The sequence below is a fragment of the Rhodococcus sp. GQ147 genome, assembly GCF_059759155.1.
Genome location: NZ_JCAXDU010000007.1, coordinates 1 through 57671 on the forward strand (window position 1 = coordinate 1; position 57671 = coordinate 57671).

General features: G+C 66.9%; 49 protein-coding genes and 1 tRNA gene (1 of these 50 running past the window's edge). 22 read left to right on the forward strand and 28 right to left on the reverse strand.

Features of this window, described 5'->3' with window-relative positions; translation table 11 throughout:
* Positions 1–140 precede the first annotated feature (140 nt).
* Positions 141–803, forward strand: a complete 663-nt coding sequence (locus AC6CID_RS10040) for an aminodeoxychorismate/anthranilate synthase component II (RefSeq protein WP_006550940.1) — start codon at positions 141–143, stop codon at positions 801–803.
* A 67-nt stretch (positions 804–870) separates the two neighbouring features.
* Here the strand turns inward: AC6CID_RS10040 and pknB are convergent, their stop codons facing one another.
* The 7 genes from pknB to AC6CID_RS10075 all read right to left on the reverse strand — a co-directional run bounded on the left by pknB (position 871) and on the right by AC6CID_RS10075 (position 10708).
* Positions 871–2775, reverse strand: a complete 1905-nt coding sequence (pknB, locus tag AC6CID_RS10045; RefSeq protein WP_006550941.1) for a Stk1 family PASTA domain-containing Ser/Thr kinase — start codon at positions 2773–2775, stop codon at positions 871–873.
* On the reverse strand, positions 2772–4331 hold the full coding sequence (locus AC6CID_RS10050; protein WP_094979646.1) for a serine/threonine-protein kinase: 1560 nt from the start codon (positions 4329–4331) through the stop codon (positions 2772–2774). The genes pknB and AC6CID_RS10050 overlap by 4 nt, the downstream gene beginning before the upstream one ends.
* Position 4332: 1 nt before the next feature.
* Positions 4333–5817 (reverse strand): peptidoglycan D,D-transpeptidase FtsI family protein, encoded by a 1485-nt coding sequence (locus AC6CID_RS10055; RefSeq protein ID WP_006550943.1) that lies wholly within the window; start codon positions 5815–5817, stop codon positions 4333–4335.
* On the reverse strand, positions 5814–7262 hold the full coding sequence (locus tag AC6CID_RS10060) for an FtsW/RodA/SpoVE family cell cycle protein (RefSeq protein WP_006550944.1): 1449 nt from the start codon (positions 7260–7262) through the stop codon (positions 5814–5816). Before AC6CID_RS10060 ends, AC6CID_RS10055 begins: the two co-directional genes overlap by 4 nt.
* Positions 7262–8791 (reverse strand): PP2C family protein-serine/threonine phosphatase, encoded by a 1530-nt coding sequence (locus AC6CID_RS10065; RefSeq protein ID WP_006550945.1) that lies wholly within the window; start codon positions 8789–8791, stop codon positions 7262–7264. The genes AC6CID_RS10060 and AC6CID_RS10065 overlap by 1 nt, the downstream gene beginning before the upstream one ends.
* On the reverse strand, positions 8788–9249 hold the full coding sequence (locus tag AC6CID_RS10070; protein WP_006550946.1) for an FHA domain-containing protein FhaB/FipA: 462 nt from the start codon (positions 9247–9249) through the stop codon (positions 8788–8790). The genes AC6CID_RS10065 and AC6CID_RS10070 overlap by 4 nt, the downstream gene beginning before the upstream one ends.
* 154 nt (positions 9250–9403) lie before the next feature.
* Positions 9404–10708, reverse strand: coding sequence for an FHA domain-containing protein (locus tag AC6CID_RS10075; RefSeq protein WP_498353907.1), 1305 nt, complete (start codon positions 10706–10708; stop codon positions 9404–9406).
* Positions 10709–10910: 202 nt separating this feature from the next.
* Between AC6CID_RS10075 and AC6CID_RS10080 the strand changes: the two genes are divergently transcribed.
* From AC6CID_RS10080 to AC6CID_RS10090, 3 genes are all read left to right on the forward strand, one after another.
* Positions 10911–10993 (forward strand) — tRNA-Leu (locus AC6CID_RS10080).
* Between the two features lie 391 nt (positions 10994–11384).
* Positions 11385–12485: a ParB N-terminal domain-containing protein gene (locus AC6CID_RS10085; protein ID WP_121208789.1), complete on the forward strand. Its 1101-nt coding sequence runs from the start codon at positions 11385–11387 to the stop codon at positions 12483–12485.
* The gene (locus tag AC6CID_RS10090) at positions 12466–13359 is read left to right on the forward strand and encodes a restriction endonuclease (protein WP_498353908.1); all 894 of its coding nucleotides are present in this window, start codon (positions 12466–12468) and stop codon (positions 13357–13359) included. Before AC6CID_RS10085 ends, AC6CID_RS10090 begins: the two co-directional genes overlap by 20 nt.
* Before the next feature lie 147 nt (positions 13360–13506).
* Here the strand turns inward: AC6CID_RS10090 and def are convergent, their stop codons facing one another.
* The 3 genes from def to AC6CID_RS10105 form a co-directional block, all read right to left on the reverse strand.
* Positions 13507–14070, reverse strand: coding sequence for a peptide deformylase (gene def, locus AC6CID_RS10095; RefSeq protein ID WP_094980957.1), 564 nt, complete (start codon positions 14068–14070; stop codon positions 13507–13509).
* Between the two features lie 33 nt (positions 14071–14103).
* Positions 14104–14769, reverse strand: coding sequence for a pentapeptide repeat-containing protein (locus AC6CID_RS10100; protein WP_094979643.1), 666 nt, complete (start codon positions 14767–14769; stop codon positions 14104–14106).
* Positions 14770–15196: 427 nt separating this feature from the next.
* Positions 15197–15580 (reverse strand): MerR family transcriptional regulator, encoded by a 384-nt coding sequence (locus AC6CID_RS10105; protein WP_094980956.1) that lies wholly within the window; start codon positions 15578–15580, stop codon positions 15197–15199.
* Between the two features lie 57 nt (positions 15581–15637).
* Here AC6CID_RS10105 and AC6CID_RS10110 point away from each other — a divergent pair, with 57 nt between their 5' ends.
* The 8 genes from AC6CID_RS10110 to AC6CID_RS10145 all read left to right on the forward strand — a co-directional run bounded on the left by AC6CID_RS10110 (position 15638) and on the right by AC6CID_RS10145 (position 23014).
* The gene (locus AC6CID_RS10110; RefSeq protein WP_157741770.1) at positions 15638–16894 is read left to right on the forward strand and encodes an MFS transporter; all 1257 of its coding nucleotides are present in this window, start codon (positions 15638–15640) and stop codon (positions 16892–16894) included.
* Positions 16895–16975: 81 nt separating this feature from the next.
* A complete protein-coding gene (locus AC6CID_RS10115; RefSeq protein ID WP_498353909.1) occupies positions 16976–17617 on the forward strand; it encodes a dihydrofolate reductase family protein in 642 nt (213 codons plus the stop codon).
* 46 nt (positions 17618–17663) lie between these two features.
* Positions 17664–17870, forward strand: a complete 207-nt coding sequence (locus tag AC6CID_RS10120) for a hypothetical protein (RefSeq protein ID WP_033098101.1) — start codon at positions 17664–17666, stop codon at positions 17868–17870.
* Between the two features lie 247 nt (positions 17871–18117).
* The gene (locus tag AC6CID_RS10125; protein ID WP_033098102.1) at positions 18118–18465 is read left to right on the forward strand and encodes a metal-sensitive transcriptional regulator; all 348 of its coding nucleotides are present in this window, start codon (positions 18118–18120) and stop codon (positions 18463–18465) included.
* Positions 18466–18494: 29 nt separating this feature from the next.
* Entirely contained in the window at positions 18495–18701 is a 207-nt protein-coding gene (locus AC6CID_RS10130) for a heavy-metal-associated domain-containing protein (RefSeq protein WP_039584454.1), read from the forward strand.
* Positions 18698–19660, forward strand: coding sequence for a DUF8832 domain-containing protein (locus AC6CID_RS10135; protein WP_498353910.1), 963 nt, complete (start codon positions 18698–18700; stop codon positions 19658–19660). Before AC6CID_RS10130 ends, AC6CID_RS10135 begins: the two co-directional genes overlap by 4 nt.
* A gap of 26 nt (positions 19661–19686) precedes the next feature.
* Positions 19687–21969 (forward strand): heavy metal translocating P-type ATPase, encoded by a 2283-nt coding sequence (locus tag AC6CID_RS10140; protein ID WP_498353911.1) that lies wholly within the window; start codon positions 19687–19689, stop codon positions 21967–21969.
* A gap of 46 nt (positions 21970–22015) precedes the next feature.
* The gene (locus tag AC6CID_RS10145) at positions 22016–23014 is read left to right on the forward strand and encodes an MDR family oxidoreductase (RefSeq protein WP_019290439.1); all 999 of its coding nucleotides are present in this window, start codon (positions 22016–22018) and stop codon (positions 23012–23014) included.
* A 74-nt stretch (positions 23015–23088) separates the two neighbouring features.
* Here the strand turns inward: AC6CID_RS10145 and AC6CID_RS10150 are convergent, their stop codons facing one another.
* The 7 genes from AC6CID_RS10150 to AC6CID_RS10180 all read right to left on the reverse strand — a co-directional run bounded on the left by AC6CID_RS10150 (position 23089) and on the right by AC6CID_RS10180 (position 31171).
* Positions 23089–24750 (reverse strand): catalase, encoded by a 1662-nt coding sequence (locus tag AC6CID_RS10150; RefSeq protein WP_498353912.1) that lies wholly within the window; start codon positions 24748–24750, stop codon positions 23089–23091.
* Positions 24751–24914: 164 nt separating this feature from the next.
* Positions 24915–26174 (reverse strand): glycosyltransferase 87 family protein, encoded by a 1260-nt coding sequence (locus AC6CID_RS10155; RefSeq protein WP_450151210.1) that lies wholly within the window; start codon positions 26172–26174, stop codon positions 24915–24917.
* 67 nt (positions 26175–26241) lie between these two features.
* Entirely contained in the window at positions 26242–26958 is a 717-nt protein-coding gene (locus AC6CID_RS10160; protein ID WP_498353913.1) for an SOS response-associated peptidase, read from the reverse strand.
* Positions 26959–27080: 122 nt separating this feature from the next.
* Positions 27081–27803: an ABC transporter ATP-binding protein gene (locus tag AC6CID_RS10165; RefSeq protein ID WP_019290435.1), complete on the reverse strand. Its 723-nt coding sequence runs from the start codon at positions 27801–27803 to the stop codon at positions 27081–27083.
* Positions 27779–28666, reverse strand: a complete 888-nt coding sequence (locus AC6CID_RS10170; protein WP_498353914.1) for an ABC transporter permease — start codon at positions 28664–28666, stop codon at positions 27779–27781. The genes AC6CID_RS10165 and AC6CID_RS10170 overlap by 25 nt, the downstream gene beginning before the upstream one ends.
* Positions 28667–28691: 25 nt before the next feature.
* Complete coding sequence (locus tag AC6CID_RS10175) at positions 28692–30095, reverse strand: LLM class flavin-dependent oxidoreductase (protein WP_217579323.1); 1404 nt, start codon at positions 30093–30095, stop codon at positions 28692–28694.
* 20 nt (positions 30096–30115) lie between these two features.
* Positions 30116–31171, reverse strand: coding sequence for an ABC transporter substrate-binding protein (locus AC6CID_RS10180; protein WP_217579322.1), 1056 nt, complete (start codon positions 31169–31171; stop codon positions 30116–30118).
* A 220-nt stretch (positions 31172–31391) separates the two neighbouring features.
* Here AC6CID_RS10180 and AC6CID_RS10185 point away from each other — a divergent pair, with 220 nt between their 5' ends.
* From AC6CID_RS10185 to AC6CID_RS10200, 4 genes are all read left to right on the forward strand, one after another.
* Positions 31392–32813: a wax ester/triacylglycerol synthase domain-containing protein gene (locus AC6CID_RS10185; protein ID WP_498353915.1), complete on the forward strand. Its 1422-nt coding sequence runs from the start codon at positions 31392–31394 to the stop codon at positions 32811–32813.
* Positions 32814–32862: 49 nt separating this feature from the next.
* The gene (locus AC6CID_RS10190) at positions 32863–33609 is read left to right on the forward strand and encodes a Clp protease N-terminal domain-containing protein (RefSeq protein WP_200359138.1); all 747 of its coding nucleotides are present in this window, start codon (positions 32863–32865) and stop codon (positions 33607–33609) included.
* A gap of 85 nt (positions 33610–33694) precedes the next feature.
* Positions 33695–34351 (forward strand): superoxide dismutase family protein, encoded by a 657-nt coding sequence (locus AC6CID_RS10195; RefSeq protein WP_033098111.1) that lies wholly within the window; start codon positions 33695–33697, stop codon positions 34349–34351.
* 97 nt (positions 34352–34448) lie between these two features.
* A complete protein-coding gene (locus AC6CID_RS10200) occupies positions 34449–36566 on the forward strand; it encodes a catalase (RefSeq protein ID WP_019290428.1) in 2118 nt (705 codons plus the stop codon).
* A 122-nt stretch (positions 36567–36688) separates the two neighbouring features.
* On the opposite strand, the gene AC6CID_RS10205 is transcribed toward AC6CID_RS10200, so the two are convergent.
* The 5 genes from AC6CID_RS10205 to AC6CID_RS10225 form a co-directional block, all read right to left on the reverse strand.
* On the reverse strand, positions 36689–36949 hold the full coding sequence (locus AC6CID_RS10205) for a YbaB/EbfC family nucleoid-associated protein (RefSeq protein ID WP_033098113.1): 261 nt from the start codon (positions 36947–36949) through the stop codon (positions 36689–36691).
* Positions 36950–37001: 52 nt separating this feature from the next.
* A complete protein-coding gene (locus AC6CID_RS10210; RefSeq protein WP_231781327.1) occupies positions 37002–37691 on the reverse strand; it encodes a hypothetical protein in 690 nt (229 codons plus the stop codon).
* A 131-nt stretch (positions 37692–37822) separates the two neighbouring features.
* Positions 37823–40186: a TPR repeat domain-containing protein gene (locus tag AC6CID_RS10215; RefSeq protein ID WP_498353916.1), complete on the reverse strand. Its 2364-nt coding sequence runs from the start codon at positions 40184–40186 to the stop codon at positions 37823–37825.
* Positions 40187–40504 carry a type VII secretion target gene (locus AC6CID_RS10220; RefSeq protein WP_252173499.1) on the reverse strand — a complete coding sequence of 106 codons (318 nt, stop codon included), beginning with the start codon at positions 40502–40504 and terminating at the stop codon, positions 40187–40189.
* A 94-nt stretch (positions 40505–40598) separates the two neighbouring features.
* A complete protein-coding gene (locus AC6CID_RS10225; protein ID WP_498353917.1) occupies positions 40599–41627 on the reverse strand; it encodes an FAD-dependent monooxygenase in 1029 nt (342 codons plus the stop codon).
* A 59-nt stretch (positions 41628–41686) separates the two neighbouring features.
* On the opposite strand from AC6CID_RS10225, the gene AC6CID_RS10230 reads away from it, so the two are divergent.
* From AC6CID_RS10230 to AC6CID_RS10240, 3 genes are all read left to right on the forward strand, one after another.
* Positions 41687–42256 carry a TetR/AcrR family transcriptional regulator gene (locus AC6CID_RS10230; protein ID WP_269064397.1) on the forward strand — a complete coding sequence of 190 codons (570 nt, stop codon included), beginning with the start codon at positions 41687–41689 and terminating at the stop codon, positions 42254–42256.
* Between the two features lie 300 nt (positions 42257–42556).
* Positions 42557–47152 carry a glutamate synthase large subunit gene (gltB, locus tag AC6CID_RS10235; protein WP_498353918.1) on the forward strand — a complete coding sequence of 1532 codons (4596 nt, stop codon included), beginning with the start codon at positions 42557–42559 and terminating at the stop codon, positions 47150–47152.
* Positions 47145–48596 carry a glutamate synthase subunit beta gene (locus AC6CID_RS10240; RefSeq protein ID WP_006553332.1) on the forward strand — a complete coding sequence of 484 codons (1452 nt, stop codon included), beginning with the start codon at positions 47145–47147 and terminating at the stop codon, positions 48594–48596. The genes gltB and AC6CID_RS10240 overlap by 8 nt, the downstream gene beginning before the upstream one ends.
* 78 nt (positions 48597–48674) lie before the next feature.
* On the opposite strand, the gene AC6CID_RS10245 is transcribed toward AC6CID_RS10240, so the two are convergent.
* A complete protein-coding gene (locus tag AC6CID_RS10245) occupies positions 48675–49157 on the reverse strand; it encodes a DoxX family protein (RefSeq protein ID WP_019290420.1) in 483 nt (160 codons plus the stop codon).
* Between the two features lie 189 nt (positions 49158–49346).
* Here AC6CID_RS10245 and AC6CID_RS10250 point away from each other — a divergent pair, with 189 nt between their 5' ends.
* Positions 49347–50117, forward strand: coding sequence for a YncE family protein (locus AC6CID_RS10250; protein ID WP_232512458.1), 771 nt, complete (start codon positions 49347–49349; stop codon positions 50115–50117).
* A gap of 200 nt (positions 50118–50317) precedes the next feature.
* Positions 50318–51160, forward strand: coding sequence for a cutinase family protein (locus AC6CID_RS10255; RefSeq protein ID WP_080678516.1), 843 nt, complete (start codon positions 50318–50320; stop codon positions 51158–51160).
* Between the two features lie 4 nt (positions 51161–51164).
* Here AC6CID_RS10255 and AC6CID_RS10260 read toward each other — a convergent pair whose 3' ends face one another.
* Together AC6CID_RS10260 and AC6CID_RS10265 are read right to left on the reverse strand one after the other, a co-directional pair.
* Positions 51165–52076 carry an SDR family NAD(P)-dependent oxidoreductase gene (locus AC6CID_RS10260; protein ID WP_094979630.1) on the reverse strand — a complete coding sequence of 304 codons (912 nt, stop codon included), beginning with the start codon at positions 52074–52076 and terminating at the stop codon, positions 51165–51167.
* Between the two features lie 36 nt (positions 52077–52112).
* Positions 52113–52754, reverse strand: coding sequence for an MSMEG_1061 family FMN-dependent PPOX-type flavoprotein (locus tag AC6CID_RS10265; protein ID WP_006553337.1), 642 nt, complete (start codon positions 52752–52754; stop codon positions 52113–52115).
* A gap of 179 nt (positions 52755–52933) precedes the next feature.
* Between AC6CID_RS10265 and AC6CID_RS10270 the strand changes: the two genes are divergently transcribed.
* Positions 52934–53416, forward strand: coding sequence for a nuclear transport factor 2 family protein (locus tag AC6CID_RS10270; protein WP_033098119.1), 483 nt, complete (start codon positions 52934–52936; stop codon positions 53414–53416).
* Positions 53417–53472: 56 nt separating this feature from the next.
* Here AC6CID_RS10270 and AC6CID_RS10275 read toward each other — a convergent pair whose 3' ends face one another.
* From AC6CID_RS10275 to AC6CID_RS10285, 3 genes are all read right to left on the reverse strand, one after another.
* Positions 53473–54072: a histidine phosphatase family protein gene (locus AC6CID_RS10275; protein ID WP_033098120.1), complete on the reverse strand. Its 600-nt coding sequence runs from the start codon at positions 54070–54072 to the stop codon at positions 53473–53475.
* Positions 54073–54116: 44 nt separating this feature from the next.
* On the reverse strand, positions 54117–57449 hold the full coding sequence (lysX, locus tag AC6CID_RS10280; RefSeq protein ID WP_415915322.1) for a bifunctional lysylphosphatidylglycerol synthetase/lysine--tRNA ligase LysX: 3333 nt from the start codon (positions 57447–57449) through the stop codon (positions 54117–54119).
* Between the two features lie 130 nt (positions 57450–57579).
* On the reverse strand, positions 57580–57671 hold the 3' end of the coding sequence (locus tag AC6CID_RS10285; protein WP_498353919.1) for an MMPL family transporter. It continues 2023 nt past the right edge of the window; only the last 92 of its 2115 coding nucleotides appear in the window; the start codon falls outside the window, past its right edge — the gene reads right to left on this strand; the stop codon is at positions 57580–57582.

Sequence of the window (57671 nt, forward strand, 5' to 3'; positions counted from 1 at the left end):
GGTCGCCCTCTGCCGGCCACCGGGCGGGTCGCCCTCTGCCGGCCACCGGGCGGGTCGCCCTCTACCGGCCACCGGGCGGGTCGCCCTCTACCGGCCACCGGGCGGGTCGCCCTCTACCGGCCACTGAGTACCCTCGTCTCATGCGCATTCTCGTCGTCGACAACTACGACAGCTTCGTCTTCAACCTGGTCCAGTATCTGGGGCAGCTCGGAACGACGGCCGACGTGTGGCGCAACGATGACGAGCGGCTCACCGCACCGGGTGCTCTCGCGCGGGTCGCGAAGGAGTACGACGGCATCCTCCTCAGCCCAGGGCCGGGCACACCCGAACGCGCCGGGGCGAGCATCGATCTGGTCAAGGCATGTGCCGACAGCAGCACTCCGCTGCTCGGTGTGTGCCTCGGCCACCAGTCCATCGGTGTCGCGTTCGGCGCGACCGTCGATCGCGCCCCCGAGCTGCTGCACGGCAAGACCAGCCTGGTTCGTCACAACGGTGCCGGTGTGCTCGCGGGCCTGCCCGATCCGTTCACCGCGACCCGCTACCACTCGCTGACCGTGCTGCCCGAGACGATGCCCGCCGAACTCGAGCCCACCGGCCACACGGAGACCGGCATCGTCATGGCCCTGCGTCACGCCGAGCTGCCGATCCACGGTGTGCAGTTCCACCCCGAATCGGTGCTCACCCAGGGCGGTCACCGCATGCTCGCGAACTGGCTCGCGGCCTGCGGCGAGGCACCGGACGAGACGCTCGTCGCGCGCCTCGAGGCGCAGATGGCACGCGCGCTCGACGGCGGAGCCGCCTGACGCACCCCATTTCCGACGAGAAAGGCGCCGGTCCTTCGAGGATCGGCGCCTTTCGTCGAAAGCTCGTTCAGCGGATGCCGAGCACACCGACGCCCACGGTGAGGGGCTGGTTTTTCGAGATCTCCGAACCCGGCGGCTGGGCCTGCGTGATCACGGTGCCGACGAGATCGACATCGAGTGTGGCCTCACGCGTCTGCTGGAGCTGAGAGGCGTTGCCCGTCCAGCCGGCGCCGCGCAGAGCGGCGAGTGCATCCGACACCGACCGGTTGGTGACGACGGGCATCTCGATGCGGTCGCCGTTGGACACCCGCACCGTCACCGTCGACCCCTGTTCGGTGGAGGCGCCACCGGCCGGACTCGTCGACACGACGGTGCCCTCGGTCTCGCTGGAGTCGATGTTCTCGACGACGACCTCGAAACCGGCACCCTCGATGTTGTCGCTCGCCACCTCGACGGTCTGGCCCACGACGTTGGGGACGCGCACCAGTTCGGGGCCGGATCCCAAAGTGATGGTGATGGGGCTGTCGCGGTCGACGCTGGCTCCCGCACCGGGGCTCTGGTCGACGACGAGGTCCTCGTCGTCGGCATTCGACGGAGCACGTCCGACGTTCGGGTCGAGCCGGAGACCGGCGGCGGACAGCTCCTGGGCTGCGCGTTCCTGCGTCATGCCTTCGAGCCGCGGGATCTGCACCTGTTCCGGTCCTGTCGAGACCTCGAGGGTGACGGTCGAACCCTCCTCGGCCTGGCTCCCGGGCACGGGACGGGTGTTGATGACGTTGCCGTTCGCGACGACCGGATCGCTCTTCTGCTGGATCGAGACCCGGAAGCCGGCGTTCTGCAGCTGGCTCTCGGCGAGCTCGGCGGAGACGTTGCGGACGTCGGGCACCGTGACCTGGGCGGCCGTCGAACCGGGTCCGAGCGACCACAGGAAGACGCCGACGATACCGACCACGGCGAGCGCGGCGATGCCGAGCAGCACCTTTTTGAGAACTGAGCCGCCGCCGGAATCCTCGGCGGGTGCCCCGGCGGCTCCGGCGGCCGCGACGCGGCCGTGCCGCCCCGTGTTGTTGTCGACGGAGTCGATCAGCGTCGTGCGGTCCTCGTCGGTCATCACCATCGGCGCACTCGGACGCTGCCCGCTCAGCACGCGGATCAGGTCGCTGCGCATCTCCGCGGCCGACTGGTAGCGGTTCGCGGGGTTCTTCGCCATCGCCTTGAGGATCACCGAGTCGAGCTCGGGCGGCACCGACGAATTCACCGATGACGGCAGCGGCGGATCCTCCCGCACGTGCTGGTAGGCCACCGCGACGGGCGAGTCGCCTTTGAAGGGGGGCTCGCCGGTGAGGATCTCGAACAGGACGCAGCCCACCGAGTACACGTCGGACCGGGCGTCGACCTGTTCACCGCGCGCCTGCTCCGGGGAGAGGTACTGTGCGGTGCCGATCACCGCGGCGGTCTGCGTCATCGGGCTCGCGGCGTCGGAGATGGCCCGGGCGATGCCGAAGTCCATGACCTTCACCGCGCCGGCCTTGTTGATCATGACGTTGGCCGGCTTCACGTCGCGGTGCACGATCATGTTGCGGTGGCTGAAGTCCAGGGCCGCGCACACGTCGGCGATGATCTCCATCGCCCGCTTGGGGGTCATCGGCCCGTCGGCGCGCACGATGTCGCGCAGCGTGTCGCCCTCGACGTACTCCATGACGATGTACGGGAGCGGCCCGGCCTCGGTCTCGGCCTCACCGGTGTCGTAGACGGCGACGATCGCCGGATGGTTCAGCGCAGCGGCATTCTGCGCTTCGCGCCGAAAGCGCAGGTAGAACGTGGGGTCGCGTGCGAGGTCGGCGCGCAACACCTTGATGGCCACATCCCGGCCGAGCCGCAGATCCCGCGCGAGGTGCACCTCGGACATACCGCCGAAGCCGAGGATCTCACCCAGCTCGTAGCGGGAGGAGAGCTTGCGGGGTGTGGTCATGACGTTCCTTGGTTGTTCGTACCGTTGCTGGTTTCGGATGAATTATCGTCCCCTCCACCGGCGGCCTCGGGGTCGGTCTCGTCGTCGCCGTTACCCTCCGCGCCGCCCGTGCCGCCGTCGCCGCCACCCGTGTCCTCCGCTGTGGTGGTCGTCGTCGTGGTCGGGGCGGTCGTGGTGGTGGGCGGTTGCGTCGTGGTCGGCTCGGTCGTCGGCTCCACCGTGGTCGTCGGCGGCTGCGTCGTCGTCGTGGTCGGAGGAGGCGTGAAGGTCTCCGTCTCGACGGGCGGCGGCAGCGGCACGAACGTCGTCGTGGTGGTCAGCGGCGGACGGGTCGTCGTGGTGGTCGCGCGGGTCGTGGTGAGTTGCGTCGTCGGAGACGGAGCGCGCGGGGTCTCCTCGTCGTCGCCACCCAACAGCACGATTCCCAGCGTCACGAGGGCGAGCACCACTGCCGCACCTGCGGCCCAGGCCAGCGCTGTGGGACTCGGGGACCGTCGTCCGTCATCGTCGGCGGGCACTCCCGTTGTCGGCGGACCTGCCACCGGCGGACGGCCGGCGGTCGGCGGCTGAGCCGAGCGGGGAACCGACGAATAGGCCGTCTGGTCGTACTGCGTCGGGTGCAGGGCACGGGTCGAAGAAGTGTGGGCCGTCCCGGGCACGCCGGGCGGAAGCACGCGGTTGGCGCTGGTCACCGGCGGCACGTTGCCGGGCGGGGGCACGGGCCGTCCGGACCGCACCGCAGCGACGGCGTTGGCGAATTCGCCACCGTTCGAATAGCGGTAGGCCGGGTCCTTCGACATCGCGATCTCGATGAGTTCGCGCACCTCGGGCGGAAGATCCGTCGGCAGCGGCGCCGGGGTCTCCTGGACATGCTTCATCGCGACGGTCACGACGCTGTCGCCGAGGAACGGACGGCGTCCCGACAGCACCTCGTAGCCGACGACGGCCAGCGAGTACACGTCGCTCGCGGACGTCGCCTCCTGACCCAGTGCCTGCTCGGGAGCGATGTACTGTGCGGTGCCCATCACCATGCCGGTGCGGGTGACCGGGGAGGCGTCGACTGCCTTCGCGATACCGAAGTCGGTGATCTTCACCTGGCCCGTCGGGGTGATGAGGATGTTGCCGGGCTTGACGTCGCGGTGCACCACGCCGGCGTTGTGGGCCGCCTGCAGGGCGCGTCCGGTCTGCTCGAGCATGTCGAGCGCGTGCGGCAGCGACAGGCGTCCGAGCCGCGACAGGACGGCGTTGAGCGGTTCGCCGTGTACGAGTTCCATCACGAGATAGGCGATGGACTGGCCCTCGGCGTCGGTGGTCTCGCCGTAGTCGAACACCCCGGCGATGCCGGGATGGTTGAGCTGGGCGGTGGTGCGGGCCTCGAAACGGAACCGGGCGAGGAAGTCCTCGTCGCCGGACAACTCGGCCTTGAGGACCTTCACCGCGACCCGCCGGTCGAGCCGGGTGTCGAGTCCTTCCCACACCTGACCCATTCCGCCGGTCGCGATGAGTCGCTGGAGACGGTAACGGTCGGCGATCATGGCGCCGCTGCTCAGAGCCATGTCAGCCTCCCTGTAATCCGGCCGAGATGACGGCCCGTCCGATCGGGGCGGCCACCGAACCGCCGGTCGCGGCGAGAGCTCGGTCGCCGCCGTCCTCCACGATCACCGCGACGGCGATGCGGGGTTGTTGTGCAGGTGCGAATGCGATGTACCAGGTGTGCGGCGGGGTGTTCCGCGGATCGTTGCCGTGTTCCGCGGTGCCCGTCTTCGACGCGATCTGCACACCCTGGATGGCACCGCCACCGCCGGCGTTGTTCTCGGCACCGATCATCAGGTCGGTGAGGGTCGCCGAGACCTCCGGCGAGATCGCCTGGCCCAGCGATTCGGGCTTGGTCTCCTCGAGCACCGTCAGGTCGGGCCCCTGCCGACGGTCGACGAGATACGGCTTCATGCGCACCCCGCCGTTGGCGATGGTCGCGGCGATCGACGCGTTCTGCAACGGAGTGAGGGCCACATCCCGCTGGCCGATGCTCGACTGGCCGAGTGCCGCGCCGTCCGGGATGGGGCCGACGGTGCTCGCCGCGACGGGCAGCGGGACGTCGAGGGTCTCGCCGATGCCGAGCTTCTCCGCCTGCGAGACCAGGGCCTCGCGTCCGTCGTCGATGCCCATCTCGACGAAGGCCGTGTTGCACGACCGCGCGAACGCCTCCCGCAGCGTCACCGTCGATGCGTCGCCGCACGCGGCCCCGCCGTAGTTCTCGAGGGTCGTCGCGGTGTCGGGCAGGGTGATCTGCGGCGCTGCGGTGAACTGCGTGTCGGGGGTGACGCCGTTCTCGAGCGCGGCCGCCGTCACGACGACCTTGAAGGTCGAGCCCGGAGGGTAGGTCTGGGAGATCGCGCGGTTGAGCATCGGCTTCTCGGGATCGGCGTTGAGCTCGTCCCAGGCCTGCGAGGTCGCGGCGCCGTCGTGTCCCGACAACCGGTTGGGGTCGTAACTCGGCGTGCTCACCATCCCGAGGATCCTGCCGGTGCTCGGTTCGATCGCGACCACCGAGCCCGTGTAACCCTTCGAGGTCAGCTCGTCGTAGGCCACCTGCTGAACGACCGGATCGATCGTGGACACGACGTTTCCGCCGCGCGGGTTGCGGCCCGACACCAGGTCGAACAGTCGACGTCCGAACAGCAGGTTGTCGGAACCGTTGAGCAGCGAATCCTCGGACCGTTCGAGTCCGGTGCTGCCGTATTGCATCGAGTAGAAGCCGGTCACCGGCGCGTAGGCCAGCGGGCTCATCGGCTGGGTCGGCGGCGCCGGGTATTCGCGCAGGTACTTGTAGCGGCTGTCGGTGGGCACCGACACCGCGAGAGCCTGACCGGCCGCGACGATCTGTCCGCGCTGACGGGAGTACTCGTCGATCAGCACACGCGAGTTGCGCGGATCGGTACGGAGATCGTCGGCCTTGATGACCTGCACGTAGGTGGCGTTTGCGAGCAGCGCGACGACCATGAACATCACGGCCATCGCGACCTTGCGGAGCGGACCGTTCATTCGCGCCCCATCATTTCCGTCTTGGCCTCGGCGATCGGCGTGGGCGCTTTCTTACGGGGGATCGCGGGTTGGCGGGCAGCGTGCGAGATCTTCATCAACAGAGCCAGGAGCAGATAGTTTGCGAGCAGCGACGAACCACCGTAGGACACGAACGGTGTGGTCAGGCCGGTCAGGGGGATCAACTTCGTGACACCGCCGACCACCACGAACAGTTGGACGGCGAGGGTGAACGACAGGCCGGCGGCGAGCAGCTTGCCGAAGCTGTCGCGCACCGCCAGCGCCGTGCGCATGCCGCGGACGACGAGGATCAGGAACAACAGCAGGATGGCGGCCAGGCCGATCAGGCCGAGTTCCTCACCGATCGCGGCGACGATGAAGTCGGTCTTCGCGAACGGCACCTGCCCCGGCCGTCCGCTGCCCAGGCCGGTGCCGGCGACTCCGCCGGTCGCGAGACCGAACAGCGACTGGGAGATCTGGTAGCCGGTGTTGTTGTAGTCGGCGAGCGGATCGAGCCAGGTCTCCACGCGCACCCGCACGTGACCGAACATCTGGTACGCCGCGTAGAAGCCGACGGCGAGCAACGAGAATCCGATGATCAGCCAGCCGACACGTTCGGTCGCGATGTAGAGCATCACCAGCACGGTGGTGAACAGCAGCAGCGACGTGCCGAGGTCCTTCTCGAAGACCATCACACCGATCGAGATGATCCAGGCCGCCAGGATCGGGCCGAGATCGCGGGCGCGGGGGAAGTCCATCCCCAGGAAGTGCTTGCCTGCGGTGGTGAACAGGTCGCGCTTCGCCACCAGGACCGATGCGAAGAAGATGATCAGCAGGATCTTCGCGAACTCGCCGGGCTGGATGCTGAAACCGGGCAGCCGGATCCAGATCTTGGCGCCGTTGACCTCGGAGAACCTGCTCGGCAGCAGGGCCGGGATCGCGAGTGCGATCAGGCCGATGAGACCGAGCGTGTAGCTGAACCGCGCGAGCAGACGGTAGTCGTGCAGGAACACGAGCACGACGATGAACAGCGCGATGCCGAGCGCCGTCCACAGCACCTGCTGCGTCGCATCGGGCGACGGCGGCGGCAGGCCCATGTAACGGGCGTTCTCCTGATCGGACAGGTCGAGCCGGTGGATGAGCACGAGTCCGAGACCGTTGAGCAGCGCGACGATCGGCAACAGCAGGGGATCGGCGTACTTCGCGAAGCGCCGGACCGCGAGGTGCGCGGCGAGGAACAGCGCAGCGAAGGTCACCCCGTACTTGAGCAGGTCGAGGGTCAGCGCCTGCTCCATCGAGACCTCGACGAGCATGAGCGACACCGTCGTGACACCGATGGCCGCGACGATCAGGGCCAGTTCGGTGTTGCGCCGGGTCGACTGGACGGGCGCCGGGGCGAAACCTCCCGGAGGGCTCGGGAAGTCCCCCACACCATGGGACACCGACATCAGGCGCCCACCCTGCAGTTCTGACCGGGGATCTGGGGCGCGGGCTCGGGAGCCGGCTCCGTGTTCGGAGCGGGTTCGCCGGGAGTCGGCTCGCCGGGAAGCAGTTCGCCGGGCTGGGAGGCCGGTGCCGGTTGGCCCGGCTGCGGCTCACCGGACGCCGGCGGCTGCACCGTGGGTGTCTCGGTGGGCGGGGTGCCGTTCGGTCCGGGCGTCGGCGTCGGCTCTCCCGGGCCGGGGGCCGGTGCGGGAGCGGGCTCGGGTTCCTCCGGGGTGCACACCGGCAGCAGGTCCAGTTCGGCGAGCCGCTGCATCTGCTCGCGGGTGTCGTCGAGCGACCCCGACGGAAGCCCGGCACGGACCTGCTCGCGAGCGGCGGGCCACAGGTCGTCGACGAGCATGACCCGGCACGACGCGCTGTTCGGATCGACGAGCGTGAGGTCGCCCTCGTCGGTGACGCACCCGACGCGCGCGGCCTCCTGCAGCGAGTAACCGAAGACGTCGCCGGGGATACCGCGCAGCACGGTCACGCGACCGTCGTCGGCGCCGACGTAGTAGTTGTTGCGGATCAGCTGGCGGCCGACGAACAGGCCACCGACCAGCACCGCGATGATCACGACGGCGGCGACCGGCCACCACAGGCGGCTGCGCTTCTTCTTCGGCGCCGGTTCCGGGGCCTTGTTGATGACCCGCTTCGGGGTGGCGCGCGGTGGCCGCATTGCGGCGGCGCGACCCGCTGCGGTGTTCGGCGGGGGAGTGTCCTCGTCGTCGTCCGCGGATGCCGCTCCGGCGACGATGGGATGCGACTGGCCGTAGTCGAGATCGATCACGTCGGCGACGACCACGGTGACGTTGTCGGGGCCGCCGCTGCGCAGCGCCAGCTCGATGAGCCGGTCGGCGCACTCGTCGTGCGTGCCCTGCCGCATGGTGTCGGCGATCGTCTCGTCGCTGACGACGTCGGACAGACCGTCGGAGCACACGAGGTAGCGGTCGCCGGCGCGGGCCTCGCGCACGGTGAGGGTCGGTTCGACCTCGCTGCCCGTCAGGGCGCGCATGATCAACGACCGCTGCGGGTGCGTGTGCGCCTGCTCGGGGGTGATGCGGCCCTCGTCCACGAGCGACTGCACGAAGGTGTCGTCGCGGGTGATCTGGGTGAGCTGGTCGTCGCGCAGCAGATAGGCGCGGGAATCGCCGATGTGGGCGAGTCCGAGTTTGCTGCCTGCGAAGAGGATGGCCGTGAGCGTCGTGCCCATGCCGTCGAGTTCGGGCTCTTCCTCGACCTGGTCGGCGATGGAGGCGTTGCCTTCGCGGACGGCCGCGGCGAGCTTACCGAGGAGGTCGCCGCCCGGCTCGTCGTCGTCGAGGTGGGCGAGCGCCGCGATCATCAGCTGTGAGGCGACCTCACCGGCCGCGTGGCCGCCCATGCCGTCGGCGAGGGCGAGCAGGCGGGCACCGGCGTAGACGGAGTCCTCGTTGTTGGAGCGCACGAGGCCGCGATCGCTGCGGGCGGCATATCGGAGTACGAGGGTCACGGGCGGAGCTCGATCACGGTCTTGCCCACCCGGACCGGGGTTCCGAGCGGGACACGGACAGCGGTGGTGACCTTCGCGCGGTCGAGATACGTGCCGTTCGTCGACCCCAGGTCTTCGACGTACCAGTCGGAACCTCGTGGCGACAGGCGTGCGTGGCGCGTGGATGCGTAGTCGTCGGTCAGCACGAGTGTGGAGTCGTCGGCACGGCCGATGAGAACCGGCTGGGTGCCGAGCGTGATCCTCGTGCCGGCCAGCGCGCCCTGCGTGACCACCAGGTACTTGGCGGTCTTGTTACGGCTCAGCGTCGGCAGCACCGACTGCTTGGGCGAGTAACGCGGGAGCGGTCGCGCGGCACCGGCGTAGATGTCGGACCGGAGCGTGCGCAACACCGCCCATACGAACAACCACAGCAGGAGGAGGAATCCCGCTCGGGTCAGCTGCAGAATCAGCCCCTGCACGGTGCATCCTCCTTCGGGGTAGTCGACCGGTCGTGTTCCAGGTCGTGCGGTCACTCACAATACGGACACCGGACGACTCCATGCAGCGTCCGACGCGCTGTCACACGCGTCGGACGGTATGAACGGGTCCGGTGGGTCCTTCGATACCGGCTGATCAGAGGATGCGCACGAGGATTTCGGAGTGCCCGGCGCGAATCACGTCACCATCGGCGAGCTGCCAGTCCTGCACCGAGGCGCCGTTGACCGTCGTGCCGTTCGTCGACCCGAGATCGGAGAGCATCGCGACCTGACCGTCCCAGCGGATGTCGATGTGGCGACGCGAGACGCCGGTGTCGGGCAAGCGGAACTGTGCGTCCTGGCCGCGGCCGATGATGTTGCTGCCCTCGCGGAGCTGGTAGTAGCGGCCGCTGCCGTCCTCGAGCTGGAGCGTCGCGGTCAGCACCCGACCGGCGGCGGGGGACTGGTAGCCGGCCTGCTGGTAACCCTGGTCGTAGCCGGGGGCCGCGGCGGCGTAGCCCTGGTCGTAACCGCCCTGCTGCGCGCCATACTGCTGGTCGTAACCCGGCTGTGCGTAGCTCTGCTGGCCGTAGGCCTGCTGGTCGTAGCCGCCCTGCTGGTAGCCCTGGTCCTGGTAGGCCTGGTCGTAACCGGGCTGTGCGTAACCCTGCTGGCCGTACGCCTGCTGGTCGTACCCGCCCTGCTGCGGGTAGTCCTGGCCGTACGCCTGCGGTTGGGCGCCTCGAGCGCCGTAGGCCTGCTGGTCGTAGCCACCCTGGTCGTAGCCGCCCTGCTGGTAGGCCTGCTCGCTGTAGGCCTGGCCGTACGCCTGCTGGTCGTAACCGCCCTGCTGGTCGTAACCGCCGGGAGCCTGGTCGTAGCCGGCGTTGCCGTAGCCCTGGTTGTAGCGCTGCTCCTGGCCGACGTGCGCGTGACCGTTGCGTGCGTACTGCGGTTCCGCCTCGGCGGGGTCACGGCTGGGGTCGTAGCCGGGGTTCTGCGTCATTGGGCCAGCTCCTGGTTCAGAGGTCACGGGTGGGCGGTTCTGCGGGTTCCGCGGTGACGGAGCACGCGTCGCTGAGCGCCCCGCATCGGGATCTACCGAGCCGCGAGTCCGGAACTGCCCGGTGTGCAGTGCCGACGACGACTCGAAGACGACTTGGATCTCACCGTATGTCTGCCATCCCTGTTCTCGGATGAAGTCCTCAAGGTGACGGGAGAATGCCTTCACAGTCAAGTCCCGATCCGCTGCGAGGGCGTCGTGATCGGTTTCGCTGATCGTGATGACGTAGTGATTGGGGGCGAGCATGTGGCCCCGATCGAGCTGTCGGACGCCGTCCGTTGCCTCCTGCTGCAGCGCCGCCTCGACTTCCTGGGGCACGACGCCGCCGCCGAACACGCGGGCGAAAGCGTCGCCGATCGCGGCCTGGAGTTTGCGCTCGAAGCGCTGGGCGATGCCCATGGCGACCCCCTTTCCGTACTCAGCGTGTCGCAATGCAGATCTCGTCACTGCATGGTATCCACTTTTCCCCGGATTCGACCCTGCGGTATGCGGCACGTCTCGCCCGGATGTGCTCGGCGATCGAGCCGGAAGTGTTCGCGGCCCTCTGACCAGGCGAATAGTTGTTCGGCTCCGGTGTGTGTTACTGTTTTCGGCGTTGCTCGGGCGAGTGGCGGAATGGCAGACGCGCTGGCTTCAGGTGCCAGTGTCCTTCGGGACGTGGGGGTTCAAGTCCCCCTTCGCCCACAGTGTGCAGTTCCACGAACTGCGACGGACGAGGCCACGAACTCTTCGGAGATCGTGGCCTCGTTTTTTACATCTGGCCTTCTTTGAAGTCCGATCTTGGTTGTTGGTCGGCATCCAAGCCGAGGACTCCGGGACCACCGCGGTGATCGGGTGCGTTATGGATGACGAGCCCAAGTGGTCAGTCTTCGATCGGTGTTGTCTCTCTTAACCCGAGGAGCCCTTCACCTACGTGACGGGCAACTCTCCTAGGCCGCTCGACCGGTTCCTCTGGTACGCCCGCATCCACCAAGTCGAGGGGAGGCCAGGGAATGAAACGTAGAAGATACGGCGGTTATACGTACGGATTCAGGAAGACGTATCCGCCCTTGAAACTGACATATAGGATCGCGTCATGGTCACTTACGAACCCAAGCTCGTTCCGCTGCAAAAATTGCTACTTGACCCAAATAACTTCCGTTTTCGTGAGCCCGGCAGAGACGGATCGATCGCCGAATCTCGGTTCGCCGAAGGCAAAGTCCAGTCGGCGGCGCTCGAGCGGATACGTTCCGATGGTGTCACGGAGCTAAAGCGATCAATCGCTGAGAACGGATTCGTGCCGGTGGAAAGAATCGTTGTGCGTGCAGTGCAAACGGCCGATGGGCCTGATTCCGAATCCGAGCAGTACGTGGTAATCGAGGGAAATCGCCGCACGACAGCGTTGAAACTGTTGGAGCAAGAACACGCCGGCGGTGTTGATTTTCCTCGGACAGTGACCGAAACATTCGCCAATGTACCTGTGCTTGTCGCGAATGACGCATCCGATGACGATCTGATGGCCATCATGGGTATTCGGCATGTTGGAGGCCCTAAAGAGTGGGGTGGTTACCAGAGTGCTTTGCTTGTTTATCAACTTGTGGAGCAGGCCAAACTAACTCCACGTGAAGTTGCCTCCCGATTGGGTCTCACGGTAAATGAGGTAAACCGTCGGCATCGAGCGTTTTCGGCGTTAAGTCAGATGATTGTCGACGAAGACTACGGGGACAGAGTAAGTCCCGAGATGTACCCGCTTTTCCATGAGGCGGTTGGCCAACCTGCGGTTCGAGAATGGCTTGGTTGGTCTGCATCGGACAGAGAGTTTACGCATGAAGAAAACAGGGAGCTATTCTATAGCTGGCTTGTATCAGACGAAGGCTCCCCCAAAATTCGAAGCTATACAGAAATTCGTGAGCTGAAGCTCATTCTCGATAATGAAGACGCGCTAGTTGCGCTCAAGGACGACGATCAGAGCTTTAGTGACGCGCTCGCTGTCGTACGTGCGGATGCTAAAGCTGCGCGGTGGCTTCCTAACGTGAAATCTGCCCTTGCATCGCTGAATGAGATGGGGTCCGACACGATTGAGGCGCTGGACGCGGATTCTCTGGCTATATTGGACGCAATTAAGCGTAAAGCATCATGGATTATCAAGGCTAATGCCCTGTCAAGTGAGAAGGACGATGCCGACGAAGAAGCTTAGCGCGGACCACATCGTCGGGCTCATGTGCACTTCAATAAAGGCTGACGATCCGCCCGGTTTGCTGCATGATGTTGTAGCCGATATTCTTGTGTACCACAATATTATCGATTCTTACGATCAAGCATTCGAAACTGCTGAGACTGTCTTGCAATCCGTGAAGGAACTGCTTCTTAGTAGGCAGGCCGAAGCGGAGCGAGACGGGCTTGTGTGGAGCTGTGAACTTTATGGATCTGAAGATGAGTACGTGAGAGGATCGTCCTTCCGTGACCCGACTCTATCGGATGAAGAGCGAAGGGTCAGAGCAAACCGCATTCATATAAAGTCCGCAAAGGAAGCGCTGGTTAGCCTTACTCCCTCTGAATTTGAGTTAGTGTGTACCAGAGTGCTGGAATTAATGGGCTGCTCGGAACCCAAGACCTCACCTATTCGAGATGACGGTGGGATCGACTTTTATGGTCGACTTCATCTTAGAGGTAGGCTGGACTCTAGCTCACCCTTGGGGGGTATCGATGGGCGTGTCAACATCTGGCTGCTCGGGCAGGCAAAGCACTACCCTAAGAATCGTATTCAGACTGCTCATGTCAGAGAACTCGTTGGGTCCGTAGAATTGGCTCGAACAGGCGGCGCGATCCATACATGGGAAGGCCTTCACCTCCGGCCGTTCGACGCGACCTTGCAACTCCTTTTTACGACTGGAAGTTTCACCTCGGGTGCCGAACGACTGCTCGACAAGTCTGGAATGATATCAATGAATGGCGATCAACTTGCAACTTTTCTATGTGACGCGGGTGTTGGTGTGGACGAATTGTCGAACTCGTTTGATTCTAATAAATTTCGCGAAGGGCTCGGTATAGTACCAGCGGCGAGTTTATAATTATTACCTCAGTGGTGCGAGTGGTCTTTGTATCACCACATTGAATGGCGTCGCACTTCGGTGGTCATATAAATCTCGGGGAGTTGGTGCCATTCCGGCTATGGGTCTGATCGGCTAAGACGACACGTCCTTCTCGTTCTCGTTCTTCTAGGCCGGCCAGTCGCTCCGGTATCGTTCGGCAACCGCCTCGTGGTCGCGGTGGAGTTGCTTGCGCCTGCGCGCCGAGAGCCGGTCGCCGAACACGATGCCGTGAATGTGGTCGGTCTCGTGCTGGAAGCACCGGCCGAGAGTTCCACCCGCGGTGATCTCGATCGGGTCGCCGTATTGATCCTGTCCTCGGCACGTCGAGAACTCCGGTCGGGCAACCTCGGCGTAGGCACCGGGGAGGGAGAGACATCCTTCCCCGTATTCGACGAGGCGCCGATCCGGCCCCTCCGGAAGTTCGACCGTCGGATTGCAGACGACACCTGTGCGGCGGGCCCCGGTCTCGTCCGTGCAGTCGTAGACGAACACGGCGAGGTCGACACCGATCTGCGGAGCGGCCAGACCGGCTCCCTCCGCAGCGGTGTTCGTCGCGAACATGTCAGCGAGAAGTTCCTGGAACTCGGCACCGAAATCGGTGACCGCCCGGGTCGGTGTGTGGAGGACGGGAGTTCCCCAACGGATGATCGGTCGCGCGGTGCCGAGACGGAGCAGTTCGGAGACGGGCATGTGGTTCATGGTGCCGCGCCCGTCCCGATCCGGCTACTCACCCGACCAACTCCGCGGTATCGGCACGCCCGCGGGCACCCGGGTGCGTCGATTGCCGTGCGCGGCGGCGAGTTGCGGGCCCGTGAGATACAGAGCGAGGGACAGATCGGCGTCCTCCACCCGCGCGCCGCGGAGGTCCGCGCCGAGCAGGTCCGCTCCCGCGAGGTCGCATCCTCGGAGGTCGGCGCCGATGAGCAGTGCATTCCGCAGGTCGGCGCCGCACAACCGGCGGCCGCGCAGGTCGGTGCCGACGAGATCGGCGCCCGGGACCAGATCCGGATTCATTTGTCCGTCGTCCGCGAAGTACGAAGCCCGCACCTCCGCACTGACCTCCAGCAGGACCGGTCGAACGGATGCGCGTATCCCGTCGATCTCGAGGGACTCGAGTTCGTCCACGCTCCTTCGGGTCAGGGAGGCAAGGGAGGCGACGAGCTCCCGCGCGTCGTCCGCGAGTTCCGGATCGTAGGTGCGTTGCTGGGCTTCGAGCAGATGCCACATCATCTCGTGCAGTTCTTTCACGACGGCGAACGCCGAGAACATCCGGTCACGGGTGTCGGGTCGGTCCCGCCAACTCGCGCCGGCGAACAACCACTGGGAGACCGCCTGTCCCGCACCGAAACAGTCGAAGACCGTGCACCCGCGGAAACCGCGGGACGGCAACGTGTCATGGATGGTGCACGCGAAGGACGCATCGAGGTGCCGGCACGGCGACCCAGCGGGCTTGTCCTCGGCGAAATCCGAAGACCTCGTGAAACCGAAAGCCGTACAACACAGTGCGAAGCAACGGCTGCAGTCGCCCCGGAGGTCGGATCGATGAACGGTCGGCGACGGGGACGAGTGAAGCGATGGGGTGAACATGTGAACTCCGAGAGTCGATTCCGATGCACCACGGGACCGGGAAACCCTGACGCGGGTTCCCTCTCGGGGCACACGGAATCCCCGCCGCCTGCAGGCGCGGTTCGCGGATGGCGCGGGACATCTGTCTCACGGATACACGGTGCTGATCACTGGACCCGAAAATACCAGTCGGCACGCGCGGTGTCAGCGGGCCGGACGGCTGTCGTCGAACCTCGGAAAGACCCCGCGTTCAGACGCTCGCCTCGCGTGACCCCACCTGCGCCAGGGTGAGGCGCAGCAACTCGCCGAGGGCATCACGACTACGCGTCAGGCAGGCGATCCGGCCGTCGAGATCCTCGATCTCGTCGACGAGACGAGCGGCGAAATCCCTGTCGCACTTGCTCGTCCACGTGCCTTCCCGGTCATCGCGCTGCTCGAGGACGATCGCGACCAAGCGTGTGGGTACGCCCGAGGTGACGAGGTCGCGGATCAGTTTCGCGCGTGCGACGTCATGGTCGGTGTAGTCGCGGTAACCGTTCGCACCCCGCTTCGGATGGATCAGGCCTTCCTGTTCGTAGTACCGCAGCATCCGGGTGCTGAGGCCGGTTCGCCGGGACAGCTCGCCGATTCGCATGACTCTCCCCGTTTCGGGCTTGACCTTGACACCGATGTCAACGTTCAGCATGGTGCCATGACCGATACCGACGCACGTGAACCGGCGAGAATTCCCACGGCGACGACGATGTCGAACGCATCTTCGACCGATCACGCACTTCCCTGGGCGACGCTGATCGCCCTGTCCTTCTCGACCTTCGCGACGGTGACCGTGGAGATGCTCCCGTCCGGACTCCTTCCGCAGATCGGACGTGGCCTGGGCGTCGAACCTGCCGTCGTGGGAGGTCTGGTCACCGCGTGGGCGCTCACGATCGCCGTGACCAGCATGCCGCTCGTCCGGGTCACGCGGAACGTCCGCCGCACCCGGTTGCTCCCAACCGCGCTCACCGTGGTGGCGGCCGCGGTGCTGGCGACATCGCTCGCCCCCACCTTCGAGATCACCCTCGCCGGCCGGATCGCCTCCGCGGCCGCGCACGGTGTGTTCTGGGCGGTGATCGTCGTGTACGTCTCCGAGATCGTGCACCCCGACCGGATCGGGAGAGCCTTGGCGATCGTGCTCGCGGGTCCGGCCGTCGCGGGACTGGTGGGTATTCCGATCGGAGCGGCACTGGTCGACGTCGTGGGCTGGCGCGGCGTCTTCGGTGGGGCATCGGCGGTCCTGGCCGTCACCGCGATCGCCCTGGCACTGATCCTCACCGACCCCGGGAGGACCACCGGGAGTGATGGGAGCTTCGGGGCGGACGAGCGCACCTCGGGCTCGGGCTGGGACCGCAGCGCGATCTCGTCGACGGGCACGGCCCTGGCAGGAACACTGGTGCTCCTGGGACATTTCATGGTGTTCACCTACATCTCGATGATCGTCACCGACGCGGCCCGGTTCGGATCCGGATCGCTGGCGATCGTCCTGGCGGTGTTCGGAGCGGCCGGCGCTGTCGGTGTCACCGTCTCGGGATGGCTGTCGGATCGCTGGCCGAGAGCAACCGTTCCCGCCACGGTCCTCGTCCTGCTCATGGCGTTCGTCATCGTGGCTGTCGCGCCGACCGTGCCGGTGTTGTTCGTACTCGTAATCGTGCTGTGGGGACTCGTCTCCGGGGTGTTCCCGCCCGCGATGCAGGTCCGGGTCCTCCGACTGGCATCCGCGCGATTTCGCACGACCGCCGGCGGGGTCGTGGTCGCGACCTTCAACCTCGGTGTCGCCGCCGGTGCCGCTCTCGGGGGCGTGGTGGTCGGTTCCGGTGTCGACCGTCTGGCCCCGGTCGCCCTGGTCGTCACTGCGGTCGGTGCAGTCGCTCTCGTGCTCCTCGCCCGGACGGCGCCGGAACCGTCCCCGTGATCCGGGTAGCGGCCGATGACTTCGCGTGGTCCCCGGGGTCTTCCTCTTCGTACCGATCGATCGGGATGTGAGGAGAAGAGAGTGGCCCAGTTGCTGCGAGTACAGAACTTTTCGGTGTCGAGCGACGGTATCGGCGCGAGGGAGGACCAGAGCTTCGAGAGTCCCTTCGGTCTGGATCCGGGTCCGATGTTCGAGTGGGCCGGCGCCACGGCGAGTTGGCACCTGCGCACCGAACCCGGCGGGAGCCGCGGGCTCGACGACTACTTCATCCGGGACTTCTCCTGCAGTATCGGTGCGGAGATCATGGGACGCAACAAGTTCGGTCCTCAGCGCGGTGCGTGGGAGGACCACGAGTGGCAGGGCTGGTGGGGTGACGAGCCGCCGTTCCACACCCCGGTGTTCGTGCTGACCCATCACGAACGTCCGTCCTTCACCCTCTCCGACACCACCTTCCACTTCGTGAACGGCGAACCGGCTGCGGTGCTCGAACAGGCCCGCGTCGCGGCGCAGGGCAAGGACGTTCGCCTCGGAGGCGGCGTCTCCATCATCCGCGAGTTCCTCGACGCAGATCTGGTCGACACCATGCACGTCGTGGTGTCGCCGGTGCGGTACGGCACCGGTCTGAAGCTCTGGGAATCCCCGGACGAGCTACGGGACCGTTTCCACCTCGAGGTCGTGCCGAGCGCGAGTGGGGTGGTGCATCACCTGTTCTGGAGGAAGTGAACGCCCGCGGCCGGCGCATATTGGGAGGTGGGGGTAGGAGGTCGTCATGCGTGCTCTGAGTGGCCTACTGAATGTCGTGCTCGGACTTCTCACCGCCCTGCTCGGCACCGTTCTGGGGATCGTCGCCGCCGTGGTGATGCTCCTGGGTGCGGTGTTGTGCGTGACGATCCTGCTGATCCCACTGGGTATCCCTGTCATCCGGCTCTCCCGCCGGCTGTTCACCCTCGCCGGGAAGATGATGCACGTGCCGTGACGTCCCGCGACGAATCGGCTACGAGGCGCTCGATCGCCTCGTGAGGCGCTCGGGCATGTCGTCCACCGGCTACGGAACCTCTTCGGAGCGGCCCCGCATTTTCGAGGGATGATGGGCACTCTTGCAGCCATCACGATGTCATGCGCCTCTACCTGCGCAAATAGCCTGCGCAGTCTGTTGGTTGCCGCGCATACCCTAGGGGGGTATGGTATCTGGCAGGACGACCGACGCGACAAGGACGATTCCGATGCCGAATACCCCGAGCGAGACCGTGCACACCGATGCCGTCGCACACGACGACGCGCATCAGCACAGCTATATCGCCAACAACACCAAGGCCGACTACCTCAAGCGACTGCGTCGCATCGAGGGGCAGGCCCGCGGCCTGCAGCGGATGGTCGAGGAAGAGAAGTACTGCATCGACATCCTCACGCAGATCGCGGCGATGAAGAAGGCACTCGAGGCCGTCGCGCTCGGTCTGCTCGACGAGCACATGGCGCACTGCGTGGCCGGTGCCGTGCGCGCCGGCGGCGACGAGGCCGACCTCAAGTTGAAGGAAGCCGGCGACGCCATCGCGCGACTCGTCCGTTCCTGATCGTCCAGACCCGTATCCGAGGAGTTTCCATGAGCCGGACCAGCACCTACACCGTCACCGGCATGACCTGCGAGCACTGCGTCGCGTCGGTCACCGAAGAGGTCCAGGAGATCCCGGGCGTCGAGAACGTCGCGGTCGATCTGGCCACCGGTGCCGTCACCGTCACGAGCGCCGAGTCCCTCGACGATGCCGCCGTCGCGGCCGCCGTCGAGGAGGCCGGCTACAGCCTCGCATGAACACCCCGGCCAAGCTCACCGGCTTCGTCACCGCCGTAGCCGCTGTCTTCGGTATCGCGTTGCTCGTCGGCGCGGCCGTCGGCCCGGTGGAAGAGCAGACCGAGGATCCGACCGCGAGCGCCCACGACGCCGGTCACGGTAATGGCACCGTCACCGGCAGCGCCGCCGAAACACCTGCTGTGGAGGAGATCCCGGGAGGTCTGATGACGTACCGGAGCGGTTATGCCCTCGCACTCGCCGAGACCGACCTCGAGTCGGGCGAGGACAGGAACCTGACATTCGCGATCAACGGTCCCGGCGGCGCGCCGGTGACCGACTTCGACGTCACCCACGACAAAGAGCTGCACCTGATCGCCGTGCGCCGCGACTTCACCGGATTCCAGCACGTCCATCCCGTGCTCGACGAGAACACCGGCATCTGGTCCGTCGACGTCGACCTCACGCCCGGCACGTGGCGGGTCTTCACCGACTTCACACCCACCGGGGGAGAGCCGCTCACGTTGGGCACCGACCTCGCGGTGGCAGGCGAATTCGTTCCTGCCGCACCGCAGGCCGACAACCGCACCGCAACCGTCGACGACTACGAGGTCACCCTCGACGGCGACCTGTCGTCGGGCAGCGACGCGATGCTCACCCTCACGGTGAGCAAGGACGGACGGCCGCTCACCGACCTGCAGCCCTATCTCGGTGCCTACGGACACCTGGTGGCACTGCGCGGCGGCGACCTCGCCTATCTGCACGTCCACCCGGACGGGACACCCGGCGACGGCACCACACGACCCGGTCCCGAGGTCGTCTTCCACACCTCCGTCCCGAGTGCCGGCACCTATCACCTCTATCTCGACTTCCAGCACGACGGAGTGGTTCGCACCGCGGCCTTCACCCTCACCGCCGGAGGCACCGGCGAGGTGCAGCCGGGGTCCGGCCCACACGGTGACCACAGCCATTCCGGCCGCTGACGGCCCATTCTTCCGAGGAGACGCACATGACCACGCAGAGTCAGCCGGTCGCCGCCGAATCGATCGAGCTCGCCATCACCGGCATGACCTGCGCATCCTGCGCCAATCGCATCGAGCGCAAGCTCAACAAGCTCGACGGCGTCACCGCGACCGTCAACTACGCCACGGAGAAGGCGAAGGTCAGCTACCCCGACGACGTGACACCCGAGGATCTCGTCACGGTCGTCGAGCAGGCCGGCTACGGCGCCGCACTGCCGCCGCCGTCCGCGCAGGCGACCGGCCGGACCGGTGACGTGCCCGAATCCGATCCCGTTGCGCCGCTTCGTCACAGGCTCGTCGTTTCGGCGATCCTGACGGTGCCGGTGATCGCGATGGCGATGATCCCGGCCCTGCAGTTCACCAACTGGCAGTGGCTTTCGCTCACCCTCGCCGCGCCGGTCGTGGTGTGGGGTGCCTGGCCCTTCCACCGGGCGGCGTGGATCAACCTGCGTCATGGCACGTCCACCATGGACACGCTCGTGTCGCTGGGAACCCTTGCCGCCCTAGGGTGGTCGGTCTACGCCCTGTTCTGGGGAACGGCGGGTGAACCGGGGATGGTCCACCCGTTCGAGTTCACCATCGCGCGGGGCGACGGCAGCGGCAACATCTATCTCGAGGCCGCGGCCGGTGTCACGACGTTCATCCTCGCCGGGCGCTACTTCGAGCAACGGTCGAAGCGACGTGCCGGCGCCGCCTTGCGTGCCCTGCTCGAACTCGGAGCCAAGGACGTCGCGGTCCTCGGACCGGACGGGACCACCGAGACCCGAATTCCGTTGGAGCAGTTGGCGGTCGGAGATCTGTTCGTCGTGCGCCCGGGCGAGAAGATCGCCACCGACGGTGTGATCGAACGGGGCACGTCGGCGGTCGACGCGTCGATGCTGACCGGTGAATCGGTTCCCGTCGAGGTCGGTGTGGGCGACAGTGTCGTCGGCGGAACGGTCGACGTCGGTGGACGACTTGTGGTGCGCGCGACCCGCGTGGGCTCCGACACCCAGCTCGCGCAGATGGCGAAGCTGGTGGAGGACGCCCAGAACGGCAAGGCCCAGGTGCAGCGTCTGGCCGACCGGATCTCCGGCATCTTCGTGCCGATCGTCCTGCTGATCGCGGCCGGCACCCTCGGTTTCTGGCTCGGCACCGGCAACGGGCCCGCGGCGGCCTTCACCGCGGCGGTCGCCGTGCTGATCATCGCCTGCCCCTGCGCCCTCGGCCTGGCCACCCCGACCGCGCTGATGGTCGGTACCGGTCGCGGCGCTCAGCTCGGCATCCTCATCAAGGGCCCCGAGGTCCTCGAATCGACCCGCTCGGTCGACACCGTGGTTCTCGACAAGACCGGCACGGTCACCACCGGCCGGATGACCCTGCGCGAGGTCGTCGCCGACGACGGTGAGAACGCCGACGAGGTGCTGCGGTACGCCGGGGCACTCGAGTCGGCGTCGGAACACCCGATCGCACGTGCCGTCAGCGATGCTGCTGCGGACAGGTTCGGCGGCCTGCCCCAGGTCGAGGACTTCACGAACGTCGAGGGTCTCGGTGTCCAGGGAGTGCTCGTCGAGGGCGACACCAGCCGCGCGGTGCTGGTGGGACGCCCGAAGCTGCTGGCCGACTGGTCGCAGCACCTCTCCGAGAAGCTGCAGCAGGCGTTCGAGCAGGCCCAGAAGTCCGGTGGCACGGCCATCGCCGTCGGCTGGAACGGAAAGGCCCGCGGCATCGTCGTCGTGGCGGACGCAGTCAAGCCGACCTCCGCGAAGGCCGTCGCCGAAATGCGGGAACTCGGCCTGCGTCCGATCCTGCTCACCGGCGACAACGCCGCCGTCGCGCACACCGTGGCGGCCGAGGTCGGCATCGACGAGGCCGACGTGATCGCCGACGTGCTGCCCACCGACAAGGTCGACGTGGTCGAGCGACTCCAGCGCGAAGGCGCGGTGGTCGCGATGGTCGGCGACGGTGTCAACGACGCCGCGGCGCTCGCCCGCGCCGACCTGGGCCTGGCGATGGGCACGGGCACCGACGTCGCGATCGAGGCGAGCGACCTGACGTTGGTCCGCGGCGACCTCATGGTCGCGGTCGACGCCATCCGGTTGTCGCGCCGGACGCTGACGACGATCAAGGGCAACCTGTTCTGGGCGTTCGCATACAACGTCGCGGCACTGCCGCTGGCGGCCGCGGGCCTGCTGAACCCGATGCTCGCCGGTGCCGCGATGGCGTTCTCGTCGGTCTTCGTGGTCTCCAACAGCCTGCGACTGCGACGGTTCCGCGCCCACGCGGCCTGACCTCTTTAGGCTGCAGGGAGGAGGACGGCCTGTCAGGATCGGATCCATGACACAGCAGTCCTCCTTCCGTGCCCTGGTCGTCGACGACACCGACGACGGCCAGGTGGCACAGTTCCGCGAACTGACCGACACCGACCTTCCCGACCACGACGTCCTCGTCGAGGTCGAGTACTCCTCGCTGAACTACAAGGATGGTCTCGTGGTCGCGGGACCGCAGAAGATGGCGCGACGCACCCCGCTGGTCGCCGGAGCCGATCTCGCCGGGACCGTCCTCGAGAGCAGCAATCCCGACTGGAAGCCGGGCGACCGCGTCGTCGTCAACGGCTGGGGTCTGTCCGAGACCCAGTCTGGCGGGTACACCCGGCGCCAGCGTGTGAAGCCCGAATGGCTCGTGCGCATCCCCGACGCCTTCTCCACCCGCGACGCCATGGCCATCGGCACCGCCGGCTACACGTCCGCCCTGTGCCTCGACGCGCTCGAGCGGTACGGGATCGCATCGGACGCGGAACTGCTCGTCACCGGCGCGGCCGGTGGCGTCGGGTCGATCGCCGTCGCCCTCGCCGCTGCCGCGGGACACACGGTCGTCGCCGCGACCGGCCGTCCCGAGACCCACGACTTCCTGAGCGAACTCGGTGCGTCGTCGTTCGTCGACCGCGCCGAACTGCAGGGCAAGGGCCGGCCCCTGGGCAAGGAACGCTGGGATGCCGCGGTGGACGCGGTGGGCGGTTCGACGCTCGTGAACGTGCTGTCGCAGATCCGCTACGGCGGTGCCGTCGCCGCGTGCGGTCTCACGGAGTCGCCGTCGATGCCCGATGCCACGGTGATGCCGCACATCCTGCGCGGCGTCGCCTTGCTGGGCGTCGACTCGGTGATGGCGCCGGCTCCGCTGCGTCGGTCGGCATGGGATCGTCTCGCCCGCGATCTGCCTGCGAGCACCCTGGATTCGCTGTCGCGGGTCGAACCGCTCTCGGACGTCCCGCGACTAGCCGAGGAGATCCTCGCGGGCAAGGTGCGCGGCCGGGTGGTCGTCGACGTCACTGCCTGAGAACGGTTCCGGAGAACGACCGGTGGGCAGCCACTTCGACAAGTGACTGCCCACCGGGCCGAGACGGACGGACGCTACGAGGACGCGTGGACCTCGCGCTCGTTGGGCACGCAATGCGTCATCTGTAATCCGGTCACATCACGGGGATCGTTCTTGCCGAGATTCGCTGCGCGTTGCAGTTCGTCCTCGTCGAGGGTCTGGCTCCGCAACGGAGGTAGATCCCGTACGTCGTCGGCACTGATACCGAGTCCGTCGCCGACGCGTTGTCCGAGCTCGTCGTCGCACATGAAGAAGTGCCACACCATCCGCTCCTGCACGTCGCGGACGGCCTGACCGATACCGTCGACGAGGTTCTTCACCAGGTCGTCCTTCTCCCACTGCTCCATGAGCTGGTAGCGCTGACCGGCCTGCTCGTAGTCGTTGGTACGCGGAATGCGTTTGCGCGTCAGACGACCCCGGATCTCCGGCCCCTGATCGTCGTGGGTCGGGAACTCGGCCTCGCGCAGACCGCCGGTGATGGACGGTTCGTAGTTCACGTGCGGGTTGTCGCCGACATCGTCGACGCCGTATGCCATCGGTCCGCCCTGCTGATTGGTGGCCACGTGGGCGTTCTTCGCCGAGTTGACCGGAAGTTGCAGGTAATTGGGACCCACCCGGTAACGCTGCGTGTCGGAATAGGAGAACGTGCGTCCTACGAGCATCTTGTCGTCGGAAAAGTCGAGTCCGTCGACGAGGACGCCGGTGCCGAAGGAGATCTGTTCGTTCTCGAGGAAGTGGTTCTCGACGTTGCGGTCGATCACCATCCTGCCGACCGGCATGGCGGGGAATTCGTTCTCCGGCCAGACCTTCGTGTCGTCCAGGGGGTCGAAGTTCAACTCTGGATGGTCGTCGTCGCTCATCATCTGTACGCGCAGTTCCCATTCGGGATGGTCACCGCGCTCGATGGCCTCGTACATGTCCTTGCTGGCATGCCCGAGATCGTGCGCCTGAATGGCCGCCGCGTCGTCCTCGGTCAGGCTCTTGACACCGATCTTCGGAATCCAATGGTATTTCACGAGGTGTGTCACGCCCTCGGCGTTGACCCACTTGTAGGTGTTGACCCCGAAGCCCTGTTGAGTCCGGTAGTTGGCCGGAATGCCCCGGGGACTGAACAGATTCACCAGCATGTGCATTGCTTCGGGGGTCTGCGACATGAAGTCGAAGATGCGTGCGGGTTCCTGCCGGAAAGTGACGGGGTCGGGCTTCAGCGAATGGATGACGTCGGGGAACTTGATCGCGTCGCGAATGAAGAAGACCGCGAGGTTGTTTCCGACAAGATCCCAGTTACCGTCCTCGGTGTAGAACTTGACCGCGAAACCTCGCGGATCGCGGGCGGTTTCCGATGAGTCGCGTCCACCGATGACCGTGGAGAGCCGGATGGCGACGTCGGTCCGCTTCCCCGGCTCGGCGAAGAGTTTTGCGCGCGTGTAGTTCGTGTTGGGTTCATCGCCCCATTTCCCGGTGGCTTCGAAATATCCGTAGGCGACGAAACCGCGCGCGTGCACCACTCTTTCCGGAATGCGTTCTCGATCGAAATGGCTGATCTTTTCGAGGAACTGATAGTTCTCCAGCGTCGCGGGTCCGCGTGGGCCCACCGTCCTCTGATTCTGGTTGTCGTATACGGGATGGCCCTGGCGGTTCGTCAACACACGTCGGTCGTCTCTCCGGGCCGGGCCCTGCGACGAAACATCGGTCACGGTGTTCTCCCCTCGGATGCAGTTGATGGGCTTTCTCGTAATCGAGTTGTCGACCGTCCTGTGCGGCGGCGACATCCTCTCACTATTACGTTCTTTCCGGGTTCTCGTCGGCCTTTCGCGAACAACAACCCGGATGCCCGACAACCGGCGCACCGTCTACACGATCAACTCGCGGTCTCCGCGTTCGGCAGTTGTTTCGGCGAGGCGGAGTCCGGATCGGTCCGCCGACCGAAGGCGAGCCAGAGCAGGAATCCGAATCCGGCCGTGACGTAGAGCGTGCCGAGCAGGTGCTGCCATGCGGCCCAGCCGAGTTCGAGATCGCCTCCCGTGGGGAACAGGTGGTGCGGGCCGATCAGGAAAACGAGCGTGACGCCGACGGCGATCGCGGTGAGTCTCTGCGCATCGGTTGCGCGCCCCGCCGCTAGTGCGAGGGCCAGCAGTGCCGGCGCGACCCACACCCAGTGGTGCGACCACGACACCGGCGACGCCAGCAGCACGGCCGTCGCGTTCGCCAACAGGGCGAGCACGAGATCGCCCTGCTCGAGGGCACGGCGGATGGCCACCACCGCGACCAGCAGCATCACCGCGACGGCCAGCAGCCACAGCACGGAAGCCATGAGTTCGGGCGGCCCGAAGCGGGAGATCACGGCCTTGAAGGACTGGTTGGTGGCGAAGTACGCCGCGCCGATCCGGCCGGTGTCGGGCAGGGTGTCCAGCCAGTACTTCGCGGAGGTCGCGGGCATCACAGCGAATGCGAGGGCGGTGAACCCGAAGGTCGACGCGATGATGATGGCACTGGTCCGCCGGTCGCGCCGCAGCAGGAACAGCAGCAGGAACGCGATGGGCGTGAGCTTGACGGCGGCGGCCAGTCCGATCAGCATTCCGCGCGGCCACTTCGGGGTCTTCACCAGGACGTCGAGGGCGACGAGCGCCATCAGGACGAGGTTGATCTGCCCGAACGAGATCGTCTCACGCACGGGTTCGAGCAACAGTGCTCCGGCGACGGCGACCGCGGTGACGATCCACGCCGTCCGCGCCTCGAAGTCCGGACGGAGCCGGTCCAGCACGACCCGTAGGGTGACGACGAGCGCGGCGACCGAGACGAGGGTGAAGACGATCTTGCCGAACGTCACGGGGATCAGCGCCAGGGGAGCGAAGAGCATCGCCGACAGCGGCGGGTAGGTGAACGGCAACGCGAAGTCATCGGTCACCGGAGGCATCTGCCCGTAGATGTCGGCGCCGTCGAGCAGGACCCGCGCGCCCATCCGGTAGACCAGGAAGTCGATGAGTTCGCTTCTGACGAGGATCGCGATGAGCACACCCGCGGAGACGAGCGACGCGATCACCGCGACGGCGGTACCGCGAGATCCGGTGAGGAACGGAGGCGTCGTCGAACCGGTCGGAGTCAGCCGTGATTGTCGCACCCGGCAACTTTAGTCAATTCCGATATTCGTTCCGGTCCGACGTGGGGAACGCCATACGGCCGAAATATCACGAATCGACAGGACGCAGCAGGTCGGGGTTGTTGTTCCGCAGCGAATTGACCGCCGTGCTCACCTCGTAGGGTTCGAGGGTCGGTTCGGGAATCGAATTCAGCAGGGCGTCGACGTCGTCGCGGTTCTTCAGGTCGGGATCGAGCCACGGATCGACGAAGGTGTCGGGCAGGATCACCGGCGACCGTTCGTGGATGTGCCCGGCGGCGTCGGTCGCCGGACGGGTCAGCACGGAGCACGTCCACAACCAGCGGTCGGGATGGTCCTCCGGCAGCTCCGGGTCCGGCCACAGCTCGTAGAGCCCGGCCATCGAGATCGGCCCGTCCGCGTGCAGGAAGAACGGGATCTTCTTCCCGTCCTCACCCTTCATCCACTCGTAGTATCCGTCGGCCGGCAGCACGCACCGCCGCTTCGCCGCGGCCGCCTTGAAGGCCGGCTTCTGGGTGATGGTCTCGGACCGGGCGTTGATCATCCGCGACCCGATCTTCGGGTCCTTCGCCCAGAACGGCACGAGCCCCCACTTGATCTGCGAGGACACGATGCGGATCGGCTCGGCATCCGGGTCCTCGCGTGGCGCCCGCTCGAGCACGACGTTCACGCGCTGGGTGGGGGCGATGTTGTACGACGGGGGCAGTTCCTCACCCACTGCCTCGACGGCGTCGTAGGCCGCGAGCAGATCCCCACGGGTACTGGTGCTGGCATAGCGTCCACACACGATGCATCTCCCGTCGGCGACTCCGGAGCGACGATTCGATTCTCTCTCATCGATCGCTCCGGAGCGGATCGCTCGGACGGAGACGGAGCGGGGGTCGCTCCATCGGAGACAGCGTGGATCGCTCAGACGGCGACCTCGACCCCCAGTGCCTCGAGCAGGGTGCGGCGGTACTCCGCGATCTCGACGACGTGATCGGCTCGCGGATGCGGCAGGTCGATGGTCAGTTCGACGGCGAACGAGCCGTGGTCGAGCACGAGCACGCGGTCGGCGAGAGCGATGGCCTCGTCCACGTCGTGGGTGACGAGCAGGACCGCGGGCCGGTGCTTGGCGCACAGTTCCTGCAGCAGTCCGTGCATCCTGATCTTCGTCAGTGCGTCGAGGGCACCGAACGGTTCGTCGGCGAGCAACAGTTCGGGTTCGCGCACGAGCGACCGCGCCAGCGACACCCGCTGCTGTTCACCCCCGGACAGCTCGGTGGGCCAGGCCTTCTCGCGTCCGGCGAGCCCGACCTCCGCCAGGGCCGTGCGGCCGCGCTCGGCGGCGTCGTCGCCGTCGAGGCCGAGGATCACGTTGTCGAGCACCCGCGCCCAGGGCAGCAGTCGCGAGTCCTGGAAGACCACCGCCCGCTTCTGCGGCACCTCGAGGGTGCCAGAACCGGGCACGCCGTGGTCGAGTTCGGCCAGGGCACGCAACAGGGTGCTCTTGCCCGAGCCGCTGCGGCCGAGCAGTGCCACGAACTCGCCGGGGGCGATCTCGAGGTCGATGTTGTTCAGCACCGCGCGTCCGTCGAAGCCGCGGCTCAGTCCCCGGGTGCGTACGGTCAGTTGCCGATCGTCCTGCGCCATGCCAGCGCCTTCCTCTCTGCCGCACGGACCAGCAGGTCGCTGCCGAATCCGAGGATCGCGTAGACCACCAGTCCGACGATGATGATCTCGGTCATGCCGTAATTGCGGGCCTGGTACATCAGGTAGCCGATACCGCTCGAAGCGTTGACCTGCTCGACGACCACCAGGGCCAGCCACGAGATGGTCACCGCCAGGCGCAGGCCGGTGAAGAAACCGGGCAGCGCCCCCGGCAGGGCGATGCGCCGGACGAACTGGGCGCGGGACAGATCCAGCGTCTCGGCCAGTTCGACGTAGCGGGCGTCGATGCCGCGTAGCGCCGAGTAGGTGTTGATGTAGACGGGGACGAAGACCGACAGGGCGATGAGCAGGATCTTCATCTCCTCGCCGATGCCGAACCACAGGATCGCCAGCGGCATCAACGCCAGGGTGGGGATGGAGCGCTTGATCTGCACCGGTCCGTCGATCAGCGCCTCACCGATGCGCGACAGGCCGGCGGCCAGTGCGAGCACCAGTCCGAGGACGACGCCGATGACCCCGCCGATCAGGGCGCGCTGGACGGAGGTCCACAGGTTCGACTGCAGTCGCCCGTCGCCGATCAGTTCCCATGCGGTGGTGACGACCGTCCACGGCGCCGAGAGGGCCTTCGGATCGAGTACCCCGGTGGCCGAGGTGACGATCCATGCCACCAGCAGCAGCGCCGGGCCGATCGCCAGGCCGAACTTGATCGGCTTGCCGGGAGCGAGGCGGCTGCGGGTCGTGCGCGGCGACAGGTCGGCCGTCGCGCCGGAGTCGGGCTTCTGGTCGGTGTCGGCGTCACCGGCCAGGTCACTGCCGAAACGCCGGGATTCGACGGAGACGCTCATGGCTCCAGTCCTTTCGTCGGTTCGATCAGACGCCGGACAGTGCGAAGTCGCCGGTGGCGCCGCCCGGTGCGAAATCACCGGTGGCACCGGACAGGGCGAGTTCGTGTGCGTACTGGCTCTCCGGACGCGGCAAGCCGTAGTGGTCGCGCAGGGTGGTGCCGGTGTACTCGGTCCGGAACAGGCTGCGCTCCTGCAGGATCGGCACCACCTGGGAAGCGAACGCCTCGAGGCCCTGCGGGTACTGCGGCGGCATGATGTTGAAGCCGTCGGCGGCGCCGTTGGTGAACCACTCCTCGATGATGTCGGCGATCTGCACCGGCGTGCCCGCGACGACGTTGTGGCCGCGTGCGCCGGCGAGCTTGTGCAGCAGCTGACGCAGGGTCGGCTGTTCGCGCTCGACGATCTTCGCGAAGACCAGGCGGCGGCTGTTGTTGTTGTCGGTGATGTCGCCTGCGCCGGCGAACAATTCGAGCGGAACCTTCTCGTCCAACTCGAGCCGGGACACGTCGATGCGGCCCATCTTCTGGAGCTGCCCGAGACCGTATTCGACGATGGTGAGTTCGTTGAACTCGCGATGCAGTTCCTTCGCTTCGGCCTCGGTTGCGCCGATGAACGGGCTCAGGCCGGGAAGGATCTTCACGTGATCGGGGTTGCGTCCGAATGCTGCTGCGCGGGTCTTGATGTCGGTGTAGAAGGCCTGGGCGTCCTCGATGCGCTGGTGCGCGGTGAAGATCGCCTCGGCGTAGGTCGACGCGAAATCGCGGCCGTCGTTGGAGGATCCGGCCTGCACGAGCACCGGGCGCCCTTGCGGCGAGCGGGCCGAACCGAACGGGCCGCGCACCTTGACGTAGTCACCCTCGACGTCGATGCGGTGGATCTTGTCCGGGTCGGCGTAGACGCCGGCGGTCTTGTCGAGGACGAGTGCGTCGTCCTCCCACGAATCCCACAGCTTGATCGCGGCGTCGACGAATTCGCGTGCCCGGGCGTATCGTTCGTGCACGTCGGGGTGTTCGGTGTACCCGAAGTTCGCTGCCGCTGCGTCGGTCGCGGTGGTGACGATGTTCCAGGCGGCGCGGCCACCGGAGATGTGATCGAGCGAGGAGAACAACCGGGCGAGGTTGTAGGGCTCGTAGTAGGTGGTCGACGCCGTGGCGATCAGCCCGAGATGCGTGGTGACCGTGGCCATCGCGGCGAGCGTGGTGATCGGTTCGAGGCCGTAGTCCGGACGGTATTTCACCTCGGTGCGCAGAGCCGGACCGTCGGCGAAGAACACCGCGTCGAGTTTCGCGCTCTCCGCGAGGCGGGCGAGTTCCTGGAAGTAGGTGACGTCGTAGAGACGCTCGGGCACGCTGCCGGAATGGCGCCACGAGGCCTCGTGGTGGCCGGTCGGGTAGATGAAGGCGTTGAGGTTGAGTTGGCGGTTCGTCATGTCGGATTCCCCTCGGAAGGTCAGCTGCGGGTGTGGGAGGCGCCGGTCTCGGCGACCGCTTCGGTGACGACCTCGTCGAAGCGCAGATCGAAGGCGTCGGCGGCGTCGACGGGCTTGGGCAGTTCACCGGCGGCATTGATCACGTCGATGGTGTGCTGCTGGGTCGCGATGAGCTCCTCGTCGAGGTGTGGGAAGGTGGTGATCCCGGAGGTGTCGAGGATGCGCTCGCCGGCCTCGGCCGTCAGGCCCTGGCTCTTCACGAAGTAGGTGTCGATGTCCGCGTCGCGGTTGTTGTCGGCCCAGTCGACGGACGTGATGTACGCGGTGACGTAGGCGCGGACCGCTGCGGCGGTCGCCGGGTCGGACAGGGCCTTCTTGCTCGAGTAGAGGTACGAGATGCCTTCGCTGAGGTCCTCGATCTCGGGGCGCGGCAGCGACGTCGCACCCGGGGTCTGCATGTACCGGGAGAAGACCGGCTCGCTCATCGGGGCGGCGTCGATCTGGTTGGAGCGCAGTGCATCCGGGAAGTCCGGCAGCGACATCGACACGAGCTCGACGTCGTCGACCGACAGGCCTGCCTTGTCGAGACCGCGGAGCACGAAGGCCTGCTGCGAGGTGCCCTCGGCGTAGCCGATGCGCTTGCCCTTCAGGTCCGCGAGCGTCGTGATGTCCGATGCGTTCGGGGCGATGCCCATGTTGAGGCTGTTGTTCGTCTGCATGGCCGCGACGACCTGCACGTCGTCACCGGCGACCAGCGACTGGACGGTCATGATCTCGCCGGCCCACGCGACGTCGACCGCGTCGGCGCGGAAGGCCTCGAGGATCGCGGGCGCGCCCTGGAAGGTCGCGAACTCGTACTCGAACGGCAGGGCGTCGAGTTGTCCGGAACCGGTGAGGAGGGACAGCTGTCGCTCACCCTGGTCGGCGATGACGAGCTTGGTGCCCGCCGGGATCTCCGTGGGCAGCGCGCTGTCGGAAGCGAGGCCGTCGCCCGAGGAACCGGAGCTACATGCCGCGACCGCGGTCAGAAGGAGCGCGATGACGGCCGTCGATCCGGCACGACGTAGACGGGGCATGGACTTCCTCACGGTACTGGCGATGGGGGAGCGAACTTCGACGGCGTCGAAGTCGTCACCGATCCTGTGCGATCCGTCGGCGGGGGACCAGGGTTTGCGTCAGCGTGAGCGAAAGGTCCTCGATCCGGCCCATCGGTGCTGTTCGCGGGCCGATATCGCCGGTATCCGCGCATTGCGGCGGTTACCGTGCGAGGAGAACCGGAGGCGGGAGGTGGTGCGCATGGGTGCGGACGGTCGGCACATGTCGCAGCCGGATCTGATGTCGTGGCGGATGGAGAAGGACCCCGTCCTGCGGTCCACGATCGTCGCGGTGGCTCTGCTCGACCGGTCACCCGACCAGGAGCGCTTCGTCCGGATGATGGAGCGCGGAACACGTGCGGTGCCGAGCTTCCGCCGCAAGCTCGTCGAATCCCCGTTCGGACGGACCCCACCGCGATGGGTGGACGACCCCGACTTCGACCTGTCCTGGCATCTGCGGCGCATCGCGCTCCCGCATCCCGGGGGACTGGACGCCGTGCTCCCGCTCGTGCGCGCCGCGGCGATGTCGGCCTTCGACAAGGACCGTCCCCTCTGGGAGGCGACGATCGTCGACGGCCTCGCCGACGGTCGCGCCGCGATCGTTCTCAAGGTGCACCACTCGCTCACCGACGGCATCGGCGGCATTCAGATCGCGAACGAGATGGTCGACTTCGAGCGCGACGGTACCGACCGCGGGCCACTGCCCGAGGATCCGCCGACCTCGGCTCCGGCGTCGGCCCTCGCCGATTCCGTGGGTTGGTACCTCTCGACGGCCGGCGAGATGGTGGGGAGGGGTGTGCCGTGGCTCGTGCGTTCCGGTCTGAGGTCGGTGACGAATCCGGTCGCGGCGCTGCGCAGCGTGGTGGACACGGCCCGCTCGACGGCCCGGTTCGTGCAACCGGTGTTCACGACGCTGTCCCCGGTGATGGTCGGCCGCAGCACCGTCCGGGAGGTCGCAGCCCTCGATCTGCCGCTCGACGCTCTGCGACAGGCCGGACGGGCAGCGAACTCCTCGCTCAACGACGCTTTCCTGGCCGGAATCCTGTTGGGGCTGAAGCACTACCATTCCCGGCACGGCGCGCAGGTCGCCGAACTGAGGGCGACGCTGCCGATCAGTCTCCGGCGCGAGAGTGACGCGATCGGGGGAAACCGGATCACCCTGGCGCGGTTCGCTCTTCCCCTCGATGTCGCCGATCCGGTCGCGTCGATGCACCGGGTGGACCGGATCGTCCGGTCGTGGCGGGACGAACCGGCCGTGCCGCTCTCGTCCGCCATCGCGGGTGTGCTGAACGTGCTCCCGGCCGGTGTGCTGGGTGGGATCCTCGAGCACATCGACTTTCTCGCGTCGAACGTCCCGGGTTCCCCGATCCCGCTGTACATGGCCGGTGCGGAGGTGCTGAGGTACTACCCGTTCGCTCCCACCGTCGGTTCGGCCGTCAACATCACGCTGATGTCGCACACGAGCCACTGCTGCATCGGAATCAACGCAGACTCCGCCGCCGTCCCCGACCTGCCCGTCCTCGTCGAGTCGCTGGTGGAGGGCTTCGGCGACGTGCTCGCCGTGGGAGGCGAGGGCACGCGCATCGAGGTCTCGCTCTCCGCTACGACGACCGCGCAAACCTGATCGTCAACCCAAGGTTGACGCAAACCATGCGTCAACTTAGAGTTGACGCATGGAACCCATTCGGCCGTCCCATCTCATCCGGCTCGACGACCTCATCGATGCGATCGAAAAGGTCCACGACGATCCGCTCGAACAACTCTCCGATGCCGTCATCGCGGCCGACCACCTCGGTGAGGTCGCCGATCACCTGATCGGCCACTTCGTCGATCAGGCCCGACGGTCCGGCAAGTCGTGGTCCGAGATCGGGCAGAGCATGGGCGTGTCCAAGCAGGCAGCCCAGAAACGGTTCGTCTCGAAGAGCGACAACGACCTCGACCCCGAGCAGGGGTTCTCGCGATTCACCCCGCGCGCGCAGAACACCGTGATGGCGTCGATGAACGAAGCGCGTGCCACGGGAAGCCCCGAGATCACGCCCGTCCATCTGATTCTCGGTCTGCTCGTCGACACCGAGTCGCTCGCCGCCCGCGCACTCGCGGCCCAGGATGTCGACTTCGCGGCGCTGCGCTCGGCCGCCGTGGCGACGCTCCCCGAACCGTCGAGCGACGTCCCCGAACTCATCCCGTACGACGCGGGTGCCCGCAAGGCCCTCGAGCTGACCTTCCGCGAAGCCCTGCGAATCGGGCACAACTACATCGGCACCGAGCACATCCTCCTCGCGCTCCTCGAACTCGAGAACGGCGACGGCGTGCTCTCGGCGGCCGGCGTGAACAAGAGCGCCGTGGAGAAGAAGGTCGCGGAGGATCTCGCCGCGATCGTCGAGGCACAGAAGGCCGAGGACGGCGAGGCCGGGTCGTAACACCGGGCAGGACCTGCGCGCCCCCGGCGCGGGCACGTTCCCTGCGGTCAGGTTCGCCGACGGCCCCTCGGGGTACGTCGAAGTCATGAACACACGTCACGCATGTCTCGTCGCGGGCTTCTCCGTCGCCACGCTCGTGGCTGCCGGGTGCAGCAGCGACGACTCGTCCACCGACACCGAGACCACCGTCGAGACCCCACCCACTTCGCTCACGACCACCACCACCGATTCCATGCCCACGCCGCTGCCCGGGATGAGTGGCGACGCCTTCGGGCTCCCGAACGAGGGAGGCGACGACGACAATGCCTTCACCTACGACGAAGCGGCCGTGCCGGTCGGCGCGACCTTCGACGTCGAATCCGAAGAGGAGAACGGCCGGACCACCGTCACCCTCAGGGTGATGGGTCTGCAACCCGATCGGGACTTCGGGGCGCACGTCCACACCCGGCCGTGCGGGCCGAACCCGTCCGATTCGGGGCCGCACTACCAGAACCGGGTCGACCCGGCGGCGAACCCCGACTCCCCGTCCACCGATCCCGCCTACGCCAATCCGCAGAACGAGATCTGGCTCGACATCACCACCGACGCGCAGGGCAACGCCGAGGCGTCCACGACCGTCGACTGGGAGTTCCGCGACGGCGAAGCCAACTCGGTGGTGCTCCACGCACAGCACACCAAGACCGCACCGGGTGAGGCCGGACAGGCCGGCGACCGGCTCGCCTGCATCGACGAGGACTTCTGACCCGACGGCCCCGCCGCCGCGTTTGGCCGCCGTCCTTCCGGGTAGCCGTGGGAAAGACGTGTCCAGCCCCGACGACAGCACACGAATCGGAGTTCCCATGCCCGCCGACACCCCGAAGATCCCCGGTGTTCCCTCGTCCACCGTGCCACCCGTGGAGGAACCCACGACGCCCACGACTCCGCCCGAGCCCAAGCCCGATCAGGCGGAGCCCGAGGTCAGGACGGCCACCGGCACTCCCGCGGATCTGCCGCGCGGCCGTGCCCAGCAGGGCGAGTACCTGACGACGGCTCAGGGGGCGCGGCTGACGGATACCGACCACTCGCTCAAGGCCGGTCGGCGCGGGCCGATCCTGTTGCAGGATCATCACTTCCGCGAGAAGATCACCCACTTCGACCACGAACGCATCCCGGAGCGCGTGGTGCACGCCCGCGGCGCCGGTGCCCACGGCGTCTTCCGCGCGACGGGTGCCGCAAGCTCGATCACGCGTGCCCAGTTCCTCCAGAAGGACGTGGAGACACCGGTGTTCGTGCGGTTCTCGACGGTGCTCGGTTCCCGTGGCTCGGCCGACACGGTGCGCGACACTCGTGGCTTCGCGACGAAGTTCTACACCGAGGAAGGCACTTTCGACCTCGTCGGCAACAACATCCCGGTGTTCTTCATCCAGGACGCCATCAAGTTCCCGGACGTCGTCCACGCGGCCAAACCGCACCCGGATCGCGAGATCCCGCAGGCACAGAGCGCTCACGACACGTTCTGGGATTTCGTCTCGCTCCACACCGAGGCGACGGCGCACACGATGTGGAACATGTCCGACCGCGGCATCCCGCGCTCCTACCGCATGATGGAGGGCTTCGGCGTCCACACCTTCCGTGTGGTCAACGCCGAGGGTGATACCGCGCTGGTGAAGTTCCACTGGAAGCCGCGGCTCGGCGTGCATTCGCTGGTGTGGGAGGAAGCCCAGCTCATCAACGGCTTCGATCCCGACTTCCACCGCCGCGACCTCGCCGACGCGATCGAGGCCGGTGCGTACCCCGAATGGGATCTCGGCGTACAGGTCTTCCCGGACACCCCGGAGCAGGTCTTCGAAGGCATCGACCTGCTCGATCCCACCAAGATCGTCCCCGAGGAACTCGCGCCCGTGCAGATCATCGGCACGATGGTCCTCAATGCCAACCCCACCAATTTCTTCGCCGAGACCGAGCAGGTCGCCTTCCACCCGGGCCATCTCGTCCCGGGCATCGACGTCACCGACGATCCGCTGCTGCAGGGTCGCCTGTTCTCGTACCTCGACACCCAGCTGACGCGACTCGGTGGACCGAACTTCGGGCAGATCCCGATCAACCGTCCGCATGCACCCGTCAACGACATGTTCCGCGACGGCTTCCACCAGCACGCCGTCCACACCGGTGTCGCTCCGTACAAGCCGAACTCGCTCGACGCGGGATGCCCGTTCATGGCCGGTGTCACCGAGGGTGCCTTCGTCGACCTGCCGGTGGAGGTACCGGCGGCGAAGAAGGAGCGTGAGGTCTCCCGGTCGTTCGACGACCACTACACGCAGGTCCGCCAGTTCTACCTGAGCCTGTCGGAGATAGAGCAGGACCACGTGGCCTACGCCTACACCTTCGAGCTGGGCAAGTGCTACGAGCAGTCCATCAAGGAGCGGCAGCTGCAGATCCTGGCGAACATCGACACCGGGTTGTGCGAGAAGGTGGCGGCCGGTCTCGGTCTGCCCGCTCCGAAGCCGACCGTCGAGGTCTCCGATCTCCCGCAGAGCCCCGCGCTGGCGCAGGTCGGCAAGACGTGGCCCGTGCAGGGCCGGTTGATCGGCATCGTCGCCGACGACACCACCGACGTCGATCAGGTGCTCGCGGCCGTGCAGGCCGTGGACGCGGCCGACTGCGTCCCGCTGGTCGTCGCCCCGCACGGCGGGATGCTCGGGGGAGTCGTGCCGATCTCGCGCACCTTCCTCACGGCCCGCTCGATCGAGTTCGACGCGGTCATTCTGGCCGCTGCACCCGCAGATAAGAGGGTGCAGATCCTCGTGGACGAGACGTTCCGCCACCAGAAAACCCTGGCGGCGTGGGGTCCGGGAGCTGCGGCACTCGAGGGTCTGGCGGCACCGGGTGTCGTCGTCGCGGACGATCCCCAGACGGCGGTTACGCAGGTGCTCGATCTGCTCGGTACCCACCGGGTGTGGCAACGAGACACTTTGTGACAGACCTCACCTGAGACGGGCTTACGGTTTCGGGTGTCCCAAGTTATTCTTTCGTTACCTCTGGCCGCAGCTGATTCTTATCGCTGCGGCCAGTTGTTATTTACGGGCCGTTCACCTCGAGGTCAGCGCTGCCCGATCCCAGAGACGATGCGCCGGATACGCGGGTCGCCGGCCAACTCGACGCGCGCGTAGCGGGCCTGCTCGTCGGCGTCCGCGGATGCGAGGTCGTGAGCGGCGGTAATGCGAGTCGCGAGCACGTCCGGCGACCAGTTGTACGCCTCGGGCGGGATCTCGAGGGCGACGATGCGGCCGGTCGGGGTGACGCTGATACGGATGTCGTGGACCGATCCGTTGCCTACTATCCGTTCGATCGTGTCCTGCACACGCCTGACGGTGACAGAGAGTTCTTCTGGATACGTCAACACGGTTCCTTTCTCACCAGCCCGGGTAGGCGGGGAGAGTTTCGGGTGGGGTGGGGGAGATGATGAGCTCGGACCCTCTGTCCGGCACATCGGGTTCGATACTGCGACCCCACTCCTCGCAGCGATGCATCGTCTCGCCGAGGTCGGAGCCGAAGGTGACTGTCAGTCCCGTTCCGGTGAACAGATCTTCCGTTGGGGCAGACCATCGATGCTCAGAGGTGGGGAGCGCCGACAAGTATTGTGTTTCCGGCGCGGGGCGCGGTGGTTCGTGCCGTTGCATCCATTTTTCGTGGCGGTGCGCTTCGGTTGTCGGGCCGAATTCCACAAACTCTTCACGGCCGGAGAAAACCTTGATCCGATAGTCCTCATCGCGTACTCGTGTGGCCAAATTCGATTCTTGACTGCAGATGGTCGCTTTGAATCCCTCGTGTATGTCGTTGATTTCGAGGATATGTGCGCGGATGGTGCCAGCGAGAGATGTCTGCAGTGTTGTACTGATCCCGATTGCGTAGTGTGGATCGAGCGCCTCGGCGAAGCCCGGGTATGTGACATCGATTCCTGCGTAGTAGGCGATAATCTTCGATTCCTGTGCTGCGCGAATCAACCTGCCGCGTTCATCGAACAGGTCGACGTCGGGTTCTGCGGACCACACGAACGTGGTATTTCGGACCTGTTCGGGCGGCTGATATTCGGTGGAGGTCAACTGGGTAGCTCCCTCCGTATCCACTCGAGGTGATTCGGGCGATGCACATGCCGCTGCGAGAACCACAGTCAGCAGCATGATGTAGAGGGGCGGAGGTCCGGTTCGTTCAGTTGGGTCGAATCGATTCTTGGTCACGAGTAGTTCCACCGTTCACCGCCGGACGGGACGACATTGTTGGTCAGTACGTCTCGGAATCCTTGTTCGCCATTGCGTTGGTCTGCATAGACGATATTTCGAAGGTCGCCTGCTCCCGAGTTCGAAATGCGCAAGTACTCGGTTTGAGCCGAACTTTCGATCCCGGCTTCGTGGAGTAGATCGGGGACTTGATCGCTCAACAAACGTCCTTCCATGAGATCGCGGGGAACGAGAGAGCCGTCGGTCAACCAGCCTGGCGACACTTGTGCTGTGTCGATGGCTCCCGAATCCACCAGCGAGCTGAGCATGTTGTATCTCCGAGTATTCTCGGCACCTGTCTCGGTCAGATACATTTCGGAATCGAACCCCTCGACCCCCGACGGATGCCCCACGTATTGCCCTTCAGCATCGACGATTTCGGATTGCAGCAGAACCCCTGTCGAGTACACGAGCGGACCCGTGACCACGCCACCCGGCAACGCCGTCACCGCACCGGTGACGAGGGTTTGGGCCACGGCATACGCGTCTGCTCTGGACTGGTTCCGGTTGTCGATCGCCGCCTGCTCGACCAGCTTCTCGTTCTCGTAGGTACTGCTCAAACCGACCTCGACGAGGCTTTGCAACCGGCCCGAATACGTTCCGTAGCTGTACTTGTTCACACCGTCGAGTTGTTCGAGAGCGAACCGGCGGTCGAAATCGGTGGCCTGCGCGATTGCTGCACCGTTGAGAAGGGCACCTGCCGCGGGGTCGGTGTTCATGAGGGTGAATACGCGCGTCGCCGGGACGGGGCCGAGTTCACCGAAGCCGCTGGTGGCGGTGGCGTCGTCGACGGAACCGACCATGTCGCCGACGAACGGTGACAGGGCGGTCGCGAAGGAACGGACAGCAACAGGATTGACGTCACCTATGGTCAGGTCGGTTTCTTCCCGGGAGGCACCCGGCATATGGAGGAAACGGTTGAAGTTGTTGTCGGAGTTCCACTCAGACTCCGGCGCAGACAACACCTCGGCCAAACCGAATGCTGCCTCGCCCGCACGTTCGGCTCGGATTACTGCTGCGGGGTCACCCGGGTCGGCGGGCAACGCGTCGGCAGCGATCCACTCCGTCAGGCCGGCCAGAGTTGCTCCGTCGTCGGCCCATTCGCGGGTGAGCAGCGGAACGAGCACCTCGTCCCTACTGAAGTCCGCAGGGCTGCCGTCGACGTCGGTGCGGGTGAGCAGGTGATACGACGTGTCGGTGTTCCGGGTGGCGAGGTCGAGGAATGTGCTTGCCGTGTGGTCGTAATAGGAAGGGTCGGGGGTGGGGACGATGTGGGGATCGGCATAGGTGGGGATGCCCGCCATATATCCGGCGACCCGGCTCATCTCGATACCCATCTCGGTGCCGGGTCGATACTGCGGGTTGGCATCGCCGAGTATCGCGCCGAGTCGATCCAGCCGATCCAGTGGTTCACGGGGATGCTCGGCGTTCGGGTCGGGCTCGTAGCCGTATCGAATGGTGTCCCTGATGTCCTGCGGCACCGACTCCCACGACCCGCCGTATTCGGGATTCGACAGAATGAGCAGACCGTTACCGAGACCGTCGGCCCAGAGCGCCGCGTCGGGCTTGCCTTCGGCTTCCCATGTCTTGTACGTCTCGTGCAGGTTCGCCAGTTCGTCCTCGTCGAGGCTGTTGTAGAAGGCGTCGAGGTACTCGATGCTCGCACCCGACGGTAGCGACAGGGTGCGTCCGATGCGTTCGAGATCGGTATCGCGTGCAGCCCCGGATGCTAGGAGCGCAGCGTCGGCAGCACCGTCCGGAGCATCGATGGAATGTGTGTTCTGAGAACGGAATTCCCCGCCGAACGTGGAGAGTCGGATGCTGACCTGCTCGAGTCGGGCGGCGGCGTCTCGATCCAGTTTGTAGAATGTGCGCACCGCCGATTTCAGTTGGACCTCGAAGTTCATGGCGGTGTCGTCGAGACCCGCTTGCACGACGAGGTCGGTCTGCGCGTCGCCCGTGTGGGTTCGGGGTGCCTCGACCCGCGCGTCGTCGTGGACGGTGAAGCCGGCTGCAACCGCATTGTCGACGATTCCGACGACGGTGGCGCGGGCGGGAATGAGCGTGTTCGCAGCGTCGCGGAGGGCGTCGACCTGCTCGCTGACAGCGCGGCTGATGCCTTGGCCGGCCACCCGGTCACTCCACGCGCGTGCCGCGGCGGCGGCCCCGCCTTCACCGTCCCATCCACCGAACGTGGCATCCACATTCCGGTCGACGCGGTGGGTCGACTCCCGGAATGTGTTGTTTGCGGACTCGACCGCGTCGGCAGCCGTGGTGAGCGCAGCCGGATCGAGCGAGCGGATCGCGGAAGGAGACAACATCTACGGGGCCGTTCCTTCGAAGTCGGATCCGACGGCCGCGAGTTGGCGGCTGAATTCCTCCTCGGCCACCTCGTAGTTCCGTGCGGCCGCTTCGGTGGCCTCGGCCATGCGTCGCAGGCAGTTGGCCATAGCGCGGTAGGCGGTGTCGAGTGGTGCTCCCGCGCGTCCGGCGACACCACCGACCGCTGAGGATGGCATCGCGCCCGCTACCGACTCGAGCGCCGCGGACGGTTCCAACGCGTAGATGGTCTCGGCTTCTCCCTCCAGGGCATGGGCCAGGCTCTTCAACGAGTCCGGGTCGACCTTCAGCGCTGACATCAGCTCACCAACTCCTGTCCGGCAGACGTTTCATCAGGGTTGGACGCAGCAGCGTGACGATCGGTTCCCTCGACCGGGTGATTTTCGGAACGTTTCAGGCGATGCGGCCGAATGCTGTGATGGAGGAGTCGCGGAGAGATGTCAGCCGGGACGCGGTCGCGATCCTGGCGACCGCCCGTGACGCGGGCACGAGGAGCTGGGTGCGGCGTCGACGGGCACGGTCATAGCGCTGCAGAGCGATCGGTACCGGATGCTCGGACAACAGCGTCGCGAGTGTCGTGGCGTCGACGATTGCTTCGCATGCGCCGCGGCCGAGATTCGGTGCCATCGCATGCGCCGCGTCGCCGATCAGTGCGGTGTTGCCGCGGACGTACGACGGGAGGCGGGGGGATTCGTACAGGTCGTGGTACATGACGTCGTCGGGGTCGAGGCGGCCGAGGATGTCGCGTACGCCGGGGTGCCAGTCGTGGAAGCGGCCGTACAGGTCGTCGAGGGTGCCGCCGGTGCCTTCGGTGGTGCGGACGGCGGCGAACCAGTTGGTGAGGTCGCCGTCGCGGTCGGTGATTCCGAAGAGCGCGCCGGGACCCCAGGTTTCTCCATGGTTCGTGGTGGAGCCGCCGACCCAGCCGCGCCACGCTCCGTACCCGGTGTGCACGGGCCGGTAGGCCGGACCGAACGCCTCGTCACGTACCGCACTGCCGATTCCGTCCGCGCCGATCATCACGTCGTATCCGGCGAGGGCCGTGAGCGGTGGCGCGGGGGCGTCGAACTTCACGATGTGGTCGGGGAGGCCGGACAGCAGGATGTCGAGGAGGGCGGGCCGGGAAACCATGACCGGTGCCCGGCGAAGGTCCCCGACGTGGGCGAGCACCACACCGTCCCAGCGTCTGAGCGTCGCGGAGCGCTGTGTCACGCCGAGTTGTTCCACCCGTCCGCCGACGCCGGCAACTTCGAGTGCGGCCAGGGCAGGAGGCCACATCCCGAGCGCGGTGCCGGTGCGCGGAGGCTCCGGAGATCGTTCGAACACGTCGATGTGCCATCCGTGGCGGAGGAGGGTGTTCGCGGCGGTGAGCCCTCCGATTCCGCCGCCGAGGATCGCTGCACTGCCTGGCTTCACGGTCATGTCATGACGGTACTACGTATGTAGTGGACAGTCACTACCCCTGTAGTGATCCTCGTAGAATGTCTCTCGTGACCGACAAACGCGCCACCGTCCTCGACGCCGCAATCGAACTCGTGGGGACCGAAGGATTGCGCGCCCTCACCCACCGCCGCGTGGATGCCATCGCCGGTGTGCCGGCCGGCTCCACGTCGAACTACTTCCGCACCCGCCAGGCTCTCGTCGAAGGGGTGCTCGACAGGCTCCTCGAGCGGGACCGGGTCCAGCTCGAGGCGATCGGCGCCGCGTTGCCGGGGGACGCACGTGAGCTCGAAGACCTGGCGCACGGATATGTGATGTTCGTGACGGGGGACGACCTCGTGCGGACCCGCGCACGCTTCGCGATGTTCGTCGAGGCGATGGCGACGCCCGAACTGCGTGCCGGGGTCGAAACCCGCCGCAGCGAACTGCGCGGATGGATCGGGACCGTGCTCGCGGGCCTCGGCGTCGACGATTCCGCCACCGCCGCGCGGGTTCTCATCGACTACCTGGACGGACTGATCCTGCATCGCTGCACCTCGCAGGACGACGGGCCGGACCCGCGCGACGGCGTGTCCCGAATGGTGCGAATGCTGCTTTCCACGGCAGGGTGACGCCCGCGATTCCGGTGCGTTACGGCTGCGTTTCCGCAGGTGGGCGGAAGAATAGGGCAGGCTTGCTTGCATTACCCCCCGCCACCTGGCATATCGTTCGTTTCGAAGACGGTGGGACCACGACGTCCCACCGGTCGCCGGGTCCACGCTCGCGCTGCCGAAAAGGCACCCGCACCGTCGCGGATGAGCGGATACTGGCGATGTCGAAGGTATCGGGCACCCGGCCGATACCCGTCTACGGCAGTAGATGGCCATCAGCGCTGCTGGTCGTCGGTGCTATCGCATCAACGAAGGCTAGGTATGACTCATCTCCCCGGGCCTCGAGGGCTCTACCACCCGGCGAACGAGCACGACTCCTGTGGCGTCGCGTTCGTCGTCGACATGCATGGTCGTCGCAGTCGCGACATCGTGGAGAAGGCGATCACCGCCCTGGTGAATCTCGAACACCGCGGTGCAGCGGGAGCGGAACAGAACACCGGCGACGGCGCCGGCATCCTGATCCAGGTCCCCGACGCCTACTTCCGTGAGGTCGTCGACTTCGATCTTCCCGCCGAAGGCGCATACGCGACCGGTATCGCGTTCCTGCCCAAGGACACCGCCAAGGCCGACGCCGCGGCCGCCGAGGTCGACCGCATCGTCGTCGAAGAGGGCCTCGAGGTCCTCGGCTGGCGCGAGGTGCCGATCGACGAGTCCGAGCTGGGTTCCATGGCCAAGGACGCCATGCCCACCTTCCGGCAGATCTTCATCGCCTCCGGCGCCCGCGCGCTCACCGGCCTCGAGCTCGAGCGCCGCGCGTACGTCGTGCGCAAGCGCACCGAGCACGAGCTCGGCCACCACGGCGCGGGCGAGGACGGTCCCGGCAGCGAGACCGTCTACTTCCCGAGCCTGTCGGCGTCGACCTTCGTCTACAAGGGCATGCTCACCACGCCCCAGATGAAGGGCTTCTACCGCGACCTGCAGGACGAGCGCGTCGTCTCGGCCCTCGGTCTCGTGCACTCGCGGTTCTCCACCAACACGTTCCCGTCGTGGCCGCTCGCGCATCCCTTCCGCCGCGTGGCGCACAACGGCGAGATCAACACCGTCACGGGCAATGCCAACTGGATGCGCGCCCGTGAGGCACTCATCGACACCGAGGTCTTCGGCGGTCGCGACAAGCTCGAGAAGATCTTCCCGGTCTGCACGCCGGGTGCGTCCGACACCGCGCGTTTCGACGAGGTGCTCGAACTGCTGCACCTCGGTGGTCGCAGCCTGCCGCACGCCGTGCTCATGATGATCCCCGAGGCGTGGGAGCGCCATGACTCGATGGATCCGGCCCGTCGCGCGTTCTACGAGTACCACGCGGCCCTCATGGAGCCGTGGGACGGACCGGCCTCGGTGTGCTTCACCGACGGCACCGTCATCGGCGCCGTGCTCGACCGCAACGGCCTGCGCCCCTCGCGTGCCTGGGTCACCGACGACGGCCTCGTCGTCATGGCCTCCGAGGTGGGTGTGCTCGACATCCCCACCGAGAAGATCGTCAGCAAGCGTCGCCTGCAGCCGGGCCGCATGTTCCTCGTCGACACGGCCAAGGGCCGCATCGTCGAGGACGAGGAGATCAAGCGCGAGCTCGCCGCCGAGCATCCCTACGAGGAGTGGGTCGCAGGCGGCGTCACCCGTCTCGAGGATCTGCCCGAGAGCAAGTACACCTACATGTCGCACGAGCGTGTCGTGCTGCGGCAGCAGGTATTCGGCTACACCCGCGAAGAGGTTGATCTCCTCGTCAAGCCGATGGCGGCCTCCGGAGCCGAGGCGCTCGGCTCGATGGGCACCGACACGCCGATCGCCGTGCTGTCGTCGCGTCCGCGTCAGCTGTTCGACTTCTTCTCGCAGCTGTTCGCCCAGGTCACCAACCCGCCGCTCGACGCGATCCGCGAGGAGATCGTCACCAGCATGGGCGGCATGCTCGGCCCCGAGGGCGACCTGCTGAACCCGACCGAGGCGTCGTGCCGGCAGATTCTCATCGGTGCGCCGGTCATCGACAACGACGACCTGCAGAAGCTCATCCACGTCAACGACGAGAAGCAGTTCCCCGGCTTCAACAGCGTCATCATCCGCGGCCTGTACCCGGTCGCGGAGGGCGGTGAGGGTCTGCGTCGCGCCCTCGCCTCGATCCGCGAGCAGGTCTCGCAGGCCATCGAGAAGGGCGCACGCCTGATCGTGCTGTCCGACCGCGAGTCCGACGAGAAGCTGGCGCCGATCCCGTCGCTGCTGCTCACCTCCGCGGTGCACCACCACCTCGTCCGCGAGAAGACCCGCACCAAGGTCGGTCTGCTCGTCGAGGCCGGCGACGCCCGCGAGGTCCACCACATCGCCGCCCTGTGCGGTTTCGGTGCGGCCGTGGTCAACCCGTACATGGCGTTCGAGAGCATCGACGAGCTGTTGCAGAACGGCGACCTGCCCGAGGGCATGACCCTCGACAAGGCCATCGCCAACTACATCAAGGCGGCCTCGAAGGGCGTGCTCAAGGTGATGTCCAAGATGGGCATCTCCACGCTCGCCTCCTACACCGGTGCGCAGCTGTTCCAGGTCATCGGCCTGTCGCAGGAACTCGTCGACGAGTACTTCACCGGTCTGCAGTCGCAGCTCGGCGGTGTCGGTCTCGACGAGATCGCCGCGGACGTCGCGGCCCGTCACCGCACGGCCTTCCTCGACCGCCAGTCCGAGCGCGCGCACCGCGAGCTCGAGGTGGGTGGCGAGTACCAGTGGCGTCGTGAGGGCGAGTACCACCTGTTCAACCCGGACACGGTGTTCAAGCTCCAGCACGCGACCCGCACCGGCCAGTACTCGATCTTCAAGGAGTACACGAAGCTCGTCGACGACCAGTCGGAGCGACTCGCGTCGCTGCGCGGTCTGTTCGAGTTCAAGAAGGGCGTGCGCCCGCCGGTGCCGCTCGACGAGGTCGAGCCGGCGAGCGAGATCGTCAAGCGCTTCTCGACCGGTGCGATGAGCTACGGCTCCATCTCGGCCGAGGCGCACGAGACCCTCGCGATCGCGATGAACCGTCTCGGTGGCCGCTCGAACTCCGGTGAGGGCGGCGAGCATCCGAGCCGTTTCACCCCGGACGAGAACGGCGACTGGCGGCGCTCGGCGATCAAGCAGGTCGCCTCGGGTCGCTTCGGTGTGACCGCGCACTACCTGAGCAACTGCACCGACATCCAGATCAAGATGGCGCAGGGCGCTAAGCCCGGTGAGGGCGGCCAGCTGCCGCCGCACAAGGTGTACCCGTGGGTCGCCGAGGTCCGTGGTTCGACGCCCGGCGTCGGCCTGATCTCGCCGCCGCCGCACCACGACATCTACTCGATCGAGGATCTCGCGCAGCTGATCCACGACCTGAAGAACGCCAACCCGAAGGCCCGCATCCACGTGAAGCTGGTCTCCGAGCTCGGTGTCGGCACGGTCGCCGCGGGTGTGTCGAAGGCACACGCCGACGTCGTGCTCATCTCGGGTCACGACGGTGGTACCGGCGCGTCGCCGCTGACCTCCCTCAAGCACGCGGGTGCTCCCTGGGAGATCGGTCTCGCCGAGACCCAGCAGACGCTGATGCTCAACGGTCTGCGCGACCGCATCGTCGTGCAGGTCGACGGCCAGATGAAGACCGGCCGCGACGTCGTGGTCGCCGCTCTCCTCGGCGCCGAGGAGTACGGTTTCGCGACCGCGCCGCTCGTGGTCTCGGGCTGCATCATGATGCGTGTGTGCCACCTCGACACCTGCCCCGTGGGTGTCGCGACGCAGAACCCGGTGCTGCGCAAGCGGTTCACCGGCAAGCCGGAGTTCGTCGAGAACTTCATGCTGTACATCGCCGAAGAGGTGCGCGAGTACCTCGCCGAACTCGGTTTCCGCAGTCTCGACGAGGCCATCGGCCAGGTGGACGTCCTCGACACCCGCAAGGCCGTCGAGCACTACCGCGCGTCGAAGCTCGACCTGTCGCCGCTGCTCGAGAAGGTCACCTCCCCGATCTTCGGGGAGCAGGACATGCACTGCACCAAGGAGCAGTACCACGCTCTCGACAAGGCACTCGACAACGAGCTGATCGCGAAAGCGCAGCCCGCTCTCGAGTCGGGTACGTCGGTCTCGTTCGACACTCCGATCACCAACGTCAACCGCACCGTCGGCACGATGCTCGGCCACGAGCTCACCAAGAAGTACGGTGCGGAAGGGTTGCCGGACAACACGATCGACATCACCTTCGCAGGTTCGGCCGGCAACAGCTTCGGTGCGTTCGTCCCGCGCGGCATCACGATGCGGCTCAACGGCGACGCGAACGACTTCGTCGGCAAGGGCCTGTCGGGTGGTCGCATCATCGTGCGCCCGCCGCACAATGCGGCCGAGGGTTTCGTGCCCGAGGACAACATCATCGCCGGCAACGTCATCCTGTTCGGTGCCACCTCGGGTGAGGTCCTCATCCGTGGCATCGCGGGTGAGCGCTTCGCGGTCCGCAACTCCGGAGCCACGGCCGTCGTCGAAGGCGTCGGCGACCACGGCTGCGAGTACATGACGGGTGGCAAGGTCGTCATCCTCGGCAAGACCGGCCGCAACTTCGGTGCGGGCATGTCCGGTGGCGTCGCGTTCGTGTACAACCCGGACAAGGACTTCGAGAACAACCTGAACACCGAGCTGGTCGACCTCGAGGATCTCGAGGGCGAGGACTTCGCGTGGCTCAAGGGCGCCGTCGAACGGCATCGTGACGAAACGGGCTCCGAGGTCGCAGCCCGCATCCTGGCCGACTGGTCACAACAGGTCAGCCACTTCGCGAAGGTCATGCCTCGCGATTACAAGAAGGTACTCATGGCTATCAAGGACGCCACCATCCGTGGTGCGAACGTGGACGAGGCGATCATGGAGGCTGCTCGTGGCTGATCCCACCGGTTTCCTCAAGCACGGTTCCCGCGAGACGCCGGTCCGCCGGCCTGTCCCGCTGCGACTCCTCGACTGGAAGGAGGTCTACGAGCCGTTCCCGCTCGACACCCTCCGGACCCAGGCAAGCCGTTGCATGGACTGCGGTATCCCCTTTTGCCACAACGGTTGCCCGCTCGGGAATCTCATCCCCGAGTGGAACGACCTCGCCTACAAGGGTAAGTGGGAGGACGGGATCGAGCGTCTCCACGCCACGAACAACTTCCCCGAGTTCACCGGCCGGCTCTGCCCGGCGCCCTGCGAGGCGTCGTGCGTGCTCGGCATCAACCAGGACCCGGTGACCATCAAGCAGGTCGAGGTCGAGCTGGTCGAGAAGGCCTTCGACGACGGCCGCGTCAAGCCGGTTCCGCCGTCGAAGCTCACCGGCCGCAAGGTCGCGGTAGTCGGCTCCGGGCCTGCCGGTCTCGCTGCGGCACAGCAGCTCACGCGTGCCGGTCACTCGGTGACGGTGTTCGAGCGGGCCGACCGCATCGGTGGTCTTCTCCGTTACGGCATCCCCGAGTTCAAGATGGAGAAGCGCTTCATCGACCGCCGTCTCGCGCAGATGGAGGCCGAGGGCACCGTCTTCAAGCCGGGCGTGAACGTGGGTGTCGACATCACCGCCGATGAGCTGCGCGAGCAGTTCGACGCCGTGGTGCTCGCCGGCGGCGCGACCGTCGCCCGCGACCTGCAGATCCCCGGACGCGAGCTCGACGGCATCCACCAGGCGATGGAGTTCCTGCCGATCGCCAACCGCGTGCAGCTCGGCGATCTGCCGGCCCCGACCATCACGGCCGAGGGTAAGAAGGTCGTCATCATCGGCGGTGGCGACACCGGCGCCGACTGCCTGGGCACCTCGCACCGTCAGGGTGCGGAGAGCGTCCACCAGTTCGAGATCATGCCGCGGCCGCCGGAGCAGCGCGCCGAGTCCACCCCGTGGCCGACCTACCCCCTCATGTACCGCGTCTCGTCGGCGCACGAGGAGGGCGGCGAGCGCGTCTTCTCCGTCAACACCGAGGAATTCATCGGCAAGGACGGCAAGGTCACCGCGCTGAAGGCGCACGAGGTGCAGATGGTCGACGGTCGCTTCGAGAAGGTCGAAGGAAGCGACTTCGAACTCGAGGCCGATCTGGTGCTGCTCGCGATGGGCTTCACCGGTGCCGAGAAGCCGGGTCTGCTCACCGATCTCGGGGTCGACTTCGACCAGCGTGGCAACGTCGCCCGTTCGTCGGAGTGGTCCACCAACGTCGACGGTGTCTTCGTCGCCGGCGACATGGGTCGCGGACAGTCGCTCATCGTCTGGGCGATCGCCGAGGGTCGCGCGTGCGCCGCTGCGGTGGACCGCTTCCTCGAGGGTGAGACGGCGTTGCCGGCGCCGATCGCGACCACCACGATGCCGCAGCGCTGAACGAGGTACGACCACTGGGCCGCACACCGGAAGGTGTGCGGCCCAGTGGCGTTCGGGGAGCGGCGTTCGTGGGTGGGGTCAGGCGTCGACGAGCGACGCGGGATCGGTGTCGGTTGCGGTGGCCGGCGCCGGTTCGGGTGTGGCCTCCTCGCGCCGCCGCGCGAGGAGGCGATCCACGGCCCACGATCCGGAGCCGAGGAAGATCAGGACGAACATCGCCCAGCAGAACAGCGCGGCGGATTCACCGTCGTTCTGGATGGGCAGTGCGCCGTCGGCCTGGTGACCCCAGAAGTAGGCGTACGCCATCGATCCGGAGCCGAGGAAGGCCGCGAGCCGGGTACCGAGACCGACGATCAGGGCGGTGCCGCACACGACCTGGATGATCGCACCCCACCAGCCGGGCCATGCGCCGAGTTGTGCGGTGGTTCCGCCGTAGGGTTCCGCCGGCCACGCCCACAGGCTCGTGGTGCCGTGGCAGAGGAACAGGAAACCGACGGCGATGCGGAAGGCGGCGACGGCGTGATCGCCGAAACGGTCCGGCCAATGGCGCACTGAGTTCATCACGTGCGGAAGTAAAGCATGCCTACCCTTACATGCGGGGTACTTGGTCATCGTTCCTCGGGTTTCGGTGGAGCTGCCCCTGCTTTCCGGGGGTGGATCCACAGAAATCCGCTCAACAGGGACCATCGGACGCGCTGCGCTTGTGATATTTCCGTGTCGCCGGGCGTCGCACCCGTTATGGTTCTGCGCATGACGGCTACGAGACGGGCACTGGCGACGGTCGTGATGGGTGCGGGTGCCGTCATGGCTGCCGTCGCGGCGGCTCCGGCCGCGACCGCGGACCCTGCGGACGCGTGCATCCGCGACGGTGGCGGGCTCGTGACGATCGACGGCGCCGAGTCCGTCCCACCGGTTTTCGGATTCGACGGTCCCCGCCTGCTCGGACTCCAGGGCGGCGTCGGCAACGCATGCATCACCAACGTGGGTCCCGGCGCCGTGACCGTCACGCATCCCGAGGGGCGTGTCCCGGGACGCACCGAGGTGTCCACCGCGCTCGTGGAGATGCGGGTCGACGGCGGGCTCGGCAACGTCGCCGTCACCAATGTCGGTACCGGTGCGGTCACGGTGCACCGGACGGAGGTCACGCCAGAGCCCGTTGCGGGGCCTGCACAGGCTCCGCTCCCCGGGATGCCGGAGCTGATCCTCGACGCGGGAACCGACGGCGTCTTCGTCACGAATATCGGTACGGGCGGTGTCACGGTCGTCGACCGTGCCGTCGCGCCGGCGGAGCTCCCGGCCCCGCCACCGCCTCCGCCGGGCGCGGTGGTCACCGATCCGTTCAGCGGAAACATCTATGTGACAAACCTTTTCGGGCCCGACATCGTCGTCGCGGAACCCGCCTCGACCGCCGAAGGGAGCGTCGTCGAGCGGCCGGTTCCGGGAACGGCGGTCGACTACGGGACGGGCAACGTCTTCGTGACGAACATCGGTGGGGGACAGGTGACCGTCGTCCGCGGCTGATCCGCCGGCCCCGTCGTTTCCCGACAACGTTCCGGACTCGGATACATCACATCCGGTTCACGAATATGTCATCCTTCTACTCGATACTGCCGGGGAGAGACGCGGCACCAGGACAGTAGCGGGGCGGGGACATGGCTATGAGAAGAGTGTGGGCGGCAACGGTGGCCGCAGTGGCGGCATGTGCAGCAGTATTCGCCGCAATGCCTGCGGCGCAAGCCAATCCGCCCGGATGTCCGACCCTGAACGTGGTCGCTGTGCCTGGAACATGGGAGACCTCGAACACCCCCGACCCCGGCCGTGGGAACGGCATGCTCGCCCAGGTCACGTCCAATCTTCCCGCCGGGGCCCGCGTCGACTACGTCGCGTATCCCGCCACGGCCTTTCCGTGGGAGGGCGACGTGTACGCGGCCTCCCGCAATCGCGCCGTCGACAACGCGCGCGGCATCATCGCGGCCACCGCCGAGCGGTGCCCCCTCACGAACTTCGCCCTCGTCGGCTACAGCCAGGGTGCCGATGCCGCAGGCGATCTCGCCGCCGAGATCGGCACCGGGCTGGGAGTGATCGGTCCGCACCGCCTCGTCGCGGTGGGTCTGCTGTCCGATCCGCGCCGCTCCGAACTCGACCCGTTCGTCGGTCCGCCCGTCGCCGGCACCGGTGCGGGAGGTGCCCGCGCGGGAGGCTTCGGATTCGTAACGCCCAACGTGCGCACCATCTGCGCGGTGGGCGACCTCTACTGCTCGACGCCGCCGGAGGATTTCGTCACGCGACTGGCCGGCTTCCTCGCGATCTCGGCGGGCAGCCCGTTCGAGCAACTCGAGAACTACCGCGACGAGGCGACGGCGCTCTACAACGACATCATGACCGCCGGAGGCATCCCGATGCTGCAGCTACAGCTCACGCCCGAGGCGAACGAGCTGCGCGAGCAGAAGATCCGAACGTTCTACGAGTCGCAGATCCACCAGGACTACTCGAACTACGTGGTCGACGGTCGCGGAACGACGGCCACGCGGTGGCTGCACGACTGGATCGCCTCGAAGGCCTGAACCATCAATCGATGTCGAATCGTGCGCCCACACGCATGGCACGGGGCGCGAAGCGCATCAGCCACTTGCGGACCTTCGCGCCCGGGGCGACCGTCACCACAGGCTTGTTGTGACGGACCGCCCCGACGATCGCCTTGGCCACCTTCTCCGGCGCGATGTGCAGGCGCCGGTACATCGCGAGGGTGCGGGTGCGTCGTGCTGCTCGTAGTTCCTTGTTCGGCGCGACGTACTCCGTCGCCCGGGTGAGGTTGGTGTCCACCAGGTCGGGACACACGACGGTCACGCCGATCCCGTGTTCGAGCAGTTCGGCGCGCAGGCACTCCGACAGCATGAACACCCCGGCCTTGCTCGTCGTGTAGGCGGCGAGGTTGCGTTGCGGCATGTACGCCGCGGCCGACGAGACGTTGACGATCTGCCCACCCGTGCCGGCCTCGATCATCTGCTCCGTGAAGGCGCGGCAGCCGTAGACCACTCCCCAGAAGTTCACGTCCATCACGTTCTCGAAGACGCTCTGCGGAGTGTCGGCGAAGGCACCGATGACACCGATGCCCGCGTTGTTGACGAGCACGTCGGCGACGCCGTGCCGCTCGCGAACGGTCTGCGCGAACTTCCGGACCTGCTGTTCGTCGGAGACGTCGAGTTCGTAGGCGTGAGCGGCGCCGCCGAAAACGGCCTCGGAACCTCCGGCACCGGGAGCCGGGACGTTCACGAGCGCCACCGTCTCGCGGGCGCTGTCGAGATCCTTGTCTGCCACGACGACGATGGCACCTTCGGCGGCGAAGGCGATCGCCGAGGCCCGGCCGATCCCGCTACCACCACCGGTGACGACGACGAGGGCGCCGGTCAGGTCGCGCAGGCGGCTGCGTAGTGCAGCGCCGGCGCGCCAGCGGCGTATCTGGGCGATCCGAGAGGTCACCCCACCATCGTGACGCACTCGCCGCGTGTGGTCCGGTCAGTACAGGAACTCGCGGTAGAGCTCGCGTTTGCCCGGCTCGGCGTCGGCCGGGATCTCGATCGAGTGGAGTTCGGCGTGCATGTCGCGCATCGAGGGGACCGCCGCACGGTCGGGATAGGTCGACGGATCCCACAGCTTGGCGCGGAGCAACGCCCGCGCGCAGTGCAGGAAGACCTCGTCGATCTGCACGATCACAGCAAGCTGCGCCGGCTTGTTCTGCAGCGACAGCTTCCCGAGCAGGTCGGGGTCGGTCGACAGCGTGGCGCGGCCGTTGATCCGCAGCACCTCCTCGTCGCCGGGGACGAAGAACAGCAGCCCGACGTGAGGGTTCTCGAGGATGTTCCGGTACGAGTCGGCGCGGCGATTGCCGGGCCGGTCGGGCAGCGCGATCGTGTGGTCGTCGAGGACGAGCACCGCCGACTCGATGTCGCCGCGCGGCGAGCAGTCGCAGTTGCCGACGGCGTCGGCGGTGGCGATCGTGAAGAACCGCGCCAGCGACAGGAAATGCCTGATGAGCGGCGTCAGGTGTGGTCGCGCCTTGTCGACGATCGCCGGGTGCGGAATGCCCAGGACGGCCTCGAGCTCGTCCTGTGTCCGTATCCCGCCCTGTACGAGTTCGTCGATCCTGTCCGCATCCATCCGGTGCACCTCCGGCGGTGACCGTATCAATCCTGCACGGGAAGATCATGTCGGCGTCCGTGTCATGCCCTGGTCAGGGGCTGCACAGTCGATTGCTTCCGGTCACCGGGACGACCCGGGAGGCAGGACTCCGGACCCCGGTAGAACGGGTGGCGACGCCCCCGCCCGGAAGGATCGAGATGACCGACTCCGCCCTGCTGGCCTCCCTCCTCGAACGCGTACAGCTCCTCGAGGACAAGGCTGCGATCCACGAGGTCCTCACGGCCTACGGCCCGGCCGTCGACGCCGGTGACGCCGAGGCGGTGGGGGAACTGTGGGCCGAGGACGCCGTCTACGACGTCGACATCCGCCTGATGGAGGGTCGCGACGCCATCATGAAGATGGTGCGCACCCGACCGCACCAGGACTACATCGAGGAGGGCTGCGGTCATCTGCTCGACCCGGTGCACATCCGGGTCGGCGGCGACACCGCCGTCGCGACCTGCCACTCCCTGCTGCTGCGCCGCAACGCCGATTCGGATTCGTTCCGGGTGTGGCGGGTGAGCGCCAATCGTTTCGAACTCGCCCGGATCGACGGCAGCTGGAAGATCGTGCGCCGCACGTCGCGGTTGCTCGACGGCAGCACCGCCGCCCGCGACCTCCTCGCGAGCGCACGGCGCTGAACCCACGACTCGCGGGTGGGCGCTGGGGGCTCACCCGCGGCCGACTCCCGGGGCGCTCAGACGCGCAGGGTGTCGCGTACGTGCCCGGTCTCGTTGATCGACGCGACGCGGCGCGCGCCGCTGCGTGAGACGAGGATGCGCGTCACCGACGCGTACTCGATGGGGAACATCAGCGGCCGGGGCAGCTCGAGCAGGTGCTGCAGCACGATGTTCACGACCCCACCGTGGGCGAACAGCGCCACGGTCTCGGCGTGGTCGCACGTGTCCACCACCTGGTCGATCCCTCGCAGCACCCGCGTGCGGAAGGCGTCCCCGTCCACGAAATCGGGCAGGTGACCTGCCAGGATGCGCTTGTAGGCGGCCGGTGCGACGTCCTTCGCGGCGTCGATCGTGAAGTAGTGGTCGTGGCCGTAGTCGTACTCGGCGATGTCCTCCATCTTCTCCACGTCGAGCCCGCGTCGTTCCGCGACCGGCTCGGCCGTCTGCAGGGCCCGCAACTGCGGGCTCGAGAACAGGCGGGTGATGTTGTAGGGGGACAGCGCGTCCGGCAACCGCGACGCCTGGAGACGACCGGCCTCCGTGAGCGGCGGGTCGGCGCCCCCGGTCTCGGCGCGGGCGTTGTTCGGCTCGGCGTGACGGATCAGGAGTAGCTGCACGACCTCACGATGCCAGGTGGAGCGGTTTCACGTGAAACCACCCGTCAGGAGCGCCGCGGCTTCGTGAACGGGAACGCCAGCGACTCGCGGATGCTCCCTCCGAGTACGAGCATCACGATCCGGTCGACACCCATACCGAGGCCGCCGGTGGGAGGCATCGCGTACTCGAGTGCTTCGAGGAACTCCTCGTCGAGTTCCATCGCCTCCTCGTCACCGCCCGCGGCGAGCAGCGACTGCTCCGTGAGGCGAGCACGCTGGTCGAGCGGATCGGTGAGCTCGCTGTAGGCGGTCCCCAGCTCGACACCCCAGGCCACCAGGTCCCACTTCGCCGCGACACCCGGCTTGCGGGGGTGCGGCCGGGTCAACGGCGACACCGAGGTCGGGAAGTCGGTGTAGAAGGTGGGGAACTCCGTCTTCGATTCGACGAGGTGCTCGTACATCTCCTGCGCGGTGGCGCCGGCGTCCCAGGCCGGGTTGTAGGGGATCTCGTGTTCGTCGCACAGGCGTCGCAGGACGTCGACGGGGGTCTGCGCATCGACGAATGTCCCGAGCGCCTCGGAGATCGCGTCGTGGAAGGTCTTGACGGGCCACTCGCCGGAGATGTCGATCTCGACCGGGATACCGTCGGGTCCGGGCCGCAGGATGATCTCGCGTCCGTGTGCCGCGCGGGCCGCTGCCTGGATCAACTCGCGTGCGACCACCCGCATCTTCTCGTAGTCGCTGTGCGCCTCGTATGCCTCGAGGATCGTGAACTCCGGGTTGTGCTTGAAATCCGCACCCTCGTTGCGGAACACCCGGCCGATCTCGAAGACCTTCGCCATGCCCGCGACGCACAACCGCTTCAGATACAGCTCGGGGGCGATCCGCAGGTACAGATCGGCGTCGTAGGCGTTGATGTGCGTGATGAACGGTGCGGCGTTCGCGCCGCCGTGCACCGACTGCAGGATGGGGGTCTCCACCTCGAGATAGCCGCGCGCCTGCAGTTCGTCGCGTAGCGACCGCACCACCGCGCTGCGTGCCGCGAGGTGGTCGCGTGCCCCGCGGTCGATCGCGAGATGCAGATAGCGTTGCCGCACGCGGGCTTCCGGGTCGACGAGGCCGTGGTACTTGTCGGGCAGCGGATGCAGGCACTTGCCGTCGATGCGCCACGAGTCGGCGAGCACCGAGATCTCGCCGGTGCGGCTGCGTCCCACCTCGCCCGACACCTCGACGAGGTCACCGAGGTCGAACAGGAAGCGTTGTCCGGCAACCCGTTGCCGGTCGATGAGGATCTGGATGTCGCCCGACCAGTCGCGCAGCACCGCGAACAGCACACCGCCGAAGTTGCGGATGCGCAGCAGGCGTCCCGCCACGGTCACCGGGGTGCCGGACTTCGCGGCCCGGGCCTCGGCGGCCGTGTGGGTCGGGGGATGCGCGACCGGATAGGGATCGACACCGTGCTCGACGATCCGCTGCAGGGTGTTCATCCGCACCTGGACCTGTTCGGGGCGGCGACGTCCGTGCGAGACGGCGGGCGTGCCGTCGGCAAGCTCGACGTCGGGTGCGCTGCCGTCGTCGTGCAGTTCTGCCGCGGCCACCTGGTCCTCGGGGAACGCCGAGTGTGTTCCCGTGTGCTGCTGGGTGTTCCGACGACCGAAGGTGGGGAGGGTGAGGAAGCCCTCGGCGATCGCCGACGCGAGCGCGACGCGCGGGATGAGCCGGTTGTCGCGGAAACACAGGAAGCGGGGCACCCATTCGGGGTGGTACTTGACGTTGGACCGGTACAACGCCTCGAGCTGCCACCACCGTGAGAAGAACAGCAGGATCGACCGCCACAACCGCAGGATCGGGCCGGCACCGATCCGCGCGCCCTCCTCGAAGACCGACCGGAAGACCGCGAAGTTCAACGAGATCCGCTCGACGTCGAATTCGGCACCGCGTGAGGCGAGCTCGGAGACCATGAGTTCGACGACGCCGTTGGGGGCCTGCGGGTCGCGGCGCATGAGGTCGAGTGACACGCCGTCCGATCCCCAGGGCACGAGCGAGAGCATCGCGACGACCTTGCCGTCCGCGACCGCTTCGACGAGCAGGCAGTCGCCGTCGAGCGGGTCGCCGAGCCGCCCGAGGGCCATCGAGAAACCGCGCTCGTTTTCGGTGTCGCGCCAGGCCTCGGCGCGCTGGATCGCCGCCGACAGCTCGATGGGTGACAGTTCGCGGTGACGCATGATCCGCGCGGTCACACCGTGTTTGCGGGCGCGGTTGACGGCCTGCCGCACCGGTCGCATGTCGCGTCCGGCGAGACTGAAGTCGCGGGTGAGCAGGACGGCCTCGTCGCCGAGCTGCAGCGCGTTCAGACCCGTACGGTGGTAGGCTGTCGCACCGTCCTCGCTCGCCCCCATCACCGCGGGTGTCCACCCATAGGCGCGGGCGAGGTCGAGCCATTCGTCGATGGCGTGCGGCCACGCTTCGGGGTTGCCGATCGGATCACCGCTCGCGAGGCACACGCCGAGTTCGACGCGGTAGGTCACCGCGGCCTTGCCGCTGGGGGCGAACACCACGGCCTTATCGCGGCGGGTCGCGAAGTAGCCGAGCGAATCGTCGCTCTGGGCGAGCAGACCGCGGATGGCCGATTCGTCACTGCCGGTGAGCGCGTTGCTCGCTCGCTGTGAACGGAACAGCACCACGACCGCCGCGAGCACGGCGAGGGCGCCGAGGAGGCCGAGGATCGTGTTGACCAGCCCGTTCGGGCGGCCACCGAACTGGTCGTTGTCGATGAACGTCAGCGCGGTGACGCGGTTGAGCGCCCACAGGAACCGGTCGGTAGCGGGCAGGGTGCCAGGGAACAGTTCCACCAGGCCCCAGCCGATGAGCGTCGCGACGACCAGACCACCCACGAGCACACCGAGTGCGGCCCAGGCGTTTCCGCGCCGCACGCGCGTGTAGAACTCGGGATAGGACAGCAGCAGGAGCGCGACGATCAGCAGATGGACGACCAACGCGACGAGGTGGTTCGGGTCGCGCTCGACGATACTCATCACGAGATTGGTGATGGAGAATCCGCCGAGGTAGATCGTCAGGATCCACCACGCGATGCGTTTTCGGCCGGCGATCGCACCGGCGAGCAGGCCGAGGACGAGCGCGAACGACAGGCTCGTGTCGGGGGCGTCGAAGTAGTACTCGTCGAGATATTCGCGCGGGGCGTGGATCCAGTAACGCAGGGTCGGGGAGATCGACCACAATGCGACCACGACCGCGTAGATGCCCAGGATCAGGCCGACGATGTGCGGTACGGCGGACAGACGTCCACCGACACGGTCGGTCAGCGACGGCCGGGAGGGCGGTCGGGCGTCCTCCACCGGACGCGGGCGCTCGACAGGAGCGGCGGAATCCGCAGACATGGAATAGAACGGTAACGGGCAAACGCGGCAGCCGTGGGACGAACGGCCGCGGGACCGGATCACATGCCCGGTCCCGCGGCCGTTCTCATCCGCTCATGCGCCTGTCAGTAGCACTGCGCGCTCAGCGCGCTCATGAGCGCGGCGCTCCCGCGGTCGCGACGTCCTCGGAGGCGTCCGGCTCGGACGGTTCGGCCCGCGCCAGCTTGCTCGGCCACCAGATCT

Coding starts and splice junctions, on each gene's coding strand:
- AC6CID_RS10040 (WP_006550940.1), top strand. CDS start 141: ATGCGCATTCTCGTCGTCGACAACTACGACAGCTTCGTCTTCAACCTG.
- pknB (WP_006550941.1), bottom strand. CDS start 2,775: ATGACCACACCCCGCAAGCTCTCCTCCCGCTACGAGCTGGGTGAGATC.
- AC6CID_RS10050 (WP_094979646.1), bottom strand. CDS start 4,331: ATGGCTCTGAGCAGCGGCGCCATGATCGCCGACCGTTACCGTCTCCAG.
- AC6CID_RS10055 (WP_006550943.1), bottom strand. CDS start 5,817: ATGAACGGTCCGCTCCGCAAGGTCGCGATGGCCGTGATGTTCATGGTC.
- AC6CID_RS10060 (WP_006550944.1), bottom strand. CDS start 7,262: ATGTCGGTGTCCCATGGTGTGGGGGACTTCCCGAGCCCTCCGGGAGGT.
- AC6CID_RS10075 (WP_498353907.1), bottom strand. CDS start 10,708: ATGGGCATCGCCCAGCGCTTCGAGCGCAAACTCCAGGCCGCGATCGGC.
- AC6CID_RS10085 (WP_121208789.1), top strand. CDS start 11,385: ATGGTCACTTACGAACCCAAGCTCGTTCCGCTGCAAAAATTGCTACTT.
- AC6CID_RS10090 (WP_498353908.1), top strand. CDS start 12,466: ATGCCGACGAAGAAGCTTAGCGCGGACCACATCGTCGGGCTCATGTGC.
- def (WP_094980957.1), bottom strand. CDS start 14,070: ATGCCCGTCTCCGAACTGCTCCGTCTCGGCACCGCGCGACCGATCATC.
- AC6CID_RS10105 (WP_094980956.1), bottom strand. CDS start 15,580: ATGCGAATCGGCGAGCTGTCCCGGCGAACCGGCCTCAGCACCCGGATG.
- AC6CID_RS10110 (WP_157741770.1), top strand. CDS start 15,638: ATGACCGATACCGACGCACGTGAACCGGCGAGAATTCCCACGGCGACG.
- AC6CID_RS10120 (WP_033098101.1), top strand. CDS start 17,664: ATGCGTGCTCTGAGTGGCCTACTGAATGTCGTGCTCGGACTTCTCACC.
- AC6CID_RS10125 (WP_033098102.1), top strand. CDS start 18,118: ATGCCGAATACCCCGAGCGAGACCGTGCACACCGATGCCGTCGCACAC.
- AC6CID_RS10130 (WP_039584454.1), top strand. CDS start 18,495: ATGAGCCGGACCAGCACCTACACCGTCACCGGCATGACCTGCGAGCAC.
- AC6CID_RS10135 (WP_498353910.1), top strand. CDS start 18,698: ATGAACACCCCGGCCAAGCTCACCGGCTTCGTCACCGCCGTAGCCGCT.
- AC6CID_RS10140 (WP_498353911.1), top strand. CDS start 19,687: ATGACCACGCAGAGTCAGCCGGTCGCCGCCGAATCGATCGAGCTCGCC.
- AC6CID_RS10145 (WP_019290439.1), top strand. CDS start 22,016: ATGACACAGCAGTCCTCCTTCCGTGCCCTGGTCGTCGACGACACCGAC.
- AC6CID_RS10165 (WP_019290435.1), bottom strand. CDS start 27,803: ATGGCGCAGGACGATCGGCAACTGACCGTACGCACCCGGGGACTGAGC.
- AC6CID_RS10170 (WP_498353914.1), bottom strand. CDS start 28,666: ATGAGCGTCTCCGTCGAATCCCGGCGTTTCGGCAGTGACCTGGCCGGT.
- AC6CID_RS10175 (WP_217579323.1), bottom strand. CDS start 30,095: ATGACGAACCGCCAACTCAACCTCAACGCCTTCATCTACCCGACCGGC.
- AC6CID_RS10180 (WP_217579322.1), bottom strand. CDS start 31,171: ATGCCCCGTCTACGTCGTGCCGGATCGACGGCCGTCATCGCGCTCCTT.
- AC6CID_RS10185 (WP_498353915.1), top strand. CDS start 31,392: ATGGGTGCGGACGGTCGGCACATGTCGCAGCCGGATCTGATGTCGTGG.
- AC6CID_RS10190 (WP_200359138.1), top strand. CDS start 32,863: ATGGAACCCATTCGGCCGTCCCATCTCATCCGGCTCGACGACCTCATC.
- AC6CID_RS10195 (WP_033098111.1), top strand. CDS start 33,695: ATGAACACACGTCACGCATGTCTCGTCGCGGGCTTCTCCGTCGCCACG.
- AC6CID_RS10200 (WP_019290428.1), top strand. CDS start 34,449: ATGCCCGCCGACACCCCGAAGATCCCCGGTGTTCCCTCGTCCACCGTG.
- AC6CID_RS10215 (WP_498353916.1), bottom strand. CDS start 40,186: ATGTTGTCTCCTTCCGCGATCCGCTCGCTCGATCCGGCTGCGCTCACC.
- AC6CID_RS10220 (WP_252173499.1), bottom strand. CDS start 40,504: ATGTCAGCGCTGAAGGTCGACCCGGACTCGTTGAAGAGCCTGGCCCAT.
- AC6CID_RS10225 (WP_498353917.1), bottom strand. CDS start 41,627: ATGACCGTGAAGCCAGGCAGTGCAGCGATCCTCGGCGGCGGAATCGGA.
- AC6CID_RS10230 (WP_269064397.1), top strand. CDS start 41,687: ATGTCTCTCGTGACCGACAAACGCGCCACCGTCCTCGACGCCGCAATC.
- gltB (WP_498353918.1), top strand. CDS start 42,557: ATGACTCATCTCCCCGGGCCTCGAGGGCTCTACCACCCGGCGAACGAG.
- AC6CID_RS10245 (WP_019290420.1), bottom strand. CDS start 49,157: ATGAACTCAGTGCGCCATTGGCCGGACCGTTTCGGCGATCACGCCGTC.
- AC6CID_RS10250 (WP_232512458.1), top strand. CDS start 49,347: ATGACGGCTACGAGACGGGCACTGGCGACGGTCGTGATGGGTGCGGGT.
- AC6CID_RS10255 (WP_080678516.1), top strand. CDS start 50,318: ATGCCTGCGGCGCAAGCCAATCCGCCCGGATGTCCGACCCTGAACGTG.
- AC6CID_RS10265 (WP_006553337.1), bottom strand. CDS start 52,754: ATGGATGCGGACAGGATCGACGAACTCGTACAGGGCGGGATACGGACA.
- AC6CID_RS10270 (WP_033098119.1), top strand. CDS start 52,934: ATGACCGACTCCGCCCTGCTGGCCTCCCTCCTCGAACGCGTACAGCTC.
- lysX (WP_415915322.1), bottom strand. CDS start 57,449: ATGTCTGCGGATTCCGCCGCTCCTGTCGAGCGCCCGCGTCCGGTGGAG.